We start from the raw sequence: 43,734 nt of genomic DNA on the forward strand, positions 1-43,734 counted from the left end.
TTCTGCGGGATCTGTTCGTATTGCGGCGACGAGGACGGTCATCCAACGAATCGCTTCGCGCGGTGCTGTCTGACGCAGTGTCCGTGCTGCACGTGAGATCTCCCACTGGAGTTCGCTCGAGACGACAGGGCCGCGCCTCGCGATTGTGCCGAGGGCAAGCGCTGAGTGCTCGGGAACGCAGATGAACCGTTCGACGAACCAATTGGCGAGTACCCGGGAAGCGTCGTCCTCGCACCGCCCGGGCTGGAAGAGTGCCCGAAATGTCGGCTGTTCCTCGACCCACCGAAGCCACTCATACCCCGAAGCCGCGGACGCGAACCCGCGTGCTCCGGAGGGTGTGTTCAATACGTCGGCAAGGTAGTCCGCCTCCTCAGGGATTCGCGGTGGGGACCCCTCGGCTAGTCGTCTCGCACGAGTGTGATGGTCGAGCAAGCCCATGTTCATCAGCGATGCCCACGCGTCAATCGCCGCAGTAAGCGCGGCATGCGCGTTGTCCGGTGGGTAGCCCACGGGTGTGATGTGGAGGTTTTCCCATCGCGCGTTGTGGGGCTCGTCGGTGAGCACGAATCGCGGCTGCGCGCTGGGTGGTAGTCCGCGAGCGAGGTACGTCATGACCACGTCGCTGTGGCTGTAGCCGACGAACAGGACCGTCCAGTGCTCGAACAAGTCCTGCACGAACCGGCGGGCCCACCCATCTGTCAGATAAGCCCTTCCGAAATCGTCGTCCGTAACGACCAATTCTGAAGCTGGTCTCGATGTAGATCCGTGCAGGTAGACCAACCCGCTGAAGCTGCGCCCCAGCGGTAAAGCTGGAGCAACATAGCGATCACCTAGACACAGAGATGCCTCTGCAGCCGCCTCCTCTATATGTCCGTCATAGTTTGTCGACACGACCGGCGCGCGCAGTGCCGCCGCCAAACGTGCAAGTGCTCGGTGGTTCGAATTAGGCTGTGATGACGGAGACGCGATGATCGCCTTCGCCTGCTCACGAACTAGAGGGTGCGTATTCGCGAGCTGACCAAGAAATACGTCAGCGGATATGGACTCATTGAATTTTTCGCCCAGGTTCTCTGCAATGGAGCGTGCCAACCCGTCGTAAGCCGGAAGGCTCGACGGCGCATTCATGGACACGCCGGCGCCGACGAACAGAACAAGTCGGCCCTCACGCGCAGCAGCCAGCAGCTCGTCGGGAATGTCCACGTGCTCGGTGAGTCTCACAACTAAAACATCCCACGTCGCCCGTAGCCCTACCGCAGCGACACCCGTACGCAAAGAGTCGGCAACTTGGTCTCAAGGCGCACCACGACCGCAGCCAGTTCAGTCATTGCGCCTTGCGGCGAGCTTGCTGAAGGTCTCGAAGTCAACCGCGATCTCTTCAAGGAACCCATCTCTACAACCAACGCACGTTAGGCGGAGGTGCTTTTCGCCGACTCCCCGACGCAATCGCCGTCAGGCGCGTGGAAGCGCGAGCCGCGTGGAACCCTGTCGTGATGAGAGTGTTTGAGACCGATTCCCTGCCCCGCCTGGAGGACGAGCGGGTCGCGGTCTGCGGCGACTGGCACGGCAACGTCAGCTGGCTGCGCTCTCTCACGGCCGCCATCTCCGCGTTCACGCCCGGCGTCACCACGATCTTGCAGCTCGGAGATTGGTGGATGGACCCGACGGCCACCGACCACCTCCTGCTCGACGCAGGTATTGAGCGGGTGTATGTCACGCTCGGCAACCATGAACCCTGGAACGTCATCTCCCCGCTTCTCGACGCGCACCCCGGCGTGGCTATCCGCGTATCGGAAGTGACGTGGCTTCTGCCTCGACCGGCGCGGCTAGAGATTGGGGGTCGGAAGGTGCTGTCGCTGGGTGGCGCGGCGTCCGTCGACCGCCGCTGGCGCGTTGAGGGCCGGGACTGGTGGCTTGACGAGGCCATCACCGACGACCACGTCGCAGCCGCCATCGACAGTGGAGAAGCAGACATCATGCTCACACATGAGTCACCGGCACGAACGCCTGTCCGAAGTGTGCGCGAGGTACTACGAACGAACCCGAATGGGTTTCCGAGCGATGCGCTCATCGAGTCGGCCGCGTCTCGGGGGCGGGTGAGCCAGGTGTGGGACGTCGCGCGACCGATGCTGCTCATGCACGGCCACATGCACTCCCCCGGCGGCGGGCGCACTGACGACGGCCGCCGGGTCGCCAGTTTCGGCTGCGACGGTCAGCAGAGTAGCCTCGCGTTTCTTGATCTGAACTCATTGACGCTCGAGACCCCGAGCCTCCGGCAGATCCGAGAAGCCGCCGAAGGCAGTTAGCACTAGTCCACAGCTCTCGATCCCGCCACTGGACAGGGTGCATCGGTGCAGCGGGCCCCCACGGTGGGCAGGCAACTAGGAGCGCCACACCCACGCGTCGTGACCGGCGTCGCGCATCACCTCTGCGACGTTGCCTGCCCAAAGCTCGTCGATCTGGATCACGCCGTTCAAGCGAGGGGTGTTCAGCCACTGCGCCCACGTCCACGGGTCGTCGATACCGCCGCGAAGTACCTTCAGGACCGATTGGAGGTCGGGGGCCACCTGCCCGCCGCGGACCTGGAAGGCGGGGAACACAGCGGAGCCGTCCGCTGTCGGCAGGCGCAGCACCCGGATCGCAGCTGTCGCCTCGAGGATGGCCGCCGGTGTCGCTTTCAGCGCTCGACTGAAGCTGAGGACGGTGTAGCAGGGTCCGACGATGGCGGCCCATGGGCTCAGCTTGTTCCGGTCAGCAGCAATCTCCGCCGGCGTGGTGAGGGACTGTTCAACGTGCTCCAGGCGTGATTGCTTGTCGCTCATTTTGGCCACTTGTCGCGAAGATCGCGGAGGTAGCTCGATGTGGATACACCGGCGAACTCGGCCGCGATGTCGACGAGACACTGTCGACGTCGTCTGTTCAGCGGTCGCCTCCGTCACGCATCCAGATCTGTCGGGAGGTCCGTCCTCGGCACCCTCAGGCCGCGGGCGTCCGCGCGTCGTCATGAGAGCTCCCAGTCGTCCATGACCCTCAGGACTGTGTGGACAGAGCGTCCGTGTGCCAGCCATTGCGCGATGGACAGGCCTTTCAGCTCGACCCACACCGTGGTCATGATGTTGTTGATACCGATGGCGTCGCCATCGTCTCCAAACCGGCCGAGCACCGCCTTCAGGCCAGTGAGGGGCCTGTTCCTGCGGTCGAACTGCCATCTCGGATAGGCGTAGCGCCCGTTGCGTCGACGGCCGGCGAGAAGCGAGCCCTGCCGTCGCAGCTCGTTGACCGCCGTGGTCGGTGTGCCCAGGAGGCGGGCGACGTCTGCAGCCGTCAGCCACGTGGACATTTCCGCCTCGTCCGCGTCTGCGGATGCGTGAACGTAAGCGTCGTTCTCAAGTCGCGCCTGCGCGGTGAACGCCGACGCGGGCACGCCCGCAGACAAGGCGAAAGCCAGTTCGCGGTCGGTGGGACGTGGCACGGCCTCGGCTATGTCCGCGTCAGTCCTCGCAGGGCGGGCGCCTCGAGCTCGGGCGTGATCGACGCAGAGGGTGACAAGCCAGTCGTTCTGCCGGTATAGCCACCCACGGTCAGCGCAGATCTCGCACGTATGGGTGGAACGAGACTGCGCCTCCCCAACCAGGACCGCGATCTCCTCAGTGAGGTCATCGGAGACGACCTCGAAGTCGAGAACGCCGAGGTCTTCGCCTATCCGCGCCACCCGGTAGTTCGGTGCGACAGCGGCGATGTCGTTTTCCAGCCGCCGCAATATAGGCCACCACCCCTGGTTGACGTTCACCGTCAACGTTCCCGCGGGTCGAACCCGGGCGAGGAGCGAAACGAGCACTGGCGGGTAGTCGTCGCCCGCCCAGTTGACCAGCCCCGCATCTTCCGGCGCCAGATCTGTGAAGCGTCGTGTGAACTCGCTGGCCGCTACGCGCGGCCCGGTGTCAACGCGTTCCCCGTTGCTGCCGATCACAGCGCCACGATGGCAGGAGTTGCTCGACCGTTCCACCGACTCGCAGACATCCGTAGCGAGTCATCGCTCTGGGCAAGTGACGGACATATTCATCAAGATGATGGCGACCGGCAGACCGCGCGAGCTCCCTCGCTGGCGGCAAGAGCGCCCCGGTCGCTCACTCGCCCCTTCGTGATGGGGGTCCCCGCCGGCCTGATGGACGGCGGGGACGATGGGCCCAGTTCGTCATCGAGTGTTGTGGGATGCGGGGCATCGGAGCACCGCGACAGGCTGGGGAGCCCGCGGCGTGGCGAGGCTCAGACCGGCTGCGGGGATGGCAACGCTCGGCCTAATCGCCGCGGAGGAGTCGAATGTAGCGTCCACGGAGGGCCGCGCCGCGAGGAGCTCCGCAAGCCTGCTGGACACCGGCCGCACCACGCGCTTGCCGTCAGAGGAACCCTTGGGCGCGGGTCGAGGTGTGCGCGAGCTCGAGCAAGCCGTGCGCACCGTGGCCGCGGGGCACCTAAGCGGCCCCGGACGCGAGGTCGGGAAGGAGCGCGGCCGGTACAGCTCGCGAACCGGGCGGTACTGCCTGACCTGAACGGGTGATGTCGTGGTGGTGGTGATCGGGCGGATGGAGGGAGCAGAATGACGACGGTGGCCGTTGCTGTTGAAGGTCATGTCGTCGATGTACGCGGCGGCTACAAAAAGTCTGCGCCCACGCTCCGTCGGCCCGGGTGCCCGGTTGTCGCCGCCACGGCCGGGACCGCTCGCGTCGTAAGCGGAGTTGATGCTGAGGTCGGATGTATTGGTCATGCCGAGGATGTACGCGGCGCTGGGCGAAAGTGATCTCACCCGGCGTGTTGCCGCGCTGGCCGGCACTGATACTTGACGCGCGCGGCGGAGCCGGCCGGCCATCCCGTCTACCTCTCGCGGAAATCGCTGGGGACGGCGAACCCGCCTGAGCTGCTAGGTGTGTTCGTCGCCAAGTTGTTGACACGAAAGCACCGCAGAACGCCAGGAGACCTTCACCGGGTCAGTAGACCCGAGCCGCCGGCCTGTTGTCCCATTACTCGTTTGTCGCTGCCCGGCTTGACGCGTACGAGAGCCGCTCAAGTTCGTTGCACATGTCGTAAATGGTGCGGATGGTCTGCATCAGCGCGGCCATATCCGACGTGCTCAGTGTGACGTCGACGTCGGAGGTCTCCATGATGGTGTGCCAAGCGTGCGCGCGGTTGGGGTCGGGTTCGATGAGCAGCTCCCACCCCGTCGGGTGGACCTTGACGTGAATCGAGGGTGTGTGGTGCGCGCCTTACGAGTGTTCGCGCACCGTCGCTTTTGCGACGAAGACCGTCCCTCTACCGATGTAGTCGTCGAGCCAGGATCGGAGTTCTTTCGCATCTCGCATCCACGCCAGATTACGTGCCGGGCACAGGTACCCCGACGGCGCGGGACGGTCGACGCGCGGCGGTAGGGGGCGCGAGGCGCCCCTCCGCTGCGACCGCACCTCCCCGGCTGAGGTCGAAACGGGCGAGGACTAGACGCGCGTCCCGGCCGTGAGCCGCGGGCGCTACCGGGTGGATTGGAGGGTGAGCCCGTCCGGGCTGCTGGCCTCGTGCATCATCTGCTCGACCAATTCCGTGTCGATGGATGGTTGCCGGCCGCCGAAGAACTGCATGACTATGGGAGTCGCGGGGTCGAGCCATAGACTCAGCGTGCCGTGGTCGGGATGCGGAGCCTGCAGCATGAACGACTCGCTACGGCGGAGCTTGTTCATGATGACGATGCGCAGCTGCGACAGGACACGGTCATCGACGTCATCGCCCGGACTGACTCGACTGCCTACGTCACCGTCCCCTCGCCCATGTGCTCCGAGGTGCTTGTCGACATCCATGAAGTAGCGAACCGTCCTCTTGCTCCCGATGAGTTACTCGCTTTGGCGGAGGAGCTGGCGGAAGTCGGTCAGCTGGCCGCATACCTTGCAGGGCGTGCGCCGACTCTGTCGACGATGTGACGTGGTGCTACGGTCGCCATGTCTCTACGAATGCTGCAAGGTCTGCACTTGTGGGCACGTTCACCCACAAGCGGGTGCCGGCTGAGCGTGTTCCGGTCCCGTTGGTGATGGCGGCGCCGCCGAGGAGCTTCAAGGACGGGATGACCTGGTTCGACACAGCTGTGGACAGAAGACCTAGAAGGCGCCCGTTCACGTAGACCGCGACACTGAGGGTGCCCTCCTTGCTGGTCGGCATCACACGCAGCACATACATGCGGTGACGGTTGTGTCGCCGTTCCTGGTCGTTGACCAGATATTGCGTGCCGGTGACAGCGACGCTACGAGCTGGCAGGTGGCGTAGATCTGGCAAGGTTCTGTGGCGGCTGGCATGCCCCGTCAGTCCGTGAAGAAGTTCTTCCCAAAACCTGTGCATTTTGCACCTCGCAGGTTCGCAATCAGTGCTCGCCTAGCCGGTGCTAAGAAAGGTCCACGGTCATCGCCCGTCAGGCGTAGAGTCCGACCATGTGGACCGTACTCATTATCCTCCTCGTTGCGTGGGCGGTGCTGTCGGTCGTCGGATTCGCGTTCGAGGGCCTGCTGTGGCTGGGCATCATCGGCATCGTGCTGTTCATCGGCACACTCATTTTCGGAGTCTTCGGCAGCCTAAGGGGCCGGCGAAGTTCCTGAGCACTCGCCCTCTCACTGCTGCCCCGACGACGTAGCGCAAGAACAGTTCCCACGTCACGCATCGACTCGAGACGGAACACTACGAGAGTCCCGGACGCGCTTGCTTGGACACAGCGGCTGATGAGTGGTGTCATCTCGGCAGCTGACAATCGTCGCCCGGAGATCGCACGCCGCCCGCCACTACGCCCTGAGAAGAAGGTGTTGTGGGCAAGTTCATCTACGGTGTCGGAATCAGCGCGGACTTCGAATACCGCCTCCTCGCGCACCTGCAAGTGGTTGTCGGCAACAAGCTACGGCGAGGCGAACCGTTCTACCTCTCCTGGCGAGGCGACCAGAGCACCGGCGGCGGCCGCACCAGCGTCTGGGTGCACCAAGGCGCGTCCATGGTCTTCAAATTCCACGGTGGTCGGCCCCCCGCGCTCAACCGAGCCTGGCTGGAAGCGCTGATGCACACCGCCAACTCCAACACCGGGCTGCATGTCGTCCCCGAACCCGCACCCGACACAGCCCCCGACTCCATGATCTGAGGCACGAAACGCCGCCGAGCGCAACCAGGTCCCTGTAACCGGCTGAGCCCTTCTACGGTCGCCCGATGCACATGATCACTCGAGCCAGCATCGCTGTGGACAACACCGTGCACATCCTGTCCATCGACACCGACGTCAGGGAGATCAAACGCCTGATCATCGACGCCGTGCACCGAGGCGGCGACTTCGTCGACATGACCACCGCGGGCAACCGCACCATCAGCGTCCTGATCACCCCGACAACACAAGCGACACTCGCGACCGAAGACGTTCTCGTCGACTTCGGCCAGAACGAACGCGCGACAGCCGCGTACGACGAGGACTACGACCAAACAGACGAAGGCAACTGGCGCCACCAATAGCAGCCGCTCAGGCGAGCGCTACGACCGCCACGCCCAGGCCGCATCCTCGGCGTCGCGGAGCACCACGCCAAGGCCGCCTGCCCACCAACGCGACATGTGACTCGGTTCCCGCCGAACCTCGACGTTGAGCCACTGTGCCCACGTCCACGGATCGTCCACACCGCTTTGCAGGAGCGTCAGCACCGCGCAGAGGTCAGGATGACGTGGCCATCCCGGACCTGGAACGCAAGGAATATGTCTTTGCCGTCCGCGGTAGGCAAGCGCAGCACGGCGAGGTCGTCTGCCGCCTCCGCATTCTCGGTGGGCGAGACCCCGAGCACCCGGCCGAGGCTGTCAGCGGTGTATCAAGGACCGACGATTTTCGCCCACGGGCTCTTATCCTCTTCGGTGCCGTTCGCCGTCTTTGACGGCGCGTTCTTGCCGTAGGCGCAACCGGTCATTGCGGCCCACTCTCGGCGCAGGTCCTCGAGGTAGTTCGTTGGATAGATGCCGGCGAACTCCTCGGCGATGGCCTCCACGCGCTCATGTCGCGCACCCAGACGTTCACCGTCGTCGGCGGCGCGCTTCGGCCGACGCTCCGGTAGCCGTTCTGGGGAGGTCACGCCCACCACCACCGTGCGTGATAAGCCTCGTGTATCGGTGGCGCCTCGCAAACCATCATGCGCGCCTCCGACCGTCAGCGCATGTCTTCGTGTTGCGGTTCACACCTCCGTTGTACGCGTGTGCCGCTCGCGCGGCAAGGCCTGAAGCGCCCATTCACCGGTGGTCAGATTGGCCCACCTGGAGCTGTACGCTCTCTGATCGCGGCAACCATAGTGGGATGGACTCGGTCGAGCCCTACGTCAGCTGCGTGGTGCGGGCTTGCTGGAAGCGGGTGAGGTGGCGGGTGAAGTTTCGTCGCCCCCGGCTCCAGCGACGTGCTTCGCCTCCTATCTTCGGGCTATAACGACGCACATTGGGGTCCACCTTGAACGAATCCCCATTCCTGGGCTGCTGGTGCGGTTATACGTGCGCGAGAGTGCTGACGCGCTGCGCGAGTGGGCCGAGTTCGGCATCTTCCCCTCGCCCAGCCGCCGCGGGTTCTATACGCTCGGCTCGCTTCGCCGGTGGAGCGCGCAGATGTCAGCGTGGGAACTTCGGTAAGTCGGCACGCCCGTAGCCTCCCAAGAAGTGCTGTTCGGTCGGCGTGACGTTCACGCCATCGCCTATCGCTGTTCCTGCGCCTGGCGCCGTCGTTCGGTCACCTGCAGCTCAGCCACGCGCGGTCAGCGCGTCGGCGTGTACACGTTCTCTGAGACCGCTGTGTACCCCGCCGGCGCGATGCCCGCGTCGGGCACGACGATGAACGTCCACGTCTGCCCGCTGATGGTGCCGGGTCCTGCTGCTCCTCCGCAGCTCGATGCCCAGTCGGTGTCGTCAACGTGCACGAGCAAGCAGACGCCCGCGACGTCGTTTCCTCGGGCGAGCCAGAGGGACGCGCCCTCGTGCTCACCGGCGAAGCGAGCGGTCTCGAGGTCCATCGAGCTGCGCGCGTAGTCGGGCAGGCTCGCGGGGAAATAGTCGGCGGGCGTCGTCTCCCGGTCGAAGATGGCGTACCACGCATGTCGCCTTCAGGGGGGATGGTCCTCCAAGTGTCCGCCGAAGATGCTTCTTCGCGCGGCCCCCTCGCGATCATCTACCGCGCCGGATACTGTGTCGTTCGATCATTGACGGGTGAGGCGAGGAAGCGTTCGCAGCGGAGGGGCGGGACGTGCATATCGCGGGTCCTATCCCGCACCAGGGGCCGGCGCGGCCTCAGCCCGCGGCACTCAGCTGCGGGCAGCCGCGGACGTCATGGGGCATTCGAACGGATCGCGCGCTGCGAGACCGACGCGGTTCAGGTATCGGATGACGATGCCGTAGGAGCTCCACAGGGTTGTTTCTACGTAGGGAACCTCCAAGGTGGCGCTGTGTTCTTTCACGATGGCGCGGGCGCGGCTGAGGTGCGGCCGGGGCATGTTGGGGAACAGGTGGTGTTCGATCTGGTAGTTCAGGCCGCCCATGAGCCACGTGGCCCACCACCCGCCCGTGATGTTGCGCGAGGTCCGGACTTGTTTGCTGAAGAAGTCGAGCTTCGCGTTGGGGGCGATGACGGCCATGCCTTTGTGGTTCGGAGCGAAAGACGCCCCCATGTAGACGCCGAAGACGGCGAGCTGGACGCCGAGGAACGCGAAGGCCATACCCACGGGCAGGAAAAGGAACACCGGCGCGACGAAAACGGAGAAGCGGAGCGTGAGGATCCCGAGTTCGCTCCATCGTCCTTTCACCTCTCCCCGGGAGAGGAGGTGGCGCAGTGCGAGGAAGTGGAGATTCGCCCCCTCGAGGGTGAGCAGGGGGAAGAACAACCACCCCTGCCGTTGTGTGATCCACCGGCGGACGCCCCGAGACGCAGCGGCATCGGTGTCGAGGAACGACACGGTGTCGACGGCTATGTCGGGGTCTTTGCCGACACGGTTGGGATTGGCGTGGTGGCGGGTGTGCTTGGCGCCCCACCACGACATGCTGAGGCCGACGATGCCGTCGCCCAGCCAGAGGGCGAGTCGTTCATTCGCGGGTCCGGACCCGAGGATCTGTTTGTGCGCCGCCTCGTGGGCGAGGAAGGCGACCTGCGTGAAGAGGATGCCGAGTGCGGCGGCGATGAGGAGCTGGAACCAGCTGTGGCCGAGGAGCACGAACCCCGTGACGGCGGCGGCGAACCCGACGGCGACTGCGGCTCCTACGGCGGCGTAGAAACCTGTCGCGCGTGTCAGAAGCCCCGTTTCGCGGACGACTCGTGACAAGTCGGTGTAGGCCTTGGCCATCGGCGGGAAATCTGTTGTCCCCGCGTAGGTTTGTCGGATTGGCCCCAACCGGGATTTGGTTATCGGTGCGGACATTTTCGCCCCTCGGTATTCAGGTGACCGGCTGGTCGGATTCCAAGGGCGGTTGCCGCGGAGTGCCAGCAACGTTACTCAGGGAACATGTCGTCGGTCGCATATATTCCGATATTCTCGAGAGATTCCGGCGGATGCGTCGCGGATTATCGCGGTTTCTGCTGAGTCTGCCAATTGGCCGCGAAAGCGGTTACAGCGTCTGGGTCTGGAAGATCGACCCAGAGGCGGATACCGCCGGCTCGAGTGCCGGTGCCGTTGACGACGGCGGCGCCGCCCATCGTTGTCAGAGCTGCGGCGAGCGGTTCGACGGCGCCTCGGGGCAGACGTCCCAGGTCGCGGCCGTTGGAGAACACCGCCACGGTGAGGAATCCGTTCGCATCCTCTTTGGTGCGCAGCACGTAAAGCCGGTTCTTGTCGTCGTGGCGTTCGCTGTCGTTGACGAGGTATTGCGTGCCGACCACCGCGACGCTGCGTGAGGGCAGTGCCCGCAGGTCGGGTAGTTGCCGGGGGCGGCTCGCCTTCCCCGACAGCGCGTGCAGCAGTTCTTCCCAGAACCTCATAGTGTCGACCGCCGTAGACCTGAGTGATCGCTCGAGTGATCCCTGCGTCGTGTCTCAGGTTGTTTCAGAGGAGGGACGAAACATGATGAGCGATGCTCGCGCCGCGAGGGCATCCGTTCTGGTGCCTTCGGCGGCGGCGGCGTCCTGAATCAGCTTCCGAGCCGCTTCTTGACTCTCCCGGACTTGCGTCGTGAGGTACGCCAGATGGTCAGCCAGAACAGTCGACAACCCCTGCTCGAGTTCGTCGAGGGTCGTGTTCCGGATTTCCAAACGACGGTCGGAGACCCGCAGGGTGACGGAGGGGAACCCGGCCGCGACCAGCGCCTCCTGCGTCTGGGCAGAGTGGATCGCGAGGACCTCGTCTGGGGAAGGCCGCCGGGAGAAAACGGCGTCCACTTGATAATTCTCAGGCGCCTCAGGCGTGTCCAAAGTGGACGGTAGCGATCCGGGCAGAACCGCGGTCAACCCGAGCGGTTGGGGCTGCGTAGTGGATGTGGGGTTTGTCGATGACACGTCTAACTCTTCCAGTAAGGCGACACGACCGAGCTCAATCCAGAAACAAGCGAGCGTTGCCGCAGCACTACAGACCATCGTCTCAAGGCTGAGATGACGGCATTTTCACAATGAGCGACGCTTGTTCCGCGATCTCACGACACCAAAGACAAAGGTTCCAACTAGGAGCACGATGCCGACGATGCCCAACCAGAGCAACCCCTCAAATGTGAAGCCCACGATTGTCAGGATTGCCCAGACGACGAGCAGAATTATCAACGTGAGCCACATACTTGTGACTCTACGCTCGTTTCTCGTTTAACCGTGGGCAGAAACTCCTGCCTCTCGGAGAAGCCGGGGCCGCAGCCTAGAAGTGCATAAATCAAGGGTTTTTCATTGGCAGGCACTTCAGCGACCGTAAGTCAATGCCCCCATCGAGACGCCCGTGCGCGGTGCCCGCGGTGAGCATCCTCGCCCGAAGCTCACTAGCCACGCGTGCGCAGCGAACGCAAAAGCCCGGCGGCCGGGCGCTGCTGCTCACCCTGCTGGGCGGCGAGGACGATGAGGAGTCCGGTGAGGGCAGGCGCAATCCACTGACCGACACGCTGCTGCTTCTGGGCGGTCGCGAGAGCGGTCGACGAGGTGCCGGTGGGTTCGGTGACGCCTTCACCGCCCTCATCGGCGTGGCGAGCAATCTGAGCGCCGAGCAACCCGGCCCACACGCTGGCAGCGATGGCGAGCACCGTGGTGACGAGCTTGAGCGCGGTGTTGTGGCGGGCCTTGGGTTGACCGGCGAGTCGGGTCTTGTTGCCCAGGATCAGACCGACACCGCCGATACCGTGCACGATCATCGCGAGCAGCTGCACCGGTGCCCATCGCGCCCATCCGGCGGATGACAGTTTGAGCCGTTCTGTGGGGTCGGTGGCTTGGGCGGCGCCGCCGTTGAGGCCGACAGCGCCCATGAGCGTGCCTCCGAACCAGGCAGCCAATCCGAGGTCGTGCATGCTGCGGACGAGGGTGTTGCGAGTGGACATGTCGTCACCTTCCGATGGGGGACTCCGACCACACACCCCCAGAGCCAGGTACGCACGCGGGTTGCCTTCTGACGGAGATGATGCGTGCCACCGCGATACGACTCCGCCCGTCAGGGGTTAGATGATGTCGAAGGAGGTGTCGATGTCGTATGTACCAGTGCAAGCCCCGGGACAGTCGAGGGCTTCCTGGTCGGCTGCGGTGCCGGCGCTCACCTTCTCATTGTCGACGGTGATGGACATGACTGATGCGGTGGTGGCGAAAATGCCGATGCGGCTACCGGTGTCCAAGGTGACGTCGACGAAATCGGCTCCGGAGCGCACCGCGTTTCTGATGGCGGCTTTCAGACCGTCGACGTGTTCCGTCGCGGCGAGAGGGTATGTCACATCGCCGACGGTGAGGAGCACCCGCCGGATCGTGTGTGACATAGCGGGGACCGTAACCCCGACGTCGCCTCACGCGTGCCCGCCTTGCGCTTCCGTGCCACCTGTGTCGGTCGAGGACGACACGCTGAGCTGTTTTGCGCAGGAGAACCACGAAAGGTAGTTGTGAAGCTACCCCGGACGCGGGCGAACTGCTACACGTTGGGGACTTCCTCCCCGGCGTCGTCGAGAATGTGGGTGTCGTCGCGAGCGACCGCGGCGCGCGTGGAGGCTTCGGTCGCCTGAGCTCGGTCGGCGAGGAACACGATTGCCCCGGCGACGATCACCGCGGCTCGGGCGGCGACGGTAACGAGGATAGGTTTCGAGAGCGTTTTCATAGGTCAGTCGCCATGGTCGTGGTCCTCTTCAAGGAGCATCCCGACCGAGGTCGCGCAGGCATCGCCGCGCCACGCCTCGAGGCCTTCGCGAATCGCGAAGCCGGCGATGACGAGGCCTGCGACAGCGTCGGCCCACCACCACCCGAGCAGGCTGTTGACGACGAGGCCGGCGAGCACCGCGACGGACAGGTATGTGCAGATGAGCGTCTGCTTGGAGTCCGCAACCGCGGTTGCCGATCCCAGCTCGCGGCCCGCGCGGCCTTCCGCGAGGGAGAGGAAAGGCATGATGACGACGCTGAGCGCGGTGAGCACGATGCCGACGGTGGAGTGCTGCACGTCGACCTGGCCCACGAGGGCCAGCACAGAAGTTGCGGTGACATAGGCGGCAAGGGCGAAGAAAGCCACGGCGATGACGCGCAGCGTGCCTTTCTCCCACCGCTCGGGGTCGCGCCGGGTGAACTGCCAGGCGACAGCGGCGGCCGAGAGGACCTCGATTGTGGAGTCCAGCCCGAACCCGATGAGGGCCGCGGAGGAGGCGACGGTGCCGGCGGTGATGGCGACGACGGCCTCGACGAGATTGTAGGCAATCGTGGCCGCGACGATCCACTTGATGCGTCGTTGCAGGATGTGCCGGCGGTCGTCCGTGGGGCGTGGAGTGGTCGTGGTCATGCGCAGGTGCAGCTTTCCCCGGCACAGCAGCCCGGTTCGACGTAGAGGACGACGCGCAGCAGCTCGTCCAGGGCGGGCGCCAGGTGGGAGTCAGCGAGCCGGTACCAGGTGCGTCGACCATCCGGCACGGCCTCTACGAGGCCGCACGCTCGAAGGCACGCGAGCTGATTCGACATGACCTGCCGCGAGACGCCGAGCGCGTCGGCCATGTCTGACGGGTAGGCCGGGGCCTCCCGGAGCGCAAGAAGAACGCCAGCGCGAGTGGGGTCGGAGAGCGCGTGCCCCAAACGAGCCAATGCAGCGGTATGCGTCACCGAGGCGGCACGCGTAGTTGTCGTCACAGACCAGAACTCTACAGCGAATCATGAATCCACAGAAGACTGAACTCGGAACGCAAGGAGCCGGCTCGCGCCCTGCCTTCATGGCTCGCACGCGGTCAGATCGAGCGACGCAACAGCCGGTGAAGATCACGAACGCGGTCGGCGTCGAGGGTCCCCGACTGTAGTTTCTGGAGTTGTCTGCCAAGCCACCGAGCCGAAGCGAACTCGGGCTTGTTGGTTGCGCTGAGTCGAGGAAGCTCGCCGGTGTCTCTGATGAACTGCGCGCACGCGTCGAATTGCTCGCGCCAGAGTCGCTCCAGAGGATCCCACTCGAAGGCAGGAGACACATCAAGGCGTGCACGCTGGTAAGCGTTGAGCTGGTCTTCGAAGCGGCGTTGGTAACGACCCCATTCGCCTAGGCGACGTTCCTCCGCGGTGAGAGTGTGTCGGGCTCGGGTGTTCTCGCGGGGGGCGTGCCCGCTTTCCCACCAGTGATCTTCGTAGCGGTGGAGAGTGTGAACCCACTTCGCGGCTCGCTGCGACCTCGTAGCTTGTCCCCCGAGCAATGCGGCAGCAGCGCCGGAGTAGATGTTCGCGCCGACGTCATCCGGGTACGCGGGTCGCCAGATCGCGTCGGCGCGGGCGTGGAGATCGGCGGTTGTTGGGGTGGGCACGGGGTCCTTTCGAGGCGCGGGTGGTGCGCCCATATGGACCTATGCGCGGTGTGGCTTTGCGATGTGGTCGCGCGGCGTGGCGTCGTCGTTGTCGCTGAGTCGGCGGTCTCGCTTCAGCGCGCGTTCGTACGGTGACGGGTATCCACCGCGCAGACCAGGAGGAGGCCGGATGTCGACGGTCAGCCATGAACAGCCCTGCCTCACGGATGACATGAACGGGGTTCATATCGTCGAGACGTCCGACGGAACCCAACTCCGGGTGGATCTCGACTCCCGTGTCGTCACGACCTACCCGGTGGCCGGTAGCTCCATCAGACGGCGTCGGAGCGAGGAGGTGGAGTTGGTACTCCTGGCCACCTGCCGCGTGGGGGAACCGATGGTGCTCCTGCTCGACCTAGACATCCCCGGTGTGTGGTTCACGAGGCGGACCACAGAGGCCGTCGCTCACATCCGCCCGACGGACAACGGCACCGCACCGGGGCGTTCGAGATGACGCCGCTCGCAGGCGGAGACGGCGAACCTAAGGACAACGCCGACGCCGTGGTCCCGAGATACACCTCCGTACGGGCGCGGGCCTATTGGGATCAGCTGGAGCCAACGGTGAACGAGGCGGTGACCCTCGCTGCACGAACGTTGGGACGACCGGCACGCAGTTTGTACCCGCCCGCCGCGGCGTTCGCGCTGTGGGCGTGGCAGACCCGCGGGGTGCCGGCCCAGACGAAGTCGATGTTCCGCCGCAGGTTGGTCGAAGAGTTCGTCCATCTGGGCATGCCGGACTTCTCCCGAAGCAGCCGCGCCACCTATCGTTCGGCGTTGCTGGCCATCGCCGATGCCGTCACGCCGGCGTATGAGAAGACATTGCCGATCCCGAGGTCGGAGCCGACTGCGCCGTACACGCAGCCCGAGGTGGCCGCGCTGCGGAGCTGGGCGTTACGGCAGGGGCGTCCTTCACGACGCCGAGACGCGGTGACCCTGCTCGCCCTTGGGCTCGGCGCCGGTCTCGCGACGCGCGAGCTCCTCAGCGTTCGTGGCACGGACTTCGAGTGGCGCGACGGCGGGCTTCACGTCGCGGTGTGGGAGTCGCGTCCTCGGCTCGTGCCCGTGCTGCCCGGTTGGACAGCACCTTTGGTTGCCGCGTTCGAGTCCGTGGACCGTGACCGCTGGTTGTTCCGTCCTGGACGGCAAGGTGTTCGCGGCGCTCAGGTCACCGACTTCCTCCACCGCGGCCAGCAGACCGACCTCGATGTGCGCCCTGCACGGATGCGCACTACGTGGCTGCTCACGCACCTGACCGCGGGCACCGCTCCTCGGGAACTTCTCCAGATTGCCGGGTTGGAGAACCTGGCCGCACTGGACCGCATCGCCGGGTTCCTGCCTGCATCAGCAGAGTTCACCCTCTAGTCGTCGACAGCCCGGTGAGCGAGCATGCGAGCCGCCCGCCGGGTGCCCTCACGGGTTTTCCGAGCCGCCGCGTACACGGTGGTCATGACCGACAAAACCCGATCCAACGACATTCGCCGCGATGCCGAAACGTACGGCCACCTTCTCGACCTTCGCCCCGCGACGCCGGACTTCGTCTGGCACCTGATGCTCGGATACCGCCCGCACGTGAACGCTTCGCAATGGGCAGCCGTCAGGGAGTTCACCCTCGCCACCGCCGTCACCCTCGGCCCCACCACCTTCGACAGCACGCGACGACTGATGTCCATGTCCACACGTTTTCACGCGTGGGTGTGGGCCACGAGTGAACGAGAGCTCACGGTGGAACGGGTCTACACCCAGAACAACATCGACCTCTACGTGCAGAACCAGCTGGGACGCCGTTCTCCGGTGCACCAGTGGGGCGTCACACGACAGCTCGTGGCGAACGGCCGCGAACTGACTGCGGCACTGCGGGGACTTCCGGCACCCGACATGAAGCTGCGCGCACCGTTCGCACCCGCGCAGATCGCCACCATGCACAGCTGGGCGAACCGACTGAACACCATCAAGAAGCGTCAGAACGCCTGGGGACTCCTCGGCCTCGCCGGCGGCGCCGGACTCCGCGCCGAGGAGATCGTCAACGTCAACGTCGATCACGTCGACGTCCTGAACGGACGCGTGTTCGTCAACGTCTCAGGCGACACCCCCCGCCGGGTGCCCGTTCGTCACGCATGGGCGCGCGTCCTCCTCAAGAGCATCGACGACCGCACCGGTAACGAGCGTGTCTTCCGCGGACCGGTCATCGAGGAGTACCGCCCCCGCATCATCCAGACCTTCCTCACCGACCACCCCGCCCAGGTGCGCCCCACCCCCGCTCGACTGCGCGCGAGCTGGATCGTTCACCACCTCGACAACGACGTCCCCCTGCCCGTCCTGAAAGAGCTCGGCGGCTTCCGCACCTACGACACTCTCGCGCGCTACCTCGAACTCGCCAAGCCACGCGACCTGTCGCTGTACACCGGTCTTCTCATCGGCGAGGAGCTCGCACGATGATCGCCAACGACGTCGACTACCACTTCCCGGACCTCGACCTCACCGGCGGAGGCATCAGCGACGACGAGATCCTCGGGCGAGGCCGCACCACCGACCTCATCAGCGACGCCGCCGTCGCCATGATCGAGGCCCGTGTCCGAAAGTCCGGAGTACTGGAAAGCCTTGAACGGTGGAAAGCGGAGGACCACAACACCATCGGCATGGGCGGACGACCGGCCATGATCTCCCACCGAGCCGTGTTGACGGCCCTGCTCCTGCTTGCCCGCGAGAGCGCGCCGATGCACCTTCGACGAGCCGCGTTCCTCATGCAGGTTCGCCTCAGCCCAGCGTCGAAGGAGTTGCTCGGCCTGCCGGAGTCCCATGACGCTTTCATCCCGCAGGAAGCCTCGCGTGATCGCTGGTACAACAACACCGTCCGCGCGTTCCAGCGCATGAACGCGCTGCTCGACCCCTACCCGCAGGAGCGGTACACGGCGAAGACATACGAGCAGATCCAGGAAATACTCGACGCACACGACGCCGCCCGCGCAGAGAAGTACAAGGCACGCCTCGACGAATTCAGCCGACTGTTCCTCCACATGACGTTCATGGAGCAGCCGCGCGAACTCCGCCGCGCCTCCGCCAAACTCGACGTGTCCTTCGATCAGACCTACGTCGGCACACCGACGACGAAAGGCTTCTCCCACAACACCATCAAGGACCGCATCGCCGTCGAACGTCGCGTCGGCGACGCGGGACAGCTCACGCCCGGCCCCGTAGACGCCTTCGCCGGCTGGCACATCAAGAACGGCGAGCGTTACGACCACAAGAAGAACGAGAAAGACCAAACAAACCCTAACTCGAAGGGCGCGAAGAGCGTCGACTACGAATGGGGCCTCGTCGCCAACCTCGCTGTACGCGTCGACTCCGAGAAGCCCGGGTCTAAGCGGTTCCCGTCGCTCGTCGTCGCCGCGACGCTCAGCATCCCCAACCGCGAAGTCGCCGAAGAAGCCGTCAACCTGCTGCGGTCCGCGACCACGCTCGGAATGCGACCGGGCGTCGCCGACGCCGATAAGCAATACTGGGCCAACAGCGTCCCCGACCGCCTGCTTCGACCGGCGCTGCTTACCGGGTTCACCCCGTCGACCGATTACAAGATCGACCGCCTCGGGGTGAAGGGCGGCAGGCACGGAGCTCTCTACGCCGACGGTGACGCGTTCTGCCCTTCGACTCCGAAGTCTCATCTCGAGGCATCGAAAGACCTGCAGACCGGTGTCATCGACATCGCCACCTACCGCGCGCGCGTCGAAGCCCGAAAGGACTGGAAGCTCCACGTCAAACAAAAGGCCACCGGCAACGGCAGGGTCATCCTGCGCTGCCCGGCACTTGGGCCGAGCCCGACAGTCACCTGCCCTCTCCGCGAGATGATGGTCGGCGCAGCGAAGAAGGCGCGCCCACACGCCGAGCCCGAGACGCTCGAGGCCGAGTTCCTCGACACCATCTGCACGAAACACTCCGCGTCGTTCGACCTCACCGAAATGATGGCGCCGCAGCAAGCCTTCGACTACGGCAGCCAGGAATGGGAAGACTTCCACGAGCACGCCCGCAACACCGTAGAGTCCGAGAACAATCAGCTGAAGGCATCCGGTGACGAGGACATCGAGACGGCCGGCCGCCGACGCGTCCGCGGCTTCAGTGCAGCGCAGATCATGGTCACGCTGCTTCTCGTCAACCACAACATCCGCAAGATCGCCTCGTTCATCGACGACCTTCGCAAACGCACCGCGAGAAACGCTTCTGCCGAACCCGCTCCGCTTCGCCGACGAGACCGCGTGTGGGCAAACCGGTACACGAAGACGACCGGCAACGGCGATCTCACCATCCCACGCCGCGGGAGCGGGTCACGACCGTCACCCGCTCAACTGAGCGGTAGCGAAGACACGCTCATGCACCCGCTGAGAACCTGACGTCTCTCGCGTCACCCCTCACCAGCCGGAGACGGCAGCTCATTGCTCGGAGGTCAATTCGCCGCGCCCGAAAACGGGCGGAGAGGTGTGGAGTACACCCCGACGCCGTCATTCGTCCTCTTCAGCCCACCAGAACCGGGTAACGAACGACGAAAACACGAAAGGCCCCTGCGATCCCGCAGGGGCCTTTCGTGTTTTCCGACTTCGTCGGACTGTTTTGCAATCAGTATTGCCAACAGCCCATTCTGTCGGGATGACAGGATTTGAACCTGCGACCCCTTGACCCCCAGTCAAGTGCGCTACCAAGCTGCGCCACATCCCGTTACCCGCGAGCGGGCAACTCCCCTATATTAGCCCCTCGCCGACGCCCCCGCGAACCAACGCCCCTCCCGGGCGTGTGCGCACGCCCTTGTCCGATGTCGGACCCCCTCGCTACGGTTTCGGGCATGACGATCGAGATTCTCCCCGCCACCGGCGACCGCTTCGACGACGCTGAGGCGGCGCTCGACAGCGGCGACGGTCCCGGATGCCAGTGCCAATGGTGGCTGCTCACGAACGCGGAGTTCCAGAAGACGTCGCGCGACGACCTCACCACGCGCTTCCACGCCGAAATGCACGGGGACCGCGCTCCCGGCCTCATCGCCTACGTCGACGGCGAGCCCGCTGGCTGGGTCCGCGTCGGCCCCCGCATCGACCAGGCCCGCCTACTGCGCACCCGCGACGTCACGACAGCGACGAACGAGCCCCTCGACGCCGACGACGTCTGGTCGGTCTCGTGCTTCGTCGTCCGCAAGGCCCACCGCGGCCAGGGCCTGATGAAGAGACTCCTGGATGCCGCTGTCTCCACCGCCCGCGCCGCCGGCGCCCGTGTCGTCGAGGCGTATCCCCTCGACCCGACGGTCACGAAGCGCTCCGCCAACCAGCTGTACCGCGGCACGGTGTCGATGTTCGAGGAGGCGGGCTTCGAGATCGTCGACCGACCCAAACCCGATCGCGCGCTCGTCGCGCTGACGCTGCACCCCTGAACGCCAGACTTACGATGGAGGTTCGCCGACGAAAGACCTGACATGACGGATGCCACGACCACCGCTCGCGTCGACGCGTGGCTGTGGGCGGTGCGCGTCTACAAGACCCGGTCCGCGGCGACCACCGCCTGCCGCGCGGGGCACGTGCGGGTCAACGGCGAACGGGCCAAGGCGGCGCAACCCGTACGGCCTGGCGACGAGCTGCGGGTGCGGATCCAGGGCTTCGATCGGATCCTCGTCGTGAAGAAGACGATCGCGAAACGTGTCGGGGCGGCCCTCGTCGCGGAGTCGCTCGATGACCGCACTCCCCCGCCGCCCTCGAAGGAGAGCATGCCGTTCGTTCCGGTGCGGGATCGCGGTGCCGGACGCCCCACCAAGCGTGACCGCCGCGAGATCGAGAAGCTCCGCGGCCGCGAGCTCGACTGACCGCGCGACCCGCTCCCGACCCCTATGGCTCTTTCTCGGATCGCCGAGTCGGCGCGCGTGGCACAACCTCGGCAATCCGCGCAACCTCAGTCCCCAGCCGCCCCGCCGCGCTGACCCTGCGCGAATCACCGACCCTGCGCGGGGCCGCCGCCGGTGCCCGCCGGCCTCACAACCTCCGCGATCCGCACAACCTCAGTATGAAACCACCCCCGCGAACTGGCCCTGCGCGAATCACCGACCCTGCGCCCGGCCACCGCGTGCGCGCCGCACGACCTCCGCGATCCGCACAACCTCAGTCTCAAACCGCCCCAGCCAACTGACCCTGCGCGAATCACCGACCCTGCGCGGGGCCGCCGCCCCGGCAACCCCCGCACAACCTCCGCGATCCGCACAACCTCAGCTCAAAACCACCCCGACCAACTGAGCCTGCGCGAATCACCGACCCTGCGACGGGCCGCCGCCGCCCCGGACGCCGCAGAACCCAGGGCGGCCAGGCCGCAGCTCGGTCAGTCCACCTGGTCCAGCAACCAGCGGGCACCCCGCGCGCTCGCGCCGAGCGCCTCGACGCGGGCCGCCAGTTCCCGGTCGCTCGTCACGACGACGACGGGCCGAAACGCGCCCGCCAGCTCGCGCACCGCGGCGACGATCTCGTCGTCGCCCTCGCCCGGTGCGAAACGCACCTCGACGCCGGGCGCCGCGGGCTCGGCGGACCGCGCCTGACCCTCCAGCACCGCCGTGACCGACGGGAACCAACGCGTGGCGGAGAGGCCGAGGGTGTCGGCATCCATTCCCCGCTCGGCAAGCCGCGAGACCTTGGTGATCAGGCGGGTCGCGGCGCCGGCGCGGTCCTTCCACCAGCCGTCGGGAACCGAACCCATGACGTTCGCCACGTCGACGACGACAGCGGGCCGCGCGGTCAGCGCGTCGCGGAGGGCGGGCCACGAGGCAGCGAAGCCGGGGTGCAGGGGCAGCGACTCGACGTCGTCGACGGCGACCCACTCCAGGGCGACGCTCTCGGGGTCGCTGATCACCGGCTCGAACGGTGTCGTCACGTCGGCGACCAGGGTCGAGTACGACCAGATCCCCAGGTCGAGCACGCTCTCGAACCGCGCCCGCACGGCATCCGCCGGCACTCCCGCCTCTTCGCCGGACTCGCGCAGAGCCCCGTCGCGAGCGGATTCGCCCTCGTGCCGCGCTCCGCCGGGGAGGGCCCAGGTGTTGCCGAAGTGGCTCCACGACACGCGATGCTGCAGGAGCACCCCGCGCTCGGGGTCGAGGGCGAGCAGGCCCGCGGCTCCGAAACGACCCCAGTACTTCTCACCCGTGGGCGCCACGACCCACGCGTCGCCGGGGTCGCGGGGACCGTGCGGACGCCGCGGTTCACCGGGGGCAGGGGGCTCGATCGTCATCGTGTCCAGCCTGGCACACCCCTCGCAAGCGGGCGCGGCGTTGCGTCATATCGCGCCGCGGAACACGGGACACTGGTCGCATGACGTACGAGATCGACGACGCCCCGGAGCGGATCGACCGCGACACGGTGTGGCAGTGGCTGAGCACCGAGGCGTACTGGGGCCGCTGGCGCAGCCGCGCCGATGTGGAGAAGCAGCTCGACGGCGCCTGGCGCGTCGTCGGGGCATACCACCGGGACACGGGTGAGCTGGTGGGCTTCGCGCGGGCGATCTCCGACGGTGTCGGCTTCGCGTACCTCGCCGATGTCTTCGTGGTCGAGGGTCACCGCGGCCACGGCCTGGGCAAGGCGATCGTCGCCCGGATGATCGACGAGGGCCCCGGGCCGCACCTCCGCTGGACGCTGTTCACGAGCGATGCCCACGGGCTCTACGAGCGGTTCGGGTTCGCCGCGCCCGATCCCACCGCCCTCGTCCGCCCCGCGGCGCCGGCCTGAGTCCCGGCGCGTGGCGCGAGTCCGACGCGTACGCACCCCCGGCGCGCGCCTCAAGCCCCGCGGCGCCGGCCTGAGCCCCGGCACGCCTCCCGAGCCCCGCGAGACCGCGTCCCGCCGACAACCCCGCGCCATCCTGCACCAGTTTCGTCAGCGAGATGCCGTCTCGACGCCCCCGACCACCGCGCCGCACGCCTCGGGGTCGACCGCCGCCACGGCATCCGCGCCCCCTCCATAGACGACGAACGCCCCGACCTCACGTGGAGGCCGGGGCGTTCGAACGACGGACTCAGGCGTCGAAGCGTGCGCCGCGCGGGTCGGCCGGCAGCAGCTCGAACACCAGCAGGATGATGCCGCCCACGAGCGGGACGAAGGCGATGAACATCCAGAATCCGCTGCGGTTGCTGTCGTGCAGACGCCGCGCGAGCAGGGCGAGGTGCGGCACGATCGTCGCGAGGCCCCAGAGAAGCAGCACGATGAAGAACACCATGCCGAGGCCGCTCGGCGGCACCGGGTTGCCGGCGGCGTCGACGCCTCCCCCACCGCCCGTGATCAACGCGAGCATGCTGAGCACGAACGAGATCACGGCGTTGGCCAGGATCCACCACCAGAACTCGCTGCGGCTGGCCCGCCCCGAGAAGGTGGCGTACTTCTTGAAGAAACGCTGGACGGCGGCGCCCAACGGCGCGCCGTAGTACGGCTGAGAGAGCGGAACGGCGGTCTGAGCAGTAGTCATGTGTGTCCCCCTGACACGATGGCGAGTGCGATGCACGCCGATGACGTCACCGGCGCGAGTGCACCCTATCGAAACGCGTTCCCCCGGGGCGGGACTCTTGCACGGTGAGCACGATCAGCACTATCGGGCCGATCAGCGGGATCAGCCCGATGAGGATCCAGAGCCCGCTGCGATCGGTGTCGTGCAGACGCCGCACGAGCACCGCCAGCGTCGGAATGATCGTCCCGATCGCCCACACCAGCCAGATCCCCCCGAGGATCACCCCGAGCGGCCCGGTGACGGTCATCGAGCCGTCGGCTTCGATCCGGATGCCATCGGTCAGCGTCGGCAGCGCGTTCAGCGCCGTGCCCACCACCGCGGCGAACAGCACCCACCACCAGTATTCGCTGCGGCTCGCGCGCCCGTGGAAGGTCGCGTACTTCGCGAACACCCGACGGATCGCGGCGCCCAGCGGCGCGCCGTAGAAGGGCTGGTCGAGTGGCGGAGCGACGGCGGTCATGAGGTCTCCCGACAGAGGGGTGGATGCCACGGCAGCACCGTCGCGAGAGCACTGTATCGACCCGCCGGTCGGGCCAGGGTCCGCTTGCGCCGGCGCCCGCGAGACTGCAACGCGCGAGTAATCCGGGCCCGCGGACCCCGCACACGCGAAAGCGCCCCGCCCCACGACGGGGACGGGGCGCTCGGCGAGCGACTCAGCGCTGGCGCTTCTCGCGGATGCGCATGTTGAGCACGATCGGCGTGCCCTCGAAGCCGTAGATCTCGCGCAGGCGCCGCTGGATGAACCGGCGGTAGCCCGGGTCGAGGAACCCGGTCGTGAACAGCACGAATGTCGGCGGACGCGTCGCAGCCTGCGTGCCGAACAGGATGCGCGGCTGCTTGCCTCCGCGCAGCGGGTGCGGGTGCTCGGCGACGAGCTCCGACAGGAAGGCGTTGAACTTCCCGGTCGGGATGCGGGTGTCCCACGACTCGAGCGCCTGCTCGAGGGCGGGCACGAGCTTGTCGAGGTGGCGACCGGTGCGGGCCGAGATGTTCACGCGCGGGGCCCACGCGACGTGCGCGAGGTCCTGCTCGATCTCGCGCTCGAGGTAGCGGCGACGGTCCTGGTTCTCCATGTCGTCGTCGTTGAGGCGGTCCCACTTGTTGAACGCCAGCACGAGCGCACGACCCGACTCGAGCACCAGGTCGATGATGTTGAGGTCCTGCACGCTGATCGGCTGCGAGACGTCGAGCACGACGACGGCGACCTCGGACTTCTCCAGAGCGGTCGAGGTGCGCAGCGACGCGTAGAAGTCGGCGCCCTGCGACAGGTGCACGCGCCGACGGATGCCGGCGGTGTCCACCAGCGTCCAGAGCTTGCCACCGAGCTCCACGACCTCGTCCACCGGGTCGCGGGTGGTGCCCGCGAGCTCGTTGACGACGACGCGCTCCTCGCCGGCGGCCTTGTTCAGCAGCGACGACTTGCCCACGTTGGGGCGACCGAGGATCGCGACGCGGCGGGGTCCGCCGATCTCGTACTTCGCCACGGCCGACACGTCGGGCAGTACCTTCATGAGCTCGTCGAGCAGGTCGGCGACACCGCGGCCGTGGATGGCCGAGACCGGGTGCGGCTCTCCGAGGCCGAGGTTCCACAGGGCCGTGGCCTCGGGCTCCTGGCGCGCGTCGTCGACCTTGTTCGCGATCAGGAAGACGGGCTTCTTGCTCTTGCGCAGCAGCTTCACGACGTGCTCGTCGGTCGAGGTCGCCCCCACCGTGGCATCCACCACGAACAGCACGACGTCGGCGAGGTCGATCGCGACCTCGGCTTGAGCTGCGACCGAGCGGTCGATGCCCTTCGCATCGGGCTCCCAGCCGCCGGTGTCGACCAGCGAGAAGCGGCGGTCGAGCCACTCGGCCTTGTAGGTGACGCGGTCGCGCGTGACACCCGGGGTGTCCTCGACCACGGCCTCACGGCGACCCAGGATGCGGTTCACCAGGGCGGACTTGCCGACGTTCGGGCGACCGACGATCGCGACCACCGGCAGCGCCGGCAGGAACTCGATCGCGCCCTCGCCCGAGGCGAGCCCCGCGAGGAGGGCTGCGTCTTCCTCGTCGAGGTCGAAGTCCTCGAGTCCCGCGCGCAGCGCTTCGGCCCGCTGCTCGGCGAGCACCTCGTCGAGCTGCTCCATCTTCTCGGCGAGCTGGTCGGGCCCGCCCTCGTACTCGTCTTCAACGCCCATCGCGGGCTCCCATCGTGGAGTCGACGACGCTCAGCACGGCGTCGACGGTCTGTTCGAAATCTAGGTGGGTCGAGTCGACGACCTCGACGCCTTCGGCGGCGGTGAGGAAGTCGACGACCGTGGAATCGGCGGCGTCGCGCCGGTGCAGGGCTGCGGCGACCTTGGCGGCATCCTGATCCGTCAACTCCGCACTGCGGCGCGCGGCGCGCACCTCGGGAGCGGCGGTCAGCAGGATGCGCACGGGCGCGTCCGGGAACACCACCGTGGTGATGTCGCGGCCCTCGACCACGACACCCGAGAGTGCAGCGGATGCCACGAGCCGGCGGAACAACTCGTTCACCGCGTGGCGCACGGGGGCGACGCGGGCCACCCCGCTCACGGCATCGGTCACGCGGGGTTCGCGGATCGCCGCGGTGACGTCGGTGGAGCCCACGCGCACCCAGCGGTCGGCCGGGTCGAGCGAGATCGCGTAGTCGAAATCGCCGAACACCTCGAGCACCGCCGTGGCGTCGGACGTGTCGGCCCCGTGCGCGAGGGCGTGCCACGCGAGGGCGCGGTAGGCGGCGCCGGTGTCGAGGAAGCCGTACCCGAGGCGGGAGGCGGCGGCCTTCGACACGCTCGACTTGCCGCTGCCGGCGGGTCCGTCGATCGCGACGACGACGGGGGCGGATGCCGAGCCCTCGGCGGGGGCCGCCATGCCGGGCGCCATCAGTCCGGGGCGGAAGAGGGCGGGAGTGGGATCAGTCATGGGTGGTGCTCGCAATCCGCCAACCGCGCTGCTGCAGGCCGTCGACGGCGCGCCGGACAGCGTCGGGGACGACGCTGATCTCGGCGAGGCCGAACGGGGCTCCGGGCGAGTGCTCGAGGCGTAGGTCTTCGACGTTGACGTCGAGGTCGCCGAGCTCGCCGAACAGGCGGCCCAGCTGGCCGGAGGTGTCGTCGACCATGACGACGAAAGTATCGAAACGGCGGTTCTGACCGTGCTTGCCGGGCAGGCGCTCGACGCCCTTGTTGCCGCGGCGGATGGTATCGGCCACCGCGCGGCGGGCACCGGGCACCTCGGGGTCGCGAAGCGCCTCGGCGACGTCGGTCAGGTCGGCCGCGAGCTGATCGAGCACCGCGACGACGGGCGCCGCGTTCGCCCCGAGGATCTGCACCCAGAGTTCGGGGGCGGATGCCGCGATGCGCGTCGTATCGCGCACCCCCTGACCCGCCAGTCGCAGCGACCCGTCGGGGGCCTCGACGAAGCGCCCGGCCAGAAGGCTCGCCACCAGCTGCGGCACGTGCGACATGAGCGCGACGGACTCGTCGTGCTCTTCCGGCGTCATCTCGATGAGCGTCGCCCCGAGATCCAGGGCAAGGCCCTCGACGAGCGAGAGGTCGTGCGCGGAGGTCTCGCCGTCGCGGCAGACCACCCACGGCCGACCGACGAAGATGTCGGCGCGGGCCGAGATGGCTCCCCCGCGCTCACGCCCGGCCATGGGGTGCGAACCGATGTAGTGCGTGAGATCGACCCCTCGTTCGCGGAGGGTACGCAGCGGTTCGAGCTTCACGCTCGCGACGTCGGTGACGACGGCATCCGGGAATCTCTCCAGCTCGCGCTGCACGACGTCGGCCGTGACGTCCGGCGGCACGGCCACCACGATCAGCGAGGGCCGGTCATCGGGGCGCTCAGCGCGACCCGCGCCGTAGTCGATCGCCAGGCGCAGCTGCGAGGGAGACGCGTCGACCAGCACGATGTCGACGCCACGCGCGGTGAGGGCATGACCGATGCTCGCCCCCAGCAGACCCGAGCCGACGACGCGGACGGTGCCGCTCGTACGGGTCGCCAAGGGCCCGGCCGCGCGCGCGGACGTTCCGTTGACTTCGCTCATCGGGTCTCCTGCCCTGGGCGGCGCCGCTCGCACCGCGAGGCGCCCGGAGGCTCACTCCGCGGGAGTGTCGCCGTCTCGACGAGACAGCGTCAGCAGGGCACCGCGTTCTACTGTAGTCAACTCGCGGGCCTTGCCCACCGGGAGAGTTCCCAGGTGGAGGGGCCCGAACTGGCGCCGGACCAGCTCGACGACCGGGTGGCCCACCTCCGCCATCATCCGGCGGACGATGCGGTTCTTGCCCGAGTGCAGCGTCAGCTCGACCAGACTCTCCCCTCGCGAGGAGTCGAGCAGCCGCGCCTTGTCGGCGGCGATCCGCCCGTCTTCGAGCTCGACGCCCTTGATGAGCCGCTGGATCGTCTGCGGCAGCACCTGCCCCTCGACCTTGGCGATGTACACCTTGGTCACCCCGAACGAGGGGTGTGCGAGCACGTGCGCCAGGTCGCCGTCGTTGGTCAGCACGAGCAGGCCGCTCGTGTCGGCATCCAGTCGTCCGACGTTGTAGAGCCGCTCGTCCCAGTCCTTCGTGTACTGACGGAGGTCGGGGCGGCCGCGGTCGTCGCTCATCGAGCTCACGACCCCGGTGGGCTTATTGAGGACGACGTAGCGCTTGGACTCGTCGAGCTGGATGGCGGTGCCGTCCACATCGACGAGGTCGGTCTCGGGGTGGATGCGGCGACCGAGCTCGGTGACGACGAGGCCGTTCACGCGCACGCGCCCCTCGACGATCATCTGCTCGGCGACGCGGCGCGACGCCACTCCGCGGTTGGCCAGCACCTTCTGCAGGCGCACGCCCTCGGCATCCGCTTCACTCACTTCAGTACCTCTCCGTCGAATCCGTCCGAGCCGTCGTCGAGCAACGGCGAGATGTGCGGCAGCTCGTCGAGCGAGTTGATGCCGAGGTTGACCAGCAGCTGGTCGGTCGTTCCGTAGTGGATCGCGCCCGTGTCGGAGTCGGTGAAGACCTCCGTGATGAGTCCGCGGGCGAGGAGCGTGCGCACCACCGAGTCCACGTTCACCGCGCGGATGGATGCCACCTGCCCCCGCGTCACGGGCTGCTTGTACGCGATGACGGCCAGGGTCTCGAGCGCCGCCTGCGACAGCCGCGAGGGCGCCTGGGTGTTCACGAACTCGCCGACGACGTCGTCGTATTCCTCGCGAACGTAGAGGCGCCAGCCTCCGCCGACCTCGCGCAGCTCGAAACCGCGCACCGGTCCCCCGGTCTCGCCATCGTAGTCGGCGACGAGCGCCTCGACGGCCTGACGGACCGCCGGCACGGGCGCACCGACGGCGGCGGCGAGGCTCACGAGGCTCTGCGGTTCGTCGAGCACCAGCAGGATCGCCTCGAGACGACGGGCGACGGATGCCGGGTCACTCGGGCGCTGCGCCGGGATCGGTGCCTGCGCGGGAGCGGTGTTCGCCCCGTCCGCGGCGTCGCGGGTCTCGGCGGTGTCATCGGTCATAGTCGGCTCCCAGCGCGGCGAGGTTCTCTTCCGACCACCGCTCGGCGGTCCACCGCAGCGTCAGCTCGCCGAGCGGCTCGAGCTGCTCGAACGACAGCGCCGCGTGGCGGTACAGCTCGAGGATCGACAGGAACCGCGCGACGACGACCCCCGTCTCGGTGACCCCGGCGACGAGGTCGCGGAAGTTCAAGGTTCCCGCCGAGCGCAGCAGGGTCACCACGATCGCGGCCTGCTCGCGGATGCTCACCAGCGGCGCGTGCAGGTGGTCGAGGCCGACGGTGGGGATCTGCTTCGGCGCGAACGCGACCACGGCGAGGGCCGCGAAGTCGTCGGCGCTCAGGGTCCACTTCAGCTCGGGGACCGCGCTGCGGTACTTCTCGTCGAGCCGCACGTTGCGCGTGTGCCGCTTGTCCTCGCGCTGCAGGCACCGGGCGAACCAGGCCGAGACCTCCTTGAACGCGCGGTACTGCAGCAGGCGGGCGAACAGCAGGTCGCGCGCCTCGAGGAGCGCCACCGACTCGGCATCCACCAGCTCGCCCTGCGGCAGCAGCCCCGCGATCTTCATGTCGAGCAGGGTGGCGGCCACGACGAGGAACTCCGAGGCCTCGTCGAGGTCGCTCTCGGGGCCCATCGCCCGGAGGTACGCGATGAACTCGTCGGTGACCCGGCTGAGGGCGACCTCGGTGATGTCGAGCTCGGCACGCGAGATGAGGGTGAGGAGCAGGTCGAAGGGGCCGTCGAAGACGGGGAGGGTGACGCGGAAGCCGGGTGCGTCGGGTGCGGGCGCTTCGACGTGCTCAGCGTCCGGCGTCGCGATCTCGGCGTCCGACGCGGTCTCGGGGACCGTCGCGAGCGCGACGGCGTCGGGGGTGTCGTCAGGCGACGGCGCCACGGGCGACCAGCTCCCGCGCCAGCCGCAGGTAGGCCTGGGCGGCGGCGTGCTCGGGCGCGAACTCCGTGATGGGCATGCCCGACACCGACGCGTCGGGGAACTTCACCGTGCGGCCGATGACCGTCTCGAGGACGTCGTCGCCGAACGCCTCGACCACGCGCTCGAGCACCTCGCGCGAGTGCAACGTGCGGGGGTCGTACATCGTGGCGAGCACACCATCGAGTTCGATCGCCGGATTGAGGCGGTCGCGCACCTTGTCGATCGTCTCGACGAGCAGCGCGACACCGCGCAGGGCGAAGAACTCGCACTCGAGCGGGATCAGCACGCCGTGCGCCGCGGTGAGGGCGTTCACGGTGAGCAGTCCGAGCGAGGGCTGGCAGTCGACGAGGATCACGTCGTAGTCGGCCGCGACCTTGCGCAGCACCCGGGCGAGGATCGTCTCGCGCGCGACCTCGTTGACCAGGTGCACCTCGGCCGCCGACAGGTCGATGTTGGCGGGGATGACGTCGAGACCGTCGACGCGCGTGTGCACGATGACCTCGTGCGGGTCGCGCTTGGTGTCGAGCAGAAGGTCGTAGATCGTGGGCACGTCGTGCGTCTGGATGCCGAGACCCGCCGACAGCGCACCCTGCGGGTCGAAGTCGATGGCGAGCACGCGGCGGCCGTACCCCGCGAGCGAGGCCGCGAGGTTGATCGTGGTGGTCGTCTTGCCGACGCCGCCCTTCTGGTTGCAGAGGGCGATGATGCGGGCGGGGCCGTGGCTGTCGAGCGGCTTCGGGGTGGGGAACCCCTGATAGGGGCGACCGGTGGGTCCGAGGATGACCTCGTCTGCGCCCGTCTTCTGGCCCTTCGTGCTCGCCGACACCGAGTCTCCCGCCTTCGTCATAACGTCCCGAGTCTAGCCGCCGCCCGTCGCCGCGCCCGTGTGACCCGCGGGCGAGCGCGGGCGGGGCACATGGCATCGGTTCGCCCCGCACACGCTCAGCGATCCGCACACCCTCAGCGCGAAGGCGCCGCATCCCGCTGAGGTTGCGCGAATCACCGACCCTGCGCGCGCGTCCGCACCGCGACCCGCGCGCGCCGCGCCTGCACGAGCACCGCCAGCGCGAGCGTCAGGGCCGCCCAGACCGCGGCGACCTTCGTCAGCACGCCGTAGATCAGGTGCGTGGGGGTGTAGCCCGCATCGAATCCACCGTTGAGGGCCACCGCCACGACCGACGCCCCCAGCAGCGCGACCGGAAGCGAGAGCCACCACGCCCAGCGGGCGGCATCCGGGATCACCCTGCGCACCGGCTCGGGCGCGCGCCGCGACAGCCACACCGCCGCGAAGATCGCGAGGACGACCAGGCCGAACGCGCTCGAGGTGTGCTGCAGCCACTTCGCGCCCGAGAACGGCCCCCACTGCCCCGCGAGCGCTGGGAACACCTGCTCCCCCACCCGGCCCTCGTGCGTGAACAGATCCCAGGCGATGTGCGAGACGACACCCAGAGCGAGCGAGAGGACGAGCCACAGGATGCCGACGACTCCCCCGCCGGAACTCTCGCGCAGCGCCGCGCGGGCACCGGCCTCCCACTCCGCCGGTAGGCGTTCCGCGACACCACGCGGCGCGAGCTCCCGGGTGGCGGGCCGCAGCACGCACCGCCAGACGAGCAGCAGGACGAAGGCGACCACGACCGTCACGGGCAGCCACGCGACATCGTGAGTGAGCCCGTATCCGGGCCACATCCCCCGGACGAACAGCGGCAGGTCGGGGGTCATCGCCCCGATCGCGATCGCCGCCGGAACCAGCCGCGTGCGCACGAAGGGCAGTGCGACGACGGCGTGGCTCGGCGTGAACGGCATGTCAGCTGAGGAACAGCCCCGCGAGCGTCTTCTTGCCGCGGCGCAGCACCGACACCCCGCCGGGGAGCGTCCCCTCGACGATCGCCTCGTCGCTGGTGACCTTCTCGCCGTCGAGCGTGACACCGCCCTGAGCGATGGCGCGCCGGGCGTCGCTCAAGCTGCCCGACAGTTCGGTGGCCGTCAGCGCCTCGACGACGGTCGTCCCGCGGGCGATCGTCGCGTTCGGCAATTCCTCGAGCGCCGTGCGCAGCACTGCGGCATCCAGGGCCTTCACATCGCCCTGCCCGAACAGCGCCTCGGTCGCCGCGATCACGGCCTCGGTGGCCTCGACGCCGTGCACGGTCGTCAGCACCTCGCGGGCGAGGCGCTTCTGCGCGGCGCGACGGAACGGCTCCGCCTCGACGAGCGCCTCGTACTCCTCGATCTCGGCGCGCGTGAGGAACGTGAACACCTTCAGGCGCTCCACGACATCGCGGTCGTCGGTGTTGAGCCAGAACTGGTACATGACCCAGGGGCTGCACATCTCGGCATCCAGCCAGATGGCATTGCCCTCGCTCTTGCCGAACTTCGTGCCGTCGCTGTTGGTGATCAGCGGCGTTCCGATCGCGTGCACCGAGACACCCTCGGCGCGGCGCACCAGGTCGGTGCCGCTGGTGAGGTTGCCCCACTGGTCGCTGCCGCCGGTCTGCAGCACGCAGCCGTACTGGCGGTACAGCTCGAGGTAGTCCAGGCCCTGCAGGATCTGGTAGCTGAACTCGGTGTAGCTGATCCCGGCCTCGGAGTTCAGGCGGGCACTGACGGCGTCTTTCTTCAGCATCGTGCCGACGCGGAAGTACTTGCCGATGTCGCGCAGGAAGTCGATGGCGCTCAGCGGCGCGGTCCAGTCGAGGTTGTTGACGATGCGCGCGGCGTTGTCGCCCTCGAAGCTCAAGAAACGCTCGACCTGCCCGCGCAGCAGACCCACCCACTCCTCGACGGTCTCGCGGGCGTTGAGCGTGCGCTCGGCCGTCGGGCGCGGATCGCCGACGAGACCGGTCGAGCCGCCGACGAGACCGAGGGGGTGGTGACCGGCGAGCTGCAGGCGACGCATCGTGAGCAGCTGCACGAGGTTGCCCAGGTGCAGGCTCGGGGCGGTCGGGTCGAAGCCGCAGTAGAACGTGAGGGGGTCTCCACCGAGGAGTTCGCGCAGTTCGCCCTCATCGGTCGAGACGTGCACCAGCCCGCGATACACCAGCTCGTCCCAGACGTTGTCGAAGGTCGGGTCGATGGCGGGGGTGAGGGCGCTCACGGGCGCCGCGTCGGTGGAGGCAGACACCGGTTCAGGGTATCAGCGGGGCGAGAAGGCTCCGGATGCCACGACCCTGCGGCATCCGGGCCCGTGGCGGTCTCGTCACCCGGCGTGAACGCCCCACCACACCAGGAACGCCGCGGCCAGGGCGGTGACCCAGCTGACCAGGCTGCCGATGAGGAAGTACTCCGCGCGATCGCCGTCGTCGCGGTCGCGCGAGATCTCGGGGAAGCGCACGATCCCCTTCGCCGCGAGCACCGCGGCGATGAGGGTGTAGGCCCCGGTGAGGGTGAGCACGAAGACCAGGATCCGCTCGAGGGGCCCGATCAGGCGCCCGCCCTTGAGTCCGGGCACGGGGGCGGCGGGCACGGCCGCGTCGACGCCGATGGGGGCGGTTCCGGATGCCACGGGCCGGGGATCCAGCTCGACCCGCCCACCCATCTCGGACCGCAGCGCGATACGCACCACGGCGTTGCCGGACTCCAGCAGGAACACCAGGCACCCGACGACGAGGACGGCGACATCGATCGACACCGACGACCCCGGTCGGTACATCGCCCACGCCTCGCCGAGCAGACCCGGGCGCTCACGACCCGGGGCGATGATCACGCACGCCGCCGCGGCGAGCGCGAGCAGGGCGACCGGCCACAGCCCCGCCCGCGCGGGGCCGTCCTCGGGCACGACCCACGTCCAGATGGCGGCGACGGCAACGGCGAGGATGCCCGCCACCACGGCGTTCAGTCCCGCCGAGACGAGGATGAGAGCGAGGGATGCCACGGCGAAGGCGACCCACCGCCGCGTGCGGATCATCTGACGGATCAGGTCGACCGCGCCGACGGCGAGCAGGAGGAGACCGGCAGCGATCATGAGCGCACCCCGGCGGTGAGAGCAGTGAAGCCCTCGACGAGGGCGGCGGAACCGGCGGCGGTCAGAGCCTGTGAGACGGCGGACTGACTGACGCCCTCGGTCTCGGCCAGCTCTCGCTGGGATCGGCCGAGGCATCGTCCGTAGGTGAGCCGGCGCGACCTCTCGCTCATGGCCGAGACGAGCTGGTCGCGACTCAGGGCGTAGGCGCGGGCGAGCGCGATGGTCTCGGTCATGGTGGCATCCTGCCCCTCGGCGAGGACGATCCAGGTGCGGGCGAGCGGCGCGGCGCGCTGCTGCAGCCGTTCGATGTGGTCGACGGCCTCGCGGGCGGCCCACCAGGCCGGCCCCTCCGGCACGGTGCGGTCGGCCAGCTCGATCGGCCGCACCTCCCCCACGCCGACACCGAAACGGCAGTCGACGTCGTCGGGCAGGGCCAGACGCAGCAACAGCAGTGACGCGAGGGCGTCCGCGAGGGTGTCGTACTCGCCCTGCAGTTCGTCTCCGACCACGGGCGAGAGGGGGGCAGTGGCCACCGGCAGATCGCGGTGGACGATCGCGACCGCGTCGACGATCGAGCGTTGAGCGCCGGCACGATCCTCGAGTCGCCGGGAGGCGACGATATCGGCGATCACGGCGACGGTCATGACATAAGCCTAACGCTTATGAGCCAAGTTTGATAAGCAAGAAGCTGATATTCACATGGTCAGCGGTCGGGAGGCCGACTGCGCGCGCACGACGAGCTCTTCGCGCTGCTCGCGCACGCGTTCCGGGGCGGTCCCGCCGACCCCGGTGCGGCTCGACACCGACCCCTCGATGGTCAGGACCTCGCGGACCCGGGGGGTCAGTTCGGGCGAGACCGAGGCGAGCAACGCGTCGTCGGCGTCTTCGAGACCGATCTCGCGCTCCTCGCAGGCGCGCACAAGGGCTCCGGAGATCTCGTGGGCGTCGCGGAAGGCCACGCCCTGGCGCACCAGCCATTCGGCGACATCGGTCGCGAGCGAGAAACCCTGCGGGGCGAGCTCGGCCATGCGGTCGGTGTGGAAGCGAAGGGTCGCGATCATGCCCGAGAACGCGGGGAGGACGAGCTCGAGCGTACGGACCGAGTCGAAGACGGGCTCTTTGTCTTCTTGCAGATCGCGGTTGTAGGCGAGCGGAAGGCCCTTCAGCGTCGCCAGAAGTCCCGACAGGTTGCCGATCAGGCGACCGGCCTTGCCGCGCGCGAGCTCGGCGATGTCGGGGTTCTTCTTCTGCGGCATGATGCTCGAGCCGGTCGAGTACGAGTCGTCGAGCGTGACGAAGCCGAACTCGCGCGTGTTCCACAGGATCACGTCTTCGGCCAGGCGCGAGAGGTCGACGCCGATCATCGCGGTGATGAACGCGAACTCGGCGACCACGTCGCGCGAGGCCGTACCGTCGAGGGAGTTCTCGGCGGGGCGTGCGAGCCCCAGACGGTCGGCGACCAGCTGCGGGTCGAGGCCGAGCGTGGCTCCGGCGAGCGCGCCGCCGCCGTAGGGCGACACCGAGGCGCGCACCGACCAGTCGCGCAGGCGCTCGAGGCCGCGCACGAACGCCCAGCCGTACGCCTGCAGGTGGTGCGCGAGCAGCACCGGTTGCGCGTGCTGCAGGTGCGTGCGCCCCGGCATGATCGCGCCCTCGTGCGCCTCGGCCTGCGCGACGAGCGCGTCGATGAGGCGCAGGAGCTCCCGCGTGAGGGTGCGCGAGTGGTCGAGCAGGTACAGACGCACGAGCGTGGCGATCTGGTCGTTGCGGCTGCGGCCGGCGCGGAGCTTGCCACCGAGGGCCGGACCCACGGTCTCGATGAGCACGCGCTCGAGCGCCCCGTGCACGTCTTCGTCGCCGGGTGCGGCGACGAGCGAGCCGTCCTGCACGCGGGCGGCGAGCTCGTCGAGGCCATCGTGCATGGCCTTCGCCTCATCGGCGGTGAGGTAGCCCGCCGCCTCGAGGGCGGCGGCGTGGGCGTGCGACCCCTGGATGTCGTAGAGCGCGAGGTCCCAGTCGAAATGGGTCGAGCGGCTCAGGGCCGCCAGCTCGGGAGACGGTCCGCCCGAGAAACGGGCTCCCCACAGGGCGCCCTCGTTCGTCGACTGACCGGTCTCGCTGCTCATGCACCCAGCCTACCGAGGGCCGCCGACACCGCCGGAGCCCGAGACGGGCGCCGGGCCCGACGACCGCGCTCCCGGCGTGGCATCCCGCCCCACGATCAGGCGGACGACCGCGTCGACGAACATCTCGAGCGGGCCGCGACCGATCGTGAGCGCCCACACCGTGCAGCCCACGATGAGCCCGAGCGTGAGGGGCACGAACAGGCCCGCCTCGCGGATGCCGGAGAGGTCGGAGGTGTCGCCGAGCAGGACGAGGGCGACGACCGCCCAGACCACGAGTTGCAGCACGTACGCGGTGAGCGGCATCGAGCCGACGGCGCGCAGCGGGACGGCGATCCAGCGCAGCGGCGTGCGGCACAGCAGCAGGCAGATGCCGATCACCGCCAGCGCGAAGCCGCCCGAGCCCACGACCTCCCACAGGCCCGAGGAGTGGTCCTCGGCGGTCAGCACGGCGGCGAGGTAGGGATGACCCGCCGCGACGGGGGCCGTGGCGAGGGCGAAGCCGTACCCGGCGAGGGCGAGCGACAGGCCCGCCATCACGAGCAGGATCTGCTCCCCCAGCGCCCGCAGATCGAGGCGCCCCACGCCCATCCCCGCAAGGAGGAAGGCGATCCACACCGTGAAGGGGTAATTCCACCCCAGGGCGGCCTCGAGCTCGGCTCCGCCGCGCCCCGCGAAGACGGGCGCCGCGTCGAGCAGCGGTTGGACCCACGGCATGAGGAGCGCGAGCGCCCCGGCGGTCAGGAAGAGATCGCGTGCGCGCATGCCGAGGAAGGGCAGTGCCAGCACGAACAGCAGCGCGTAGGCGGGCAGGATGACGTAGACGGGAACCCCCGTCATCACCAGCAGCAGACCGATCACCCAGAGCAGCGCTCCCCGCAACGCCAGTCGGGCCGCCGCGCGCGGTCGTCGCTGCGGGGCGAGCGGCCGCGGGCCGCCGGTCACGAGCGCGATCGAGACGCCCGCCAGCACGGCGAACAGGATCGACGAGCGGCCGTTGACCAGGGTGACCCACGTGCTCGGGTCGGGTGCGAGCGTGTGCTCGGTGTCGAGCAGGTGCGCGGCGAGCATGCCGAGGACGGCCAGCCCGCGCGCGAGGTCCACGCCGACCAGCCGGCCCGGCCCGTCGAAACGGGACCAGGCGCGGCCGAGCGGCGAAGAGGTCACTGCTGACGCAGAAGCCACACCAGGAGCGCCTTCTGGGCGTGGAGTCGGTTCTCGGCCTCGTCCCAGACGACGCTCTGCGGGCCGTCGATGACCTCGGCGTCGACCTCGTAGCCGCGGTCGGCGGGGAGGCAGTGGATGAAGATCGCGTCGTCGTCGGCGCGCGTCATGAGCTCGCTGGTGACCTTGAAGCCGCCCAGGTCGCGGATGCGCGCGATCTTCTCCTCCTCTTTGCCCATCGAGACCCACGTGTCGGTGACGATGACATCGGCTCCGGATGCCGCGGCCTCGGGGTCGACGAGCAGGGTGATCGACCCGCCGGTCTCGGCGGCGATCCGCTCGGCGTCGGCGATCACGTCGGCGCGCGGCGCGTAGTCCGCGGGGGCGGCGACTCGCACGTGCATGCCGGCGGTGACCCCGGCCAGGACGTATGAGTGCGCCATGTTGCTCTGGCCGTCGCCGAAGAACGACAGGGTCAGCCCCTTCAGCTCGCCCTTGTGCTCGCGGATGGTCAGCAGGTCGGCGAGGAGCTGGCAGGGGTGGAAATCGTCGCTGAGCGCGTTCACCACGGGGACGCGGGTTCCGCGCGCCATCTCTTCCAGACCCGCCTGCGCGTAGGTGCGCCAGACGATCGCGGCGACCTGGCGTTCGAGCACGCGGGCGGTGTCGGAGGGGGTCTCCTTGCCGCCGAGCTGGCTGTTCGCGGTGGAGATGATCAGCGGGGAGCCGCCGAGGTCGGCGATGCCGACGGCGAACGAGACACGGGTGCGCGTCGACGACTTGTCGAAGATGACGGCGACCGTCTGAGGACCTTCGAGCGGCTTCTGCGCCCAGCGGTCCTTCTTCAGCTCGATCGCGAGGTCGAGGATCTCGGCCTGCTCGGCCGGGGTCAGGTCGTCGTCACGCAGCAGGTGGCGGGTCACGCGGGGGCTCCTTCGAGGATGAGGGCATCGGAGACGGTGGCCAGCGCGGCACCGAAGAGGTCGAGGAACGCCGAGATCTCGGCATCCTGGATCGTCAAGGGCGGCGCGATGCGGATCGTCGTGTCGTTCGCGGCGTTGACGATGAGACCGTGCTGCTGGGCGGCGGCGACGACGGCCTTGGCGACGGGGCTCGTGAGCCCGATGCCGAGGAGCAGGCCCCGACCGCGGACGCCATCGACGAGGGGCGACCCGAGGGCGGCGATCCCCTCGCGCAACTGGGTCTCGCGCCGGGCGGCGTTCTCGACCAGACCGGCCGACTCGATCTCCTGCAGCACGGCGCCTCCGACGGCGGTGCCCAGGGCGTTGCCGCCGAAGGTCGAGCCGTGCGTGCCCGGGAAGAACAGGTCGCTGGCCGCACCGAAGGTGATGAGCGCGCCGATCGGGAAGCCGCCGCCGATGCCCTTGGCCACCGTGATGGCATCCGGAACGATCCCGGCGTGCTGGAAGCCGAACCACGCGCCGGTCCGGCCCGCACCGGTCTGGATCTCGTCGATGATCAGCAGCGCGCCGTGGCGTTCGGTGAGCTCGCGCGCGGCCTGGAGGTACCCCTCGGGCAGCTCGACCACTCCGGCCTCGCCCTGGATGGGCTCCACGAGGAAGGCGGCGACCCGCTCGTCCATCGCGGCCTCGAGCGCCTCGATCGTGGCGTCGATGTGCTCCACGCCCGGGACCATCGGAAGGAAGTCGGCCTGCAGCGCGGGCTTGCCGGTGAGCGCGAGAGCGCCCATCGTCCGGCCATGGAAGCCGCCCTTGAGGGTGAGGATCCGGGTGCGATCGGTGCCACGACCGTGCAGGCGGGCGAGCTTGAGCGCCGCCTCGTTCGCCTCGGCGCCGGAGTTTCCGAAGTAGACCCGACCCGACTCGCCCGTTCCGGCGAGGCGCTTCAGCCGCGCCGCCATCGCCAGCTGCGGGGGCGTGGCGAAGTAGTTCGACACGTGGGCGAGCGTCGCCGCCTGCTCCGAGACGGCCTTCACGAACACGGGGTGCGCGTGGCCGAGGGCGTTCACGGCGATGCCCGCGAGGAAGTCGAGGTACTTCGTGCCCTCGTCGTCCCAGACGTAGGCGCCTTCTCCGCGCACGAAGAGCGCCATGCGGTCGCCGAAGCTGCGGACCAGATCGCGTCCGGCGTCGTCCTGCCAGGTTGCGGTGGTCATGCGACCACCTCCGTTCCGATTCCCTTGTTGGTGAAGAGTTCGACGAGCACCGAGTGCGGCACGCGGCCGTCGATGATGGCCGCGGTGGGCACTCCCCCGTCGACGGCGTCGAGGCACGCCTGCATCTTGGGGATCATGCCCGACTCGAGCGTCGGCAGCATGGTGCGCAGCTCCGTCGAGGTGAGGTGCGACACCAGCGAGTCGCGGTTGGGCCAGTCCGCGTAGAGCCCGGGCACGTCGGTCAGCACGACGAGCTTCTTGGCGTTCAGGGCCGTCGCGAGCGCCGCCGCCGCGGCATCCGCGTTCACGTTCAACGACGTTCCCGGGTTGTCGAGGTCGGGCGCGATGCTCGACACGATCGGCACGCGCCCCGCGGCGAGGTGATCGAGCACCGGCTGCGGGTCGACCGTGACGACATCGCCCACGCGGCCCAGGTCGTGCTCGACGCCGTCGACGACGACACCGCGACGGCGACCGCCGAAGAGGCCGGCGTCTTCGCCGCTGAGGCCGGTGGCCAAGGGACCGTGCGCGTTGACCTTGGCCACGAGCTGCGGGTTGATCTGACCGGTCAGCACCATCCGCACGACGCCGATCGCCTCGGTCGAGGTGACGCGGTAGCCGCCGCGGAACTCGCTCGGGATGTCGAGGCGGTTCAGCATCGACGAGATCTGCGGGCCGCCGCCGTGCACGACCACGGGCTTGACGCCCACGTAGCGCAGATAGGCGATGTCGGCGGCGAAGGCGTCCTGCAGCTCGTCGCTGACCATGGCGTTCCCGCCGTACTTCACCACCACGACCTGGTCGCGGTACTTGCGCACCCAGGGCAGCGACTCGACGAGCGTGATCGCCCGTTCGCTGGCTTCGGCGGGATCGGTGTCTTGGAGATCGACGTGGGTCATGAGGAGTAAGCGCTGTTCTCGTGGACGTAGTCGTGCGTGAGGTCGTTGGTGCGGATCGTGGCCGTCGCCTCGCCCACCCGCAGGTCGATGACGAGGTCGGTGGCGCGCGGGGTGAGGTCGACGTCCTCGCGCGGGCGGTCGGGACCGCCGGCCGTGCACACGCGCACGCCGTTCATCCACACGTCCACGTCGTAAGGGTCGAAGGCCGCGTTCGTGGTGCCGATGGCGGCGAGCACCCGGCCCCAGTTGGGGTCGTTGCCGAAGATCGCGGCCTTGAAGAGGTTGTTGCGGGCGACCGAGCGACCGACCTCGACGGCGTCGTCCTCGCTCGCGGCGTTCACCACCTGGATCGTGATGTCGTGGCTGGCGCCCTCGGCGTCGCCCTGCAGCTGCGCGGCGAGGTCGTCGCACACCCCGGCGAGGGCCGCGGCGAACTCGGCGGCATCCACCCGGATGCCGCTGGCACCGCTCGCGAGGAGCGTGACCTGGTCGTTGGTCGACATGCAGCCGTCGGAATCGAGCCGGTCGAAGCTGACCCGGGTCGCCGAGCGGAGGGCGGCATCGGCCTCGACCGCGTCGAGCACGACGTCCGTCGTCAACACGACGAGCATCGTGGCCAGACCGGGAGCCAGCATTCCGGCGCCCTTCGCCATGCCGCCGATCGACCACCCGGCGCCGCTGTGGACCGCGCGCTTGGGCCGGGAATCGGTGGTCATGATCGCCAGCGAGGCGTCTTCTCCGCCCTCGGTCGAGAGAGCGGCCACGCCCTCGTCGACGCCCTGGAGCACTCTGGCGCGGAAGACCTCGTCACCGGTGCCGATGAGCCCGGTGGAGCACACGACGACATCGCCCGCTCCGACACCGAGCAGCTCGGCAGCGCGCTCGGCGGTCTGGTGCGTGGTCTGAAACCCGAAGGATCCGGTGAAGCAGTTCGCGCCACCCGAGTTCAGCACGACCGCCTCGATCGTGCCGTCTTTGACGACCTGCTCCGACCACAGGATGGGGTTGGCTTTCGCCCGGTTCGACGTGAACACCGCCGCCCCGACCTTGAGCGGGCCGCGGTTCACCACGAGGGCGACGTCGCGCGCGCCGGTCGACTTCAGGCCGACCGCAACGCCGGCGGCCTCGAATCCTGCGGGGACGGTCACGCTCACGGGGCGACTCCGTTCAGGGGAAGGGCGGTGGTCTCGGCGAGACCGAGCGCGAGGTTCATGGACTGCACGGCGGCACCGGCCGTGCCCTTGACGAGGTTGTCGACCGCGGCGACGACCGTCACTCGGTTGGCCGCGCGATCGATCGCCAGGCCCATCGACGCGATGTTCGCGCCGAGCACGTCGGCCGTGCGCGGGAAGACGCCCTCGGGGAGCAGCTCGACGAAGGTCTCTTCGCCATAAGCCACCTCCCAGGCGCCGCGGATCTCGGCATCCGTCGCTCCTTCTCGAATGGGGGCGGACGAGGTGGCGAGGATGCCGCGCGACATCGGCACGAGAACGGGAGTGAACGATAGCCGGATGCCGTCTCGCGGCGCCCCGGCGGCGACCAGCGCCTGCCGGATCTCGGGGATGTGTCGATGTGTACCGCCAACGGCATACGGGTTGGCGGAGCCGAGGATTTCGCTCGCGAGGAGGTTGGTCTTGGCCGATTTGCCGGCGCCGCTCGGACCCACGGCGAGGACCGACACGATGTCGGAGGGGTCGATGACCCCGGCGGCGATACCGGGGGCGAGCGAGAGCGCGACGGTCGACGCATTGCAGCCGGGGGCCGCGACGCGCGTCGCATCGCGGAGGTTCTCGCGCTGCTTCCCGCCCGCAACGGGGAGCTCGGGCACCCCGTACGCCCAGGGGTCGGGGTGGGGCCCTCCGTAGAACGCCGCCCAGTCCTCCGCGGAGGTCAGGCGGTGGTCGGCACCGGCGTCGACGACGAGCGGGGTATCGGCCAGGGCGTCGGTGTACTGCGCAGATTGACCGTGCGGTAGAGCGAGGAAGACCACGTCGTGCCCGGCGAGGACCTCGGGTGTGGTCTGCTTCAGCTCGAGATGGGCGAGCGAGCGCAGGTGCGGCTGATGCGCGACGAGAGGCTGCCCCGCGTTGGAGTGCGCGGTGACGGTGCGGATCTCGACATCGGGATGAGAGGCCAGGAGGCGGAGGATCTCGCCACCCGCGTAGCCGGAAGCGCCGGAAACGGCGACCGAGAGGGTCATGTATCCACCTTACGAGTCGGGGCTGGTGCTGAAATCAGCGTGAACCGGGGCGGCGACGCCCGTATGCCCGACCGATGGCGGGTTACGAGGTCGCCGAGAATCGGCGCGCGACCCGACGTCGACGCTCGTCACCGGTGCTCACGAAGAGCTCCTCGGTGCGCACGGTGATCGACGACATGTGGCGAGGGTATCCGCAGCGGAGGCGGTGGGGCAAATCAGCGAGTGTTGCATCGCCCACGCGCTAGCAGTCGCGATACCCGCGATGCAATCCTCCCGTGTCCCCCAAATGGGGGACAGAAAAGGCCCTATGCTGTGAACCTGCCCTCATCGCCGGGCACTTCCGACTGCCCCCCTTACCGGCGATGAGGGCAGATTTCTGCGCGCACCCGCATGCGCATCCCCGAAGGAGCCGACACGGCACGTCGACCGGCGCACGTCGCGTGATTGTGACGGCGCACGGCGACGAAGTCAAGTCTTCCCAGCCGGTTCATCGCCCCTCTCTACTTTCGGACCCGTTGGTGCTTAGGGGGGCCTAGGCGACCAGGGGAACATGGTGCTTCGCACGAAATTTCATAACGACAGCGTCCCGCCGTCCATGCGGGCTCGGCGGACGCTCATCAAGACGACAGCCGTCGTCGCTCTGAGTGCCCTCGCGGCATTCGGTGCACCGCTCAGCGCCTCGGCACTAAGCGACTCGGTAACGGAGGAGTCGTCGACGACGACGACCACCACGGACTGGTCTCACGGGGGCGGGTCTCACACGGACGGGTCGCACAGCGACGGGTCTCACGCGGACGGGTCGCACAGCGACGGTAAGACCGACGGACACTCGGACGGCAAGACCGACGGGAACACCGACGGACACTCCGACGGCAAGACCGACGGGAACACCGACGGACACTCCGACGGCCACACCGACGGGAACACCGACGGCAAGACCGATGGGAACACCGACGGCAAGACCGACGGCAAGACCGACGGCCACACCGACGGGAACACCGACGGCAAGACCGATGGGAACACCGACGGCAAGACCGACGGCAAGACCGACGGCCACACCGACGGCAAGACCGACGGACACACCGACGGCCACACCGACGGCAAGACCGACGGACACACCGACGGCCACACCGACGGACACTCCGACGGCAAGACCGACGGACACACCGACGGCCACACCGACGGACACACCGACGGACACTCCGACGGCCACACCGACGGCAAGACGGACGGACACTCTGACGGCAAGACCGACGGCAAGACCGACGGCAAAACCGACGGACACACCGACGGACACACCGACGGCAAAACCGACGGACACTCCGACGGC

44 protein-coding genes, 1 tRNA gene and 1 pseudogene (1 of these 46 only partly in view) are annotated in these 43,734 nt (G+C 68.3%); 11 read left to right on the forward strand and 35 right to left on the reverse strand.

Annotated elements, in window-relative coordinates:
• Window positions 1–1,200: the start of an SIR2 family protein gene (locus F9B98_RS00835; protein WP_225310176.1), read on the reverse strand. The gene continues 2,322 nt to the left of window position 1, outside the view; the window shows 1,200 of its 3,522 coding nt (coding positions 1–1,200); it begins with the start codon at window positions 1,198–1,200; its stop codon lies off the left edge, out of view.
• Between the two features lie 290 nt (window positions 1,201–1,490).
• Between F9B98_RS00835 and F9B98_RS00840 the strand changes: the two genes are divergently transcribed.
• A complete protein-coding gene (locus tag F9B98_RS00840) occupies window positions 1,491–2,303 on the forward strand; it encodes a metallophosphoesterase family protein (protein WP_150951599.1) in 813 nt (270 codons plus the stop codon).
• A 75-nt stretch (window positions 2,304–2,378) separates the two neighbouring features.
• On the opposite strand, the gene F9B98_RS00845 is transcribed toward F9B98_RS00840, so the two are convergent.
• The 3 genes from F9B98_RS00845 to F9B98_RS00855 form a co-directional block, all read right to left on the reverse strand.
• Window positions 2,379–2,819, reverse strand: a complete 441-nt coding sequence (locus F9B98_RS00845) for a hypothetical protein (protein WP_150951600.1) — start codon at window positions 2,817–2,819, stop codon at window positions 2,379–2,381.
• Between the two features lie 179 nt (window positions 2,820–2,998).
• On the reverse strand, window positions 2,999–3,967 hold the full coding sequence (locus tag F9B98_RS00850; protein ID WP_150951602.1) for a helix-turn-helix domain-containing protein: 969 nt from the start codon (window positions 3,965–3,967) through the stop codon (window positions 2,999–3,001).
• 1,549 nt (window positions 3,968–5,516) lie between these two features.
• Window positions 5,517–5,840: an ATP-dependent DNA ligase gene (locus F9B98_RS00855; protein WP_225310177.1), complete on the reverse strand. Its 324-nt coding sequence runs from the start codon at window positions 5,838–5,840 to the stop codon at window positions 5,517–5,519.
• Window positions 5,841–6,461: 621 nt separating this feature from the next.
• Here F9B98_RS00855 and F9B98_RS15795 point away from each other — a divergent pair.
• The 3 genes from F9B98_RS15795 (at window position 6,462) to F9B98_RS00865 (ending at window position 7,515) form a co-directional block, all read left to right on the forward strand.
• Entirely contained in the window at window positions 6,462–6,626 is a 165-nt protein-coding gene (locus F9B98_RS15795; RefSeq protein WP_191966608.1) for a hypothetical protein, read from the forward strand.
• A gap of 203 nt (window positions 6,627–6,829) precedes the next feature.
• Window positions 6,830–7,153: an ATP-dependent DNA ligase gene (locus F9B98_RS00860; protein WP_150951604.1), complete on the forward strand. Its 324-nt coding sequence runs from the start codon at window positions 6,830–6,832 to the stop codon at window positions 7,151–7,153.
• Between the two features lie 65 nt (window positions 7,154–7,218).
• Window positions 7,219–7,515, forward strand: coding sequence for a hypothetical protein (locus F9B98_RS00865; protein ID WP_150951606.1), 297 nt, complete (start codon window positions 7,219–7,221; stop codon window positions 7,513–7,515).
• Window positions 7,516–7,859: 344 nt separating this feature from the next.
• Here the strand turns inward: F9B98_RS00865 and F9B98_RS00870 are convergent, their stop codons facing one another.
• The 9 genes from F9B98_RS00870 to F9B98_RS00915 form a co-directional block, all read right to left on the reverse strand.
• Window positions 7,860–8,126 carry a hypothetical protein gene (locus F9B98_RS00870; RefSeq protein ID WP_150951608.1) on the reverse strand — a complete coding sequence of 89 codons (267 nt, stop codon included), beginning with the start codon at window positions 8,124–8,126 and terminating at the stop codon, window positions 7,860–7,862.
• Between the two features lie 654 nt (window positions 8,127–8,780).
• A complete protein-coding gene (locus F9B98_RS00875; protein WP_150951610.1) occupies window positions 8,781–9,035 on the reverse strand; it encodes a hypothetical protein in 255 nt (84 codons plus the stop codon).
• Window positions 9,036–9,323: 288 nt separating this feature from the next.
• A complete protein-coding gene (locus F9B98_RS00880) occupies window positions 9,324–10,430 on the reverse strand; it encodes a fatty acid desaturase family protein (protein ID WP_150955713.1) in 1,107 nt (368 codons plus the stop codon).
• A 143-nt stretch (window positions 10,431–10,573) separates the two neighbouring features.
• Complete coding sequence (locus tag F9B98_RS00885) at window positions 10,574–10,987, reverse strand: hypothetical protein (protein ID WP_150951612.1); 414 nt, start codon at window positions 10,985–10,987, stop codon at window positions 10,574–10,576.
• 54 nt (window positions 10,988–11,041) lie between these two features.
• On the reverse strand, window positions 11,042–11,383 hold the full coding sequence (locus F9B98_RS00890; RefSeq protein ID WP_150951614.1) for a hypothetical protein: 342 nt from the start codon (window positions 11,381–11,383) through the stop codon (window positions 11,042–11,044).
• 581 nt (window positions 11,384–11,964) lie between these two features.
• Window positions 11,965–12,513 carry a hypothetical protein gene (locus F9B98_RS00895; RefSeq protein ID WP_150951616.1) on the reverse strand — a complete coding sequence of 183 codons (549 nt, stop codon included), beginning with the start codon at window positions 12,511–12,513 and terminating at the stop codon, window positions 11,965–11,967.
• Between the two features lie 117 nt (window positions 12,514–12,630).
• Window positions 12,631–12,939 carry a hypothetical protein gene (locus F9B98_RS00900; protein ID WP_150951618.1) on the reverse strand — a complete coding sequence of 103 codons (309 nt, stop codon included), beginning with the start codon at window positions 12,937–12,939 and terminating at the stop codon, window positions 12,631–12,633.
• Between the two features lie 335 nt (window positions 12,940–13,274).
• The gene (locus tag F9B98_RS00910; RefSeq protein WP_150951622.1) at window positions 13,275–13,940 is read right to left on the reverse strand and encodes a cation transporter; all 666 of its coding nucleotides are present in this window, start codon (window positions 13,938–13,940) and stop codon (window positions 13,275–13,277) included.
• Window positions 13,937–14,281 carry an ArsR/SmtB family transcription factor gene (locus F9B98_RS00915; RefSeq protein WP_150951624.1) on the reverse strand — a complete coding sequence of 115 codons (345 nt, stop codon included), beginning with the start codon at window positions 14,279–14,281 and terminating at the stop codon, window positions 13,937–13,939. The genes F9B98_RS00910 and F9B98_RS00915 overlap by 4 nt, the downstream gene beginning before the upstream one ends.
• Window positions 14,282–15,423: 1,142 nt before the next feature.
• Between F9B98_RS00915 and F9B98_RS00920 the strand changes: the two genes are divergently transcribed.
• From F9B98_RS00920 to F9B98_RS00930, 3 genes are all read left to right on the forward strand, one after another.
• A complete protein-coding gene (locus F9B98_RS00920) occupies window positions 15,424–16,335 on the forward strand; it encodes a hypothetical protein (RefSeq protein ID WP_150951626.1) in 912 nt (303 codons plus the stop codon).
• 84 nt (window positions 16,336–16,419) lie between these two features.
• Complete coding sequence (locus tag F9B98_RS00925) at window positions 16,420–17,409, forward strand: tyrosine-type recombinase/integrase (RefSeq protein WP_191966609.1); 990 nt, start codon at window positions 16,420–16,422, stop codon at window positions 17,407–17,409.
• Complete coding sequence (locus tag F9B98_RS00930) at window positions 17,406–19,355, forward strand: hypothetical protein (protein ID WP_150951630.1); 1,950 nt, start codon at window positions 17,406–17,408, stop codon at window positions 19,353–19,355. Before F9B98_RS00925 ends, F9B98_RS00930 begins: the two co-directional genes overlap by 4 nt.
• Before the next feature lie 248 nt (window positions 19,356–19,603).
• On the opposite strand, the gene F9B98_RS00935 is transcribed toward F9B98_RS00930, so the two are convergent.
• Window positions 19,604–19,677 (reverse strand) — tRNA-Pro (locus F9B98_RS00935).
• A gap of 124 nt (window positions 19,678–19,801) precedes the next feature.
• Between F9B98_RS00935 and F9B98_RS00940 the strand changes: the two genes are divergently transcribed.
• Both F9B98_RS00940 and F9B98_RS00945 read left to right on the forward strand, forming a co-directional pair.
• Window positions 19,802–20,380 carry a GNAT family N-acetyltransferase gene (locus F9B98_RS00940; protein ID WP_191966610.1) on the forward strand — a complete coding sequence of 193 codons (579 nt, stop codon included), beginning with the start codon at window positions 19,802–19,804 and terminating at the stop codon, window positions 20,378–20,380.
• A gap of 42 nt (window positions 20,381–20,422) precedes the next feature.
• Complete coding sequence (locus tag F9B98_RS00945) at window positions 20,423–20,806, forward strand: RNA-binding S4 domain-containing protein (RefSeq protein ID WP_150951634.1); 384 nt, start codon at window positions 20,423–20,425, stop codon at window positions 20,804–20,806.
• 506 nt (window positions 20,807–21,312) lie between these two features.
• Here F9B98_RS00945 and F9B98_RS00950 read toward each other — a convergent pair.
• A complete protein-coding gene (locus F9B98_RS00950) occupies window positions 21,313–22,215 on the reverse strand; it encodes an NUDIX hydrolase (protein WP_150951636.1) in 903 nt (300 codons plus the stop codon).
• 80 nt (window positions 22,216–22,295) lie between these two features.
• On the opposite strand from F9B98_RS00950, the gene F9B98_RS00955 reads away from it, so the two are divergent.
• On the forward strand, window positions 22,296–22,709 hold the full coding sequence (locus F9B98_RS00955) for a GNAT family N-acetyltransferase (RefSeq protein WP_150951638.1): 414 nt from the start codon (window positions 22,296–22,298) through the stop codon (window positions 22,707–22,709).
• Window positions 22,710–22,995: 286 nt separating this feature from the next.
• Here F9B98_RS00955 and F9B98_RS00960 read toward each other — a convergent pair whose 3' ends face one another.
• The 20 genes from F9B98_RS00960 to argC all read right to left on the reverse strand — a co-directional run bounded on the left by F9B98_RS00960 (window position 22,996) and on the right by argC (window position 42,404).
• Window positions 22,996–23,442 carry a DUF805 domain-containing protein gene (locus tag F9B98_RS00960; protein WP_150951640.1) on the reverse strand — a complete coding sequence of 149 codons (447 nt, stop codon included), beginning with the start codon at window positions 23,440–23,442 and terminating at the stop codon, window positions 22,996–22,998.
• Window positions 23,443–23,488: 46 nt separating this feature from the next.
• Window positions 23,489–23,971, reverse strand: a complete 483-nt coding sequence (locus F9B98_RS00965; protein WP_225310178.1) for a DUF805 domain-containing protein — start codon at window positions 23,969–23,971, stop codon at window positions 23,489–23,491.
• Between the two features lie 163 nt (window positions 23,972–24,134).
• Window positions 24,135–25,658, reverse strand: coding sequence for a ribosome biogenesis GTPase Der (gene der, locus F9B98_RS00970; RefSeq protein WP_150951642.1), 1,524 nt, complete (start codon window positions 25,656–25,658; stop codon window positions 24,135–24,137).
• Window positions 25,648–26,355 carry a (d)CMP kinase gene (gene cmk / locus F9B98_RS00975; RefSeq protein ID WP_150955719.1) on the reverse strand — a complete coding sequence of 236 codons (708 nt, stop codon included), beginning with the start codon at window positions 26,353–26,355 and terminating at the stop codon, window positions 25,648–25,650. The genes der and cmk overlap by 11 nt, the downstream gene beginning before the upstream one ends.
• A 43-nt stretch (window positions 26,356–26,398) precedes the next feature.
• On the reverse strand, window positions 26,399–27,532 hold the full coding sequence (locus tag F9B98_RS00980) for a prephenate dehydrogenase (protein ID WP_150951644.1): 1,134 nt from the start codon (window positions 27,530–27,532) through the stop codon (window positions 26,399–26,401).
• 51 nt (window positions 27,533–27,583) lie between these two features.
• A complete protein-coding gene (locus tag F9B98_RS00985) occupies window positions 27,584–28,321 on the reverse strand; it encodes a pseudouridine synthase (RefSeq protein WP_191966725.1) in 738 nt (245 codons plus the stop codon).
• Between the two features lie 20 nt (window positions 28,322–28,341).
• Window positions 28,342–28,992 (reverse strand): SMC-Scp complex subunit ScpB, encoded by a 651-nt coding sequence (scpB, locus tag F9B98_RS00990; RefSeq protein ID WP_150951649.1) that lies wholly within the window; start codon window positions 28,990–28,992, stop codon window positions 28,342–28,344.
• A complete protein-coding gene (locus F9B98_RS00995) occupies window positions 28,982–29,884 on the reverse strand; it encodes a segregation and condensation protein A (RefSeq protein ID WP_150951651.1) in 903 nt (300 codons plus the stop codon). Before F9B98_RS00995 ends, scpB begins: the two co-directional genes overlap by 11 nt.
• Window positions 29,868–30,770 (reverse strand): ParA family protein, encoded by a 903-nt coding sequence (locus tag F9B98_RS01000; protein ID WP_225310179.1) that lies wholly within the window; start codon window positions 30,768–30,770, stop codon window positions 29,868–29,870. Before F9B98_RS01000 ends, F9B98_RS00995 begins: the two co-directional genes overlap by 17 nt.
• A gap of 152 nt (window positions 30,771–30,922) precedes the next feature.
• Window positions 30,923–31,726: a DUF4184 family protein gene (locus F9B98_RS01005; protein ID WP_150951653.1), complete on the reverse strand. Its 804-nt coding sequence runs from the start codon at window positions 31,724–31,726 to the stop codon at window positions 30,923–30,925.
• A 1-nt stretch (window position 31,727) separates the two neighbouring features.
• Window positions 31,728–33,041: a tyrosine--tRNA ligase gene (gene tyrS / locus F9B98_RS01010; RefSeq protein WP_150951655.1), complete on the reverse strand. Its 1,314-nt coding sequence runs from the start codon at window positions 33,039–33,041 to the stop codon at window positions 31,728–31,730.
• A gap of 75 nt (window positions 33,042–33,116) precedes the next feature.
• A complete protein-coding gene (locus F9B98_RS01015) occupies window positions 33,117–33,881 on the reverse strand; it encodes a hypothetical protein (protein WP_150951657.1) in 765 nt (254 codons plus the stop codon).
• Window positions 33,878–34,525: a SatD family protein gene (locus F9B98_RS01020; RefSeq protein ID WP_150951659.1), complete on the reverse strand. Its 648-nt coding sequence runs from the start codon at window positions 34,523–34,525 to the stop codon at window positions 33,878–33,880. Before F9B98_RS01020 ends, F9B98_RS01015 begins: the two co-directional genes overlap by 4 nt.
• 51 nt (window positions 34,526–34,576) lie before the next feature.
• A complete protein-coding gene (argH, locus tag F9B98_RS01025; RefSeq protein WP_150951661.1) occupies window positions 34,577–36,007 on the reverse strand; it encodes an argininosuccinate lyase in 1,431 nt (476 codons plus the stop codon).
• A gap of 9 nt (window positions 36,008–36,016) precedes the next feature.
• A complete protein-coding gene (locus F9B98_RS01030; RefSeq protein ID WP_225310180.1) occupies window positions 36,017–37,171 on the reverse strand; it encodes a heparan-alpha-glucosaminide N-acetyltransferase domain-containing protein in 1,155 nt (384 codons plus the stop codon).
• The gene (gene argF, locus F9B98_RS01035; RefSeq protein ID WP_150951665.1) at window positions 37,168–38,091 is read right to left on the reverse strand and encodes an ornithine carbamoyltransferase; all 924 of its coding nucleotides are present in this window, start codon (window positions 38,089–38,091) and stop codon (window positions 37,168–37,170) included. The genes F9B98_RS01030 and argF overlap by 4 nt, the downstream gene beginning before the upstream one ends.
• Window positions 38,088–39,305 (reverse strand): acetylornithine transaminase, encoded by a 1,218-nt coding sequence (locus tag F9B98_RS01040; RefSeq protein WP_150951667.1) that lies wholly within the window; start codon window positions 39,303–39,305, stop codon window positions 38,088–38,090. Before F9B98_RS01040 ends, argF begins: the two co-directional genes overlap by 4 nt.
• Window positions 39,302–40,204, reverse strand: coding sequence for an acetylglutamate kinase (gene argB / locus F9B98_RS01045; protein WP_150951669.1), 903 nt, complete (start codon window positions 40,202–40,204; stop codon window positions 39,302–39,304). Before argB ends, F9B98_RS01040 begins: the two co-directional genes overlap by 4 nt.
• Window positions 40,201–41,358, reverse strand: coding sequence for a bifunctional glutamate N-acetyltransferase/amino-acid acetyltransferase ArgJ (gene argJ / locus F9B98_RS01050; RefSeq protein WP_150951671.1), 1,158 nt, complete (start codon window positions 41,356–41,358; stop codon window positions 40,201–40,203). Before argJ ends, argB begins: the two co-directional genes overlap by 4 nt.
• On the reverse strand, window positions 41,355–42,404 hold the full coding sequence (gene argC / locus F9B98_RS01055; RefSeq protein ID WP_150951672.1) for an N-acetyl-gamma-glutamyl-phosphate reductase: 1,050 nt from the start codon (window positions 42,402–42,404) through the stop codon (window positions 41,355–41,357). The genes argJ and argC overlap by 4 nt, the downstream gene beginning before the upstream one ends.
• A 595-nt stretch (window positions 42,405–42,999) precedes the next feature.
• On the opposite strand from argC, the pseudogene F9B98_RS15800 reads away from it, so the two are divergent.
• A pseudogene (locus F9B98_RS15800) lies at window positions 43,000–43,734 on the forward strand (hypothetical protein); the annotation flags it as partial.

The sequence above is a fragment of the Microbacterium testaceum StLB037 genome (genome assembly GCF_008763945.1).
In the GTDB taxonomy this organism is placed as follows: domain Bacteria; phylum Actinomycetota; class Actinomycetes; order Actinomycetales; family Microbacteriaceae; genus Microbacterium; species Microbacterium testaceum_G.

Excerpts from the sequence above, each read along its gene's own strand:
- F9B98_RS01040 (WP_150951667.1), bottom strand. The coding sequence starts at position 39,305 with ATGACCACCGCAACCTGGCAGGACGACGCCGGACGCGATCTGGTCCGC.
- argH (WP_150951661.1), bottom strand. The coding sequence starts at position 36,007 with ATGAGCAGCGAGACCGGTCAGTCGACGAACGAGGGCGCCCTGTGGGGA.
- F9B98_RS00855 (WP_225310177.1), bottom strand. The coding sequence starts at position 5,840 with ATGGATGTCGACAAGCACCTCGGAGCACATGGGCGAGGGGACGGTGAC.
- F9B98_RS01000 (WP_225310179.1), bottom strand. The coding sequence starts at position 30,770 with ATGACGAAGGCGGGAGACTCGGTGTCGGCGAGCACGAAGGGCCAGAAG.
- scpB (WP_150951649.1), bottom strand. The coding sequence starts at position 28,992 with ATGACCGATGACACCGCCGAGACCCGCGACGCCGCGGACGGGGCGAAC.
- F9B98_RS00845 (WP_150951600.1), bottom strand. The coding sequence starts at position 2,819 with ATGAGCGACAAGCAATCACGCCTGGAGCACGTTGAACAGTCCCTCACC.
- argB (WP_150951669.1), bottom strand. The coding sequence starts at position 40,204 with ATGACCCACGTCGATCTCCAAGACACCGATCCCGCCGAAGCCAGCGAA.
- cmk (WP_150955719.1), bottom strand. The coding sequence starts at position 26,355 with ATGGCGGCCCCCGCCGAGGGCTCGGCATCCGCCCCCGTCGTCGTCGCG.
- F9B98_RS01015 (WP_150951657.1), bottom strand. The coding sequence starts at position 33,881 with ATGATCGCTGCCGGTCTCCTCCTGCTCGCCGTCGGCGCGGTCGACCTG.
- F9B98_RS00920 (WP_150951626.1), top strand. The coding sequence starts at position 15,424 with ATGACGCCGCTCGCAGGCGGAGACGGCGAACCTAAGGACAACGCCGAC.
- F9B98_RS00980 (WP_150951644.1), bottom strand. The coding sequence starts at position 27,532 with ATGAGCGAAGTCAACGGAACGTCCGCGCGCGCGGCCGGGCCCTTGGCG.
- F9B98_RS00840 (WP_150951599.1), top strand. The coding sequence starts at position 1,491 with ATGAGAGTGTTTGAGACCGATTCCCTGCCCCGCCTGGAGGACGAGCGG.
- der (WP_150951642.1), bottom strand. The coding sequence starts at position 25,658 with ATGGGCGTTGAAGACGAGTACGAGGGCGGGCCCGACCAGCTCGCCGAG.
- F9B98_RS00875 (WP_150951610.1), bottom strand. The coding sequence starts at position 9,035 with ATGGACCTCGAGACCGCTCGCTTCGCCGGTGAGCACGAGGGCGCGTCC.
- F9B98_RS00895 (WP_150951616.1), bottom strand. The coding sequence starts at position 12,513 with ATGTCCACTCGCAACACCCTCGTCCGCAGCATGCACGACCTCGGATTG.
- F9B98_RS00955 (WP_150951638.1), top strand. The coding sequence starts at position 22,296 with ATGACGTACGAGATCGACGACGCCCCGGAGCGGATCGACCGCGACACG.
- F9B98_RS00945 (WP_150951634.1), top strand. The coding sequence starts at position 20,423 with ATGACGGATGCCACGACCACCGCTCGCGTCGACGCGTGGCTGTGGGCG.
- F9B98_RS00960 (WP_150951640.1), bottom strand. The coding sequence starts at position 23,442 with ATGACTACTGCTCAGACCGCCGTTCCGCTCTCTCAGCCGTACTACGGC.
- F9B98_RS00880 (WP_150955713.1), bottom strand. The coding sequence starts at position 10,430 with ATGTCCGCACCGATAACCAAATCCCGGTTGGGGCCAATCCGACAAACC.
- F9B98_RS00865 (WP_150951606.1), top strand. The coding sequence starts at position 7,219 with ATGCACATGATCACTCGAGCCAGCATCGCTGTGGACAACACCGTGCAC.
- F9B98_RS15795 (WP_191966608.1), top strand. The coding sequence starts at position 6,462 with ATGTGGACCGTACTCATTATCCTCCTCGTTGCGTGGGCGGTGCTGTCG.
- F9B98_RS01005 (WP_150951653.1), bottom strand. The coding sequence starts at position 31,726 with ATGCCGTTCACGCCGAGCCACGCCGTCGTCGCACTGCCCTTCGTGCGC.
- F9B98_RS00950 (WP_150951636.1), bottom strand. The coding sequence starts at position 22,215 with ATGACGATCGAGCCCCCTGCCCCCGGTGAACCGCGGCGTCCGCACGGT.
- F9B98_RS00930 (WP_150951630.1), top strand. The coding sequence starts at position 17,406 with ATGATCGCCAACGACGTCGACTACCACTTCCCGGACCTCGACCTCACC.
- F9B98_RS00940 (WP_191966610.1), top strand. The coding sequence starts at position 19,802 with ATGACGATCGAGATTCTCCCCGCCACCGGCGACCGCTTCGACGACGCT.
- F9B98_RS00925 (WP_191966609.1), top strand. The coding sequence starts at position 16,420 with ATGACCGACAAAACCCGATCCAACGACATTCGCCGCGATGCCGAAACG.
- F9B98_RS01020 (WP_150951659.1), bottom strand. The coding sequence starts at position 34,525 with ATGACCGTCGCCGTGATCGCCGATATCGTCGCCTCCCGGCGACTCGAG.
- F9B98_RS00885 (WP_150951612.1), bottom strand. The coding sequence starts at position 10,987 with ATGAGGTTCTGGGAAGAACTGCTGCACGCGCTGTCGGGGAAGGCGAGC.
- F9B98_RS00910 (WP_150951622.1), bottom strand. The coding sequence starts at position 13,940 with ATGACCACGACCACTCCACGCCCCACGGACGACCGCCGGCACATCCTG.
- argC (WP_150951672.1), bottom strand. The coding sequence starts at position 42,404 with ATGACCCTCTCGGTCGCCGTTTCCGGCGCTTCCGGCTACGCGGGTGGC.
- F9B98_RS00900 (WP_150951618.1), bottom strand. The coding sequence starts at position 12,939 with ATGTCACACACGATCCGGCGGGTGCTCCTCACCGTCGGCGATGTGACA.